The organism is Kribbella sp. NPDC026596, assembly GCF_040638415.1.
Taxonomy (GTDB): domain Bacteria; phylum Actinomycetota; class Actinomycetes; order Propionibacteriales; family Kribbellaceae; genus Kribbella.
In genome coordinates this window covers 1-54521 of the sequence record NZ_JBEZYF010000027.1, presented here as the reverse complement: position 1 = coordinate 54521, position 54521 = coordinate 1, and the positions used below count along the sequence as shown (strand labels likewise).

Here is a 54521-nt window from a genome sequence, read left to right as displayed (position 1 = left end):
GGTCGTACACCTCCTTCAACGCCTCGGCGAGCCGGTCCTGCCGGTCCTGGATGTCGTCCTGGCCCGGGTAGTTCGTGCCGTCGGAGAACCACAGCTTCAGATCGCGGGACCCGGTCGCGTCCATGATGTCGACGCACTCGAGCAGGTGGTCGGTCGCCTTCCGCCGTACCCGGGGATCGGGGTTGGTGACGCTGCCGAGCTTGTAGTCGTCGTCCTGGAACACGTTGCTGTTGATCGCGCCCAGCCGGACGCCCTGCTCCTTCGCGTACGCCGACAGGGCTGCGTAGTCGTTCACCTTGTCCCACGGGATGTGCAGCGCGACGCTCGGCGCGACGCCGGTGTACTTGTGCACGACGGCGGCGTCGGCGATCTTCTCCTCCGGCGACCGCGGCACGCCGGGCTGACTGAACACCTTGAACCGGGTGCCGGAGTTCCCGAACGCCCACGAGGGCAGTTCGATCTCCTGGCGGCTGAGGGCGGCCTTCGCGGCTTCGGTCGTCATGGTTCAGTCCCCTTCGGATGGCGCTGTGAGGTGGAAGATCTCGGGTAGCAGCAGGAACGACTCGTCCGGCGGCCGGCCGTCTTCTGTGCCGTCTCCTTGGCGAGTGAAGAACTCGGTCATCTCCGCCTGCCAGCGGGTGTTGACCTCGGTCGCCGCCATCGCTTTCTGCGCCGCCTCCAGGTCGTCGGACTCGACGTACCCGATCAGCAGGCCGTCGTCGCGGAGGAAGAGCGAGTAGTTGTGCCAGCCGGAGTCACGTAACGCGGCCTGCATCTCGGGCCAGACGTTCCGATGGCGCTCGACGTACTCCTCCAAGCGGTCAGGTCTGACCTGGAGGCAGAAGCAGTAGCGATTCACAGCGGTCCTCAGAAGTTGAACTGGTCGATGGTGGCGGTCGACACGCCGAGGCGGCCGAACGGCTGGGCGGCCCGCCGGGCCGTCACAGCCCGGTCGATGGTGTTGAAACGACCCAGCGGCTGGCGGCCCATCGCGATGTTCCCGGCCCCGGACAGGTCGGGGACGCGGTGAGCCGTCGGTCATCGTCACCTCCAACTCGGGGCGTAGAGTTGCTGAAAGGTTTCAAGAGGATTGCACGAACGTAAGGGCGGGCGCCTCCAGCCGTCAAGAGGTCGCCCACCTCCTGGCGTCCCATTCCGGACGGTTACTGCGGAAACCGAGCGGAAAGCAGGTACGCTTCGCCCGCTAACACGTTTCAAACCGATCCACGACGCGGGGAGGTCACGCATGCCGGCGGACAGCACCCCGGACCACGCCCCTGGCCCCACCCGCCGTGCCGGCGCCAGCCGGTCAGCCGCCGACTCGTCCAGTCGACCTACCGGCACTAGCCGGTCTGCCGCCGACGCGGCGGGCGGCGCCTCGGCGCTACCACGAACGGCGAGCTCAGCCCCCTCCTCTTCCCCCTCGGCAGGAGGAGGGAAGCGGCGGCGTGCCGCGAAGCGGCATGCTGCGGGGGTCAAGGCGGTGGCGGCGACAGCGGGAGTGTCTTTGGGGACGGTCTCGAATGTGTTGAACCGGCCTGAGGTGGTCAGTCCGTTGACGCGGGCGAAGGTCGAGGCGGCGATGGCCTCGCTGGGGTTCGTGCGGAACGAGTCGGCCCGCCAGCTCCGAGCCGGCAGCAGCCGGATCCTCGCGTACCTGATGCTCGACGCCGGCAACCCGTTCTTCACCGACGTCGCGAAGGGTGTCGAGGAGGCGGCCCGCGCGGCCGGGCTGTCGGTCTTCCTCTGCAACAGCAACGAGGACGCCGACCGCGAGGCCGACTACCTCGACCTGCTCGAGCAGCAACGCGTGCAGGGCATCCTGATCACCCCGATCGACCAGAACTCCTCCCGCCTGCGCAAACTCCCGTCCCGCGGTACGCCGGTCGTCGTCGTGGACCGTTCCATCGACGACTCCGACCACTGCTCGGTCGCGGTGAACGACATCCTCGGCGGCGAGCTCGCCATCGCCCACCTGCTCGAGCTCGGTCACGAACGGATCGCGTACGTCGGCGGCCCGAACACGATCGGCCAGGTCATCGACCGTCGCGACGGCGCCCGGCGCGCGCTCCGCAAGGCCGGCAAACCGCCGGAGAACCTGATCGAGATCACCACCGGCGCCCTGACGGTCGCGGAAGGTAGGGGCGCGGGGCAACGACTCGCCGGCCTCCCGGCGGCCCGGCGCCCGACCGCCGCCTTCTGCGCGAACGACCTGCTGGCGCTGGGATTGCTGCAGCAGTGCGTGAGTCTCGGCCTGCGCGTTCCCGAGGACCTCGCCATCGTCGGGTACGACGACATCGAGTTCGCCGAGGCTGCCGCCGTACCCCTGACGTCGGTCCGCCAGCCGCGGCAGCTCCTCGGCCGGACCGCCGCCGAACTGTTGCTGGACGAGTCTTCGAACCCGGACCACGAGCACCAGCGGGTGACGTTCACCCCCGAGCTCGTCGTCCGGACCTCGACCCGAGGCACTCTCTGAGCCTGTCGCGCTATGGTGGCCAGGCGAGTGGGGGTCACTGTGCGAGGTGAGACATGCGCGTCGCTGGCGGGGGTTTGGTGCGGCGGTGGGGCGGCCGCGCTGTCGGCCTGGCGATCACCGGTGTCGGCCTGTACATCGTGGCGCCGAGCATCCTGTCCCTCTTCGGAGCCTGGCCACGCCTCGCGGATGTGAATCCCTGGTGGTTCCCGGTCCTCGTAGTCCTGGAGGCCTGCAGCTTCGCCGCGCTGTGGTGGCTCGCCAAACTGGCCTTGGCCCAGCATCACGGGGACCAGGAGCCACGACCCGTCCATCCGGGGTGGGGCACGATCGCGACGGCGCAACTGGCCGGGAACGCCGCGAGCAAGGTCGTCCCCGGTGGCGCGGCCACTGGTGGCGTCCTCCAAGCCAGGCTTCTGATCCAGGCCGGGCAGCCGGCCGCAGTCGTCGCCTCCGCTCTGACCGCGATGGGCCTGATCACCACCGGCGTGCTGCTGCTGTTGCCCGTACTCACGGTGCCCGCGGTGCTGATCGGCCCACCGCCCGCTCGGCAGCTGGAACTCGGCCTCTTGGTCTCGCTGATCATGGCAATCGTCATCGTCGGTCTCGGGCTCACTGCACTCACCTGGAAACGGTTCGTGGTGATCGTCGGTCGGGCGGCCGGTCGCGTCATCCATGTCGTGAAGCGCAGCGTGACCGCCGACAGTTGCGCCGCGACGCTGGTTGCGCAGCGAGACCGGGTCGCCGCTGCGTTCGAGGGCCACTGGTGGGCTGCGGCCTTCGCGGCGGCCGCGAACCGCATGTTCGACTACGCAGCGCTCGTCGCCGCACTGGCGGCGCTCGATGCGCACGCCCGGCCCTCCATGGTGCTCCTGGCCTATGTCGTCGCCCAGGCCCTCGCGATGATCCCGATCACGCCGGGTGGTCTCGGCTTCGTCGACGCCGGTCTCGCAGCGCTGCTGGTCCTGATCGGAGTCAGCGCGGACACGGCACTCATCGGGACACTCATGTACCGGCTCGTCTCCTTCTGGCTGCCGATCCCCGTGGGCCTCCTGGCCTGGGCCGGCTGGCGGATCCACCTGCACATCACCAGTCCATCGAGGACAGAGCCACCCCCTTCCGCCGGGGATGAGGAGTAGGCGTCAAGCGCCGTACGCGGCGAGGAACACCGCGGTCGCCTGGTCCGCGAGCTTGTCGAGCTCACCTGGCTTCGGCCGCTGCCGGGTGCCGGCGAACATCGCCCGGTTCATCGGCTTGTACATGACCAGTCCGGCGAACTGGTACGCCGCCAGCGTCGGGTCGTCGAGCTCACGCAGGAGACCACGCTCGGTCAGCCGGGTGAGCGCCGTACCCAACGCCTCCAGTGAGTTCTCGAACCCGCTGGTGAACCAGGCTCCGCAGACCTCGGGGAACCGATCGGCCTCGGCGATCACGAGCCGGCGCAGCTGGAGCACGCTGTCGGAGGTGAGGCTGTCGAGCAGCCGACGAGCCAGCGCGCGCAGGGCTTCGCGGGCATCGGTCGCGCCGTCGAGGGTCTCGGCGTACGCCTGCAGCAGTCCGTCCATCAGCTGATCGCTGGTGCCGAGGACGATCTCGGCGAACAGGCGCTCCTTGTTCTCGAACTGCTTGTAGACCGTCTGCTTGGAGACGCCGGCCTTCGCCGCGACCTCGTCCATGCTCGCGCCGAGGTACCCGTGCTGGAGGAAGACCTCTGTCGCGGCGGCGAGGATCGCCCGGCGCTTGCGTGGCGTCCGGCCCTCGCCCTCGATGGTGGGGGCGGCCTGCTCCGGCTGCCAGACGGCAGCCCGCTGTCGGTACTCCTCCACGGCGTCCTCCTCGGTGGTCACGGAAATCATACTAGACAGTCCAGTTCTTCTCTGAGTACTGTACGGTCTAGTTCCGAACGACACTGAAGGAGAACGACGATGAGCACTGTGAAATCCGCCGACGGCACGACGATCGCCTTCGAGGCGTGGGGCACGGGCCGGCCGCTGATCCTGGTCGACGGCGCCACCGCCCACCGCGCGGTCAACCCGTCGAACGCCGAGGTGGCGAAGCTGCTGAGTGACGAGTTCCGGGTCTACGCCTACGACCGGCGCGGTCGCGGTGAGAGCACCGACACCGCGCCGTACGCGATCCAGCGGGAGATCGAGGACCTGGCCGCGCTGATCGAGGACGCCGGACAGCCGGCCATCGTGTTCGGCTGGTCCTCCGGTTCACTGCTGGCCCTGGACGCGGCGGCCGCCGGGCTGCCGATCACCGCGCTGGCACTCTTCGAGCCGCCGGTGGTGGTCGACGATTCGCGTCCGCCGCTGCCCTCCGACTACGTCGAGCAACTCGATGCGTTCGTCGCGGCGGGCCGCCGGGACCAGGCCGCGGAGCTGTTCATGACCGCCGCGGCCGGCATGCCGCCCGAGTTCGTCGCCGGGATCCGGCAAAGCCCGTACTGGGCGCCGGTCGAGGAGGTCGCGCACACCATCTCGTACGACGGCCGGATCATGGGCACGACCATGTCGGGCAACCCACTGCCGGCAGACCGCTGGGCCGCGGTCGACGTCCCGGTCCTGGTCATGCACGGCGACGCCACCGCACCCTTCCTGATCACCGGCAGCCAGGCAGTCGCCGACCTCCTGCCAACCGCAACCCTGAAGCCCGTCCCAGGCGAAAACCACAACGTCGAGCCCCCCGTACTCGCGCCGGCCCTCCGCCAGTTCGCACACGAGGTGTGAGCCATGGGGACGATCGTGGTGACCACGTTCAGCTCGCTGGACGGCGTCGTACAGGCTCCTGGCGGGGAGGACTTCAAGTACGCGAACTGGACGTTCGACTTCGACCGCGGTGCGGACGGAGAGAAGTTCAAGAACGACGAGGCGCTCGGGGCGGACGCGTTGCTGATCGGGCGTCGTACGTACGAAGGGTTCGCGGCGGCGTGGCCGAACTACGCGGGGGAGCTGGCGGACAAGTACAACAGCATGCCCAAGTACGTCGTCTCGAGCACGCTGACCGATCCGCCCTGGAACAACACGCAGGTGCTGTCCGGTGGCTTAGGTGAGGTGGTGACCAGACTGAAGAGTGAGGTGGCCAGCGAGATCCAGGTCCCGGGCAGCATCCAGCTGGTCCAGGGATTGCTGGCGGCTGATCTGGTCGACGAGACCCGCTTGATGACGTTCCCGGTCATTCTGGGGACCGGGCGGCGGTTGTTCGGCGAGACGCCCGAGAAGACGCGGTGGAAGCTGACGCAGTCGGTGAGCTTCGGTGAGGGCATTCCGGTGACGGTCTACCGGCGGGACTTGACCTAGAGAGCGGTCTAGGTCGTTGGGTGGTCGGCATGATGAACATCGCGCTGGGCGCTATGGAGTATGGGACGCGGATCGGTGAGAAGGAGTCTTTCGCGCTGCTGGATGCGTACGTCGATGCCGGGGGTGAATGGATCGACACGGCGAACTGCTACGCGTTCTGGCACGACCCGAGTGGGCATGGCGGGCAGAGCGAGGAGCTGCTCGGCCGGTGGTTCGCCCAGCGGCCAGGGGTGCGGGACCGGGTGAAACTCGCGACGAAGGTCGGCTGCGAACCACTCCGGCCCGGCAGCTACCCCGAGCACACGGAAGGCCTAAGCGCTCAGGCGATCGACGCGGCGCTGGAGACCTCGCTCCGGCGACTCGGCGTCGACCACATCGACCTGTACTGGGCCCACCGCGACGACCGTTCGACCCCGCTGGAAGAAACCGCCGCCGCCTTCGGCAAGCACGCGGCAGCCGGCACCATCGGCCGCCTCGGCCTGTCCAACTACGCGCTGTGGCGGTACGAGCGGATGCGCGGACTCGCCGCCGAGCTGGGTGTCATGGGCCCGAGCGCTCTCCAGCTTCGCTACTCCTACCTCCAGCCCCGCCCCCTGGTCCGCGACCACACCCACGACCACCGCTTCGGCTGGATCACCGACGAGGTCCTCGACTACGCCGCCACCAACCCCGGCCAGCAACTCTTCGCCTACAGCCCGCTGATGTCCGGCGCCTACGAGAACCGCCCGGACCGCCCGATCCCCGAAGCCTTCACCCACCCCGGCACCATCCGCCGCCTGGAAGCCCTCACCGCGGTAGCCACCGACCTCGACATCACCCCCTCCGAAGCAGTCATCGCCTGGCTCACCACGGGCACCCCCGCCATCACCCCCATCATCGGCATCAGCACCCCCACCTACCTCCAAACCGCCCTCAACGGCGCCCACCTCCAACTCACCCCCGAACACCGCGCCCAACTGGGCGAGGTCTGGTAAATCACCTCTGATCAACGCTCCCCTTTGGCCTAGGGGTGGTGAGACGCTTTGGGGGTGGACAGGGATGGTTTCTGGGGACTGGTCGAGGATGCGCGTGGTGGTGTGGATGACACCGTCGCGGATCCGGATGGGGTTGCGGACGCGCTGGTCAAGGAGCTGGGTGGACTAGAGGCCGGGGAGATCGCCGAGTTCGGGGTGGAGCTCGCGCGGTTGCAGGTCGAGTCCTACCGGTGGGATCTGTGGGCGGCGGCGTACCTGATCAACTCGGGTGCCTCGGAGGACGGGTTCGACTCGTTCCGTGGCTGGCTGATCGCGCAGGGGAGGGAGGTCTGGGAGGCGGCGCTGGCCGAGCCGGACTCGCTCGCCGACGTGGTCGACGAGGACCGGCCGGAGGGCTTCGAGGGGTTCGACGGTGAGGGGCTGCTGCACGTGGGCAGTCACGCGTACAAGAACGTCACCGGCGACGAGGCGGCGTACTGGAAGGCCGTCGAGGCGGACACCCCGGACACCCCAGCCCTGCCTGCCGGTAAGGAGATCGACTTCGACGACGAGGACGACCTGGAGACCCGCCTGCCCCGGCTGGCCGCGCTCTACCTGGAAGCCTAGGCCGGTTCGCCACTGAGGCGTTCGATGGCTGCGCGGAGCCGGCGGCGCCAGCCGGGCTGACCGGCGTCCGCATCGGCCGCGGCCAGGCTGACCAGGTGCTGGGCCATCTCGAACCCCTCCGCCGCCTGCGGTTCCAGATCGGTCAGCGGTACGGCGGTCTGCGGCTCGTCGTGGTCGAACTCGAGCTCGATCCGCCGACTGGTCCACCCGAACCCATCCGGCACCAGCAACTCGGGCACCAGCGTCTCGTGGCTGAGGGACGTCAGCTCCTGATCCCCGTTCCCGATGCTGAAGATCGTCGTACCGCGTCGTCGTACGTCGCTGATCCGCTCGAGCAACGTCTCCGCGGGATTCTCCTCGGCGACCACCAGTAGCGACTCACCGCGGCCCGCGTCCTGCAGCCGATCCAGTCCGATCGCCAGGTGCGGCGGTGCGTCCGGTGGCGGCGCCCAGCGGACCAGCGACGGCCGGATGTCCTCAACCCCGGCCCGGTGCAGCTCGTCGTCCAGGTGCGCGGTCAGATGCCACGGCTCGTCGTCGGCCGGCCCGAACAGCATCAGTCCACCGGTCCGAGTGGTGAACCGCCGCAGGGAGTGCGCGAACTCGGTCGTCCGGCTCCCCAGCTCAGTGCCGGTCAGCATCTCGCGGAGGAGCGAGGCCCTGGTCAGATCCACGGTTCAAACCTGACACATGTCCGGGGGCATCGCGACTCAGGTCAGCTCGTCTGCCTTCGATTGCAGGTAGTTGCGCTCCGGAACACTCGTCGTACGGCGGGCCGCCAGCAGGAAGCTCTCTCGTGCGGCAGCCCGCTCACCCGACATCTCCAGCAGGTGCGCACGCACCGCCTCCAGCCGGTGGTGGCCGGTCATGCGGTCGTCGGACTCGAGTGGCTCGAGTACAGCGAGCCCCTCCTTCGGACCGACCGCCATGGCGACCGCGACCGCGTGGTTGAGCTTCACCATCGGGTTGTCGACCATCTGCTCGAGTACGTCGAACAGCGCGACGATCTGCCGCCAGTCCGTGTCCTCGGCGCGCTGAGCGGTGTCATGCACCGCAGCGATCGCGGCCTGAACCTGGTACGGCCCTAGCTGCGTGCGCGACAGCGCATCCGTCACCAGTGCTTCGCCCTCGACGATCGCAGCCTTGTTCCACTTCGAGCGGTCCTGGTCCGCCAACGGCACCAGTGCGCCCTCCACACCGGTCCGAGCCGGCCGACGTGCGTCGGTGAGGAGCATGAGTGCCAGCAGCCCGGCCACCTCTCCGTCGTCCGGCAGCAGCTTGCGCACGCCTCGCACCAGCCGGATCGCCTCGGTGGTGAGCTCCGCGCTGTGCAACGACGTACCGGATGAGGCGGTGTAGCCCTCGTTGAAGATCAGGTAGAGGACGTGCAGTACGGCGCCCATCCGCTCGTCCCGCTCCGCCTCGGGCGGCAGCTCGAACGTACTGCCCGCCTGTTTGATACTGCGCTTCGCCCGGCTGATCCGCTGCGCCATGGTTGCCTCCGGCACCAGGAACGCGGCCGCGATCTGCGCAGTGGTGAGACCACCGACCGCGCGCAGCGTCAGCGCGATCTGCGAGGCCGGCGACAGGGCCGGGTGACAGCACAGGAACAGCAGCGTCAGCGTGTCGTCCCGGCCGCCCGGATCGTCGATCTCCGGGCCTGAAGCAACGAATTCCTCCGGTGCGGACAGCTGTGCCGCGTTCTCCTCGCGGCGCCGCCGGGCCGACTCGCTGCGCAGCAGATCGGTCAGCCGGCGGGACCCGACGCGGATCAGCCAGCCCCGCGGGTTGTCCGGAACCCCCTCGGTCGGCCACTGCTGCGCGGCCGCCAGCAGTGCCTCCTGGACGGCTTCCTCGGCCAGGTCGAAGTGACCGTAGTGCCGGACCAGCGCGCTCAGGACCTGCGGCGCCTGCTCACGGAGCAGCAGCTCGAAGTCGCTCACATCTCCAGCCCGGACGTGTCCATCACCGGTCGCACCTCCACCGCGAGGTACTCCGCATCCGGCATCCGGGCGGCGTACCCGATCGCCTGGTCTATGTCATCGCACTCGATCAGATAGAACCCGGCCAGGTGCTCCTTGGCCTCAGCGTACGGCCCGTCCGTGGTCATCGTGGTGTCGTCACGCACCTGCACGGTCCGCGTGGTGATGGGGTCGGCCAGCCCGGCCGCACTGACCAGCAGCCCCTGCTCACTCAGCTCACGCGACAGCGACTGGTGCGCCCGCGACAGACCCTCGCGTTGCTCAGCAGACAGGCCCGCCCAGCTCTCGGCGTTGCTGTAGATCAGCAGCATGTATTTCACAGGCACCATCCTGTCCCTCGCGGAGGCCGCTGTGACCCCCTCTCACCCGGTACGTCGTAACACCCGGGCCCGACTCGACAAACGCGAGATGTCGAAGTGACCGGGCCGGACCCGACGTCTCCACCGAGTGACGCTCAGCCGGGGCGTCCGCGCCTTACTGGAGATGTCAGATGGTTCTGGAATCGAAGCGCTGGTTCGCACTGGCGCTGCTCTGCCTGACCGGGTTCATGATCATCCTGGACGCGTCGATCGTGCTGGTCGCCGTGCCGTCGATCGAGCGTGAGCTGACTTTCTCGACCGGTGGCGTGCAATGGGTGCCCAGCGGCTACGCGCTGATGTTCGGTGGCCTGCTGCTGCTCGGCGGCCGCATCTCCGACCTGCTGGGCCGACGGCGGGTGTTCATCACCGGACTGGTGCTGTTCGCCGGGTCCTCGCTGCTCTGCGGGTTCGCGTGGAGCGGTGACGCGTTGGTACTCGCGCGTGGGCTGCAGGGCGCGGCTGCCGCCGTACTGGCTCCGAGTGCGCTCTCGATCGTCATGACCACGTTCCCCGCGGGTCCGGACCGCAACAAGGCGCTCGGGATCTGGGGAGCGACCAGTGGGGTCGGCGGTACGGCGGGATCGCTCGTCGGAGGGCCTGTCACGGACGGACTCGGCTGGCAGTGGATCTTCTTCATCAACGTGCCGATCTGCCTGCTCGTCGTCGTACTCGCTCCAGTTCTGCTGCTGGACAGCCGTGGACCGGGCAGACGCGGGTTCGACGTCGCCGGCGCTGTCACAGTGACCGCTGCGCTCATCGTGCTCGTGTACGCCGTCATCGAGGCACCGGAGTCGTCCGTGGGCCGGACCGTGTTGCTTGTGCTGTTGTCGGCCGCCTTGTTCGGACTGTTCGTACTCGTGGAGAAGCGGTCGGCCGCACCGCTCGTACCACTGCGGATCTTCCGCTCACGCGCTCTGGTCGGCGGCAACCTGATCACGATCGCTTGGGGACTGTCGGCGTTCGGACTGAACTTCATCTACACGCAGTACGCCCAACTGGCGTTGGGTGTGTCCGCGATCCGTTACGGCCTGATGTCCGCCGTACTCGCGGCCGCGGCAGTAGGCGGGTCCATGGTCGGCCAGCACCTCGTCACGCGGGTTGGCACCCGCCGGGTCGCGTTCGTCTCCCTGCTGCTCGCGGGCGTCGGCACTACCGTGATGGCTCGGCTAACGGTGGACTCCGGGTACTTCGAGCTGGCCTTCTGGGGTCTGACGATCTTCGGTGCCGGACTGGGTGCCGGAACGGTCGCCGGGTCCATCGCCTCCCTCAGCGACGTGACCGGCGCAGACGCCGGCGTCGCATCCGGACTGCAGAACGCCAGCTTCCAGATCGGCGGCGCGGTAGGCATCGCCGTTCTGTCGGCAGTCGCCACGGCCAGTACGACGGGCGCCACACCGACCGCTCTCACCCACGGCTACCGGGTCGCGTTCGTGGCGGTGTGGTTGTTCATCGCGCTCGGTCTCGCCGGATGCGGCCTCCTGCTCGGACGCAATCGCACCGTACAGCACCAGCTGGAGGCGGTGGCGCCCTGACTTCAAACACTCGTTGGACGTTTGCCGTTGCGACGGCCGAGGGCACCTGATCCGCGTGGCCGCCACTTTTCGCCCGGCGGCCCTCGAGAAGGAGGCTTCATGATCATCCTCGGTGTGATCCTGCTGATTTTGGGGTTCTTACTGAGTGTTCCGATTCTGTGGACGATCGGCATCATCCTGGTCGTGGTCGGAGCAGTACTGTTCCTGCTCGGATCGGCCGGTCGGGCCGTCGGCGGACGCAGACATTGGTACTGATCCGTCGCAGGCTTCAGAACCCCGCGGGCCCTTCCGGCCCGCGGGGTTCTGTCCGTGCGGGTCGCTACGGTGTGCCCATGAAGTACGTCGTGATGATTTTCCGGAGCCTCGATCGCACCTGGACCGACGAGGACCAGCAGGCGCTCGGCCGGCTGATGCGGCTCGAGAGCGAGCTCGCCGCCAGTGGTGAGCTGGTCAGTTCGGAGGGACTGCTACCTCCGGAGGCGGGGCGGATCGTGCAGATCCGCGATGGTGCGCAAGTGGTCACCGACGGGCCGTTCGGTGAGTCGAAGGAGCAGCTCGCGGGCTTCTTCCTCATCGATGTCGCCGACGACGACCAGGCCCAGGCGATCGCGGCGCGCGTCTCGACCGCGGCCGGCGATCGTGTCGAGCTCCGCGGCACGTTGATCTCAGCATGAATGCCAGGGGAACGTGGGTGAGCGCTTCTCCGTGAACGCCGCGATCCCCTCCGCGAGCTCACCACCGGCGATCGTCTCGCGATAGCGCCGTACGGCCTGGGCGTCCGCGTCCTCGCCGGCCAGCAACGCGCTGACGGTCTCCTTGGCCGAGCGAATCGTCAGCTGCGACCGCGACACCATCGTCGCCGCAAAGGCCGCCGCTTCGGCGTCCGGATCGTCGACGACCCGATCGACCAGGCCCTTCAGCTCGGCCTGTTCCGCGGTCAGCAGTTCACCGCTGAAGAGCAGGTACTTCGTCGTCGCCGGACCGACCAGATCGAGCAGGACCTTGATCGCGGCCGGCGGATAGACCACCCCGATCCGGGCCGGTGTCACCCCGAACGTCGCGTCCCGCGCGGCGAACCGGAAGTCGCAGTTCACCGCGATCTCCAGACCGCCGCCGATGCAGTGCCCGCGCACCACCGCGACCGTCGGCTTCGGGAAATCTCGCAGCGCCGCCTGGGCCCGCAGGTTGAACGCCCGCAGTTCCGCCATCGGATCGGCCGGATCGTCCCCGGAGATCAGCTCGCGGATGTCCGCACCGGCGGAGAAGGTCGGCCCGGCGCCGGTGACGAGGAGCACCTTCACCGCGTCGTCGGCCGCCAGTTCCGCTAGCAGACCGGGCAGCGCCTCCCACATCGCGCGGGTCAGCGCGTTCCGCTTCTCGACCCGGTCGATCACCAGCCGGGCCACCACCCCGCCCTCGATCCGGAACCCCAGGTCATCCACCCCCGCAGTCAACCAGCCGGCCACCCCTCCGCGCCGCTAGCTGCATCACACCACCCACTTTGTGCACCGTTCGACCATGGATCGGCCGCCAAAACGGTCGAACCGTGCACAAAGACGGACTACGCGGCGGCGCGCTTGGCGCGGGACTTGGCGCGGGCCATGCGGAAGAGGTAGGCGGGCGTCGGCGGGACCCAGCCGAGTTGCTTGGCCTGGCCGAGATCGTCGCGGTTGGCCCAGTGCTCGACGACCTTCCCGTCCTCGATCCGCAGCCAGTGCGACTGCGTGATGGCGAAGGTCTTGCCGGTCGGCGGGAAGACCGTGTCCACCTGACCCGCCGGGGTATAGACCGCGAACGGCGCCACGTGCCGCCCACTCATCGTCGAGTCGATCGCGACCAAGTTGCCATCGGCAACCACATGGTGGATCTCGTACGCCAGCCCCTCGAACGCGGTCCGCAGCCAGAGCGCGGTCGCGTAGTAGCCGGCCGGTCCACCGACCCGGCAGTCCGGCGGCTCGATCTCGTCCTCCCGGTTGACCGCGTCCGGATGGATCAGGGCGTCGAAGTCGGCCCGGTCGCCGTCGGCCATGATCTGGATGCCGCGGACCGCGATCGCACCCACGTCGGTTTCGGTGTGCATGGTTCCCCCAATAATTAGATACAGTGAGGCTGTACTCAAAAGCATGGGATCGGTGATGGCGGAAGTCAAGAGGCAGTACGACGCCACCGGCCGGCGCGAGCGGGCCCGGCAACGGCGGCGGGACGTCGTGGTCGCGGCACAGGAGCTCTTCGAGGCCGACGGTTTCCAGGCGACCACGATCAGTGCGGTCGCGCAGCGCGCCGGAGTCTCGGCCGAGAGCATCTACAAGGGGTTCGGCACCAAGGCCGCGCTGGCCAAGGCCGTGTTCGACTTCGTCATCGCCGGCGACGACGCGCCGATCCCGATGGCGGAGCGCCCCGAGTCACGGGCGATCCAGCAGGAGCCCGACGTACGCCGGAAGATCCAGTTGTACGTCGATGGGTTCGTCCAGCGGCAGCAGCGGTCCGCCCGGGTGCAGATCCTGATCCGGGACGGCCGGCACAACGACGAGACCCTGCGGGATACCTGGCAGACCCTGCTGGACGAGCGGCTGACCGGGATGACCATGTTCGGCCGGCACCTGCTCGACACCGGCGAGCTGCGGCCCGGGATCACGCTCGACGAGGTCGCCGACGTGCTGTGGACGTACATCTCGGTCGAGTTCTACGAGCTGCTCGTTCTGCTCCGCGGCTGGACCCCCGAGCGGTACGCCGACCTGGTCGCGAGCGCGATCACGGAGGCCGTGATCCGACCAAGCGTTTGATCTCGAAGAGGTCACATCCGAATAGCGAGCAGATCACGACCGGGACCCCGCTGTGGATGTTCGTAATGCGTTAAGACTCGGGGCCGATTCGAACCCGCGCGGTGATGTGTGCTTGACTCCTCCGGTCGATAACGTTTTGGTCTCGGCAGATTGGGTTTCAGAAAGTGACTGCAGGACGGCATAGACAGGCGCGGCACCGGCAAGCGCGCCCCCAGGTGATCCGGCCCGGTGTCGCGAAGGTGGCGATTCCCGGCGCCGCAGTGGCCCTGGTGGTCACCGGATCGGCGGCCGCACTCCCCGACCAGCACGTCAAGTTCGACACCTCGATCGCCAGCTCGTCCCTGCAGCTGTCGCGCGAGGCCCAGGTCAGCCGGGACGCTCTGCGCCCGCCGTTGGACGTCGCTCCGTCGCAGACCCCGGCTCCCAAGCCGAAGAGCACCCCCTCGGCGAAGCACCTGAAGAAGGCGGCGCCGATCCCGAAACCCACCGCGACCAAGACGCGCGCCGCCGCGAGCGCGACGCCGCCGAAGGTGATGGGCTCGAAGTACACGACCACCGACGTGAACCTCTGGTCGCTCCCGCTCACCGGCGTCCTGCTGGACGTGCTGCCGAAGGGCACCAAGGTCTCCGTCACCGGCAAGATCGACGGCATCTGGGCCGAGGTCGTCAGCGACAACAAGTCCCGCTGGGTGAAGGCGGCGTACCTGTCGGCCACCAAGCCGGTCGCGAGCACGACCAGCACCTCCGGCAGCATCTCCCAGGCGGCCTGCAAGTCCGGCTCCTCGGTCGAGGACGGCCTGACCCAGGACGCGATCCGGGTCCACCGCGCGATCTGCGCCAAGTTCCCGGACATCACGTCGTACGGCGGTCTGCGGTCCGGCGACAGCGGTTCGGAGCACTCCACCGGTCACGCGCTGGACATCATGGTCAGCGGTTCCGAGGGCCAGGAGGTCGCGGACTGGCTGCACGCGAACTACAAGAAGCTCGGTGTCAGCCAGCTGATCTGGCAGCAGCACATCTGGACCGTCCAGCGCGGCAGCGAAGGCTGGCGCGCGATGGAGGACCGCGGCAGCACGACCGCGAACCACTACGACCACGTGCACGTGACGGTCTACGGGAACTCCGGCACGGTCTGAGCGAAACCCGAGACGCCCTGAGCGATCCGGTCCCCTGCCCTCCTGGGGACCGGGTCGCTTTTTCAGGGGCGGATGTTGGCGTTCAGGTGAAAGAAGTTCGTCGGGTCGTAGGCCCGCTTGACCTCGCGCAGCCGGCTGAGGTCCTTGGCGTCGTACGCCGTGTCCGCGCGGCCCATGTCGCCGAGGAAGTTCACGAAGGTGCGGCCCGAGTCCGGCAGTACGCCGTGCATCTCCCGGTCCACGATCAGCGAGTACGACGCTCCGCGGTGACCGACCGGACCGGCGCCGGGACCCGGGTGGGCCATCGCACCGCCCCAGTGCCGGATCTCCACGGTCGGCGCGTCCTCGTCGTCGAAGCCGGTGACCACGTCGATCACCTCGTCGGTCAGGGTGTCGAGGAAGTCGAGGTGCCGGGCGGGCGTGCCACCCATCGCGGCGTCGCCGTACTCGATCGTGGTCAGCTCGCCGGCCAGCCGGGGACCGGCGACCTCGAACAGCGGCTTCAGCAGGTGCTCGGCCAGCTCGGCGGCACCGGCGTACATGACCTTGATCGCGACGGCGCGCTGCTCAGTGCCGGGGACGCGGGTCAGGACGACCGCGGTGCTCAGCTCGTTGGGGATCGTGGCGGTCCAGTCGCTGTAGTGGCGCAGGATCGCGGCCGCGCGGTCGATGCCGTAGTACAGGATGCCGGCGTGGACCGTGCGGACCGGGTACAGCCGGAACTCGAGCGACGTGACGATGCCGAAGTTGCCAGTGCCGCCACGGATCGCCCAGAACAGGCCCGGGTGGTGCTCGGCACTCGCGGTCACAGTGCGCCCGTCCGCGGTGACGACCTCGGCGCGGACCACACTGTCGGCCGCGAACCCGTACTTCCGGGCCAGCCAGCCCACGCCGCCACCGAGCGTGTACCCGGTGACACCGACGTCGCGGTGTGAGCCCGACAGCGGCGCCAGCCCGAACTGCCCGGCCGCGTCCAGCACCGCACCCCAGCGCGCGCCCGGCGCGACCTTGGCGATCCGGCGCTCTGGGTCGATCAGCACGCTCGTCATGGGCGTGGTCTTGAGCAGGATCCCGCCGTCGGCCGGCACCCGAGTCCCGTGACCCGTGGCCTGCACCGCGATCGGTACGCCGTACTCGCGTGCCGTCCGCACCGCCGCCTGGACGTCGGTCCGGCTGCAGGCCTCGGCGACCACCAGTGGCCGTGAGTCGACGGTGGGGATCACGGACATCCGCTGTACGTCGTACTCCGCCTCACCGGGCTGCCGGATGGCGCCGTTGAACCCGGCGCCCAGCAGCCCCGCCACCACGTCGCTTGCAACCGGTGCAACCGTCTGCGTCGTCATCCCAACCCACTCCCTCACGTATCCGCTTCTGCCAATACGTCGAAGGAAGGAGGCGCCGATCGACACGCCCCGGCAAACTTCTTCAGATGACCCACACCGTCGAGGTCACCGGCGAGGTCCTCACGAAGCACTACAGCTCGTGGTCCCGCGATGAGCCGGGCCGCGAATGGGCTGCCCTCACCTTGCTCGCGCAGCACGCGCCGGGGTTGGCACCGACCCCCCTGGTCGACGGCGCCGCGCCGCGTCCGTGGGTCTCGATGACAGTCCTCCCCGGTCAACCACTCAGCGGCGCGCTCACTGGTGCGCAACTCGACGCCCTGGGCGACGCCCTCACCACTCTGTGGTCGGTGGATCCCCACGACCTACCCCCGATTGACACACTGGCCCTGGTCAACCGCACCCAGAGCGCCCTCGTCACCCTGCGGAGAGGCACCGGGGTAATCGCCGACGCCGCTACAGCCGCAGCGGTCTGGCTCGACGGCTTCGCCGGCTTCGAGCTGCGCGACCCAGTTGTCGCCCACGGCGATCCCAACCTGACCAACTACCTCTGGGACGGCACCCGGATCCGCATAGTCGACTTCGAGGACGCTGGGCGCGGTGACCTCTGCCTTGAGCTCGCCAACCTCGTCGAGCATCTCTCCGGACGCGAGACCGACTGGAGTCCCGTCGTACGACGTTTCGCCGTCGACCCGGACCGTTTCCACACCGCCCGCTGTCTGTGGGCGGCGTTCTGGCTGACACTGATCGGTCCGGGTGGACCAAGTGCCAGCCGGAATCCACCGGGTACGGCGGAGGCGCAGGCGCGACGGGTGCTCGAGCTGCTCAGGCCGGCAGCGGGAGCTCCTTGAGTCGCTCGATGTCCGCGAGGATGTCGATCTGGGTGATCTTGCCATCGGCGACCGTGACCGCCATGACGCCCATCAGGCGGCCATTGACGACGGTGATCCCGCCCGGCTCTCCGTTGATCGTCGCGACCTCCATGTACGGCGCCATCCGGCCGAAGAGGAGCGCCTGCTCGACCACCGCCCGCGCACCGCGGACCAGCTTCGACACCGCCGGACCGGCGAACTCCGCGGTCGCCGCTCCCGCGTCAGCACGCAGTACGACGTCCGGATCGAGCAGCGCGAGCAACGCCTCGAAGTCACCACTGCGCGACGCGGCCATGAAGGCTTCCATCACGGCCCGCTGCCGCCCGGTGTCACCATCGCTTCGCGGCGCGCCCTGTACCCGCCGCCGTGCCCGGCTGGCCAGCTGCCGGGTCGCCGCCGGGGACTTGTCCACGATCGACGCGATCTCGTCGAAGCTGACCCCGAACATGTCGTGCAGCACGAACGCCAGCCGCTCCGCCGGCGCCAGCGTCTCCAGTACGACGAGCAGCGCCAGACCGACCGCATCCGCCTGCAACGCCTCGTCTTCCGGCCCGAGCCCACCGGCCTCCCGGCTGATGATCGGATCCGGTACGAACGTGTCCAGCGAGTCCTCCCGCCGCGACTTACGGCTGCGCAGCATGTCCAGACAGACCCGCGACACCACGGTGGTCAGCCATCCGGCCAGATTGCCGACATCACTCACGTCGGACCGGCTCAGCCGCAACCACGCCTCCTGGACGGCGTCCTCGGCCTCAGCGAGCGATCCGAGCATCCGGTACGCGACCGCGCGCAACTGCCCGCGATGCTGCTCGAACTGCCTCGCCAGCTGGTCGTGGTCGTCCACTGATGCCTCCATCACTTCCCTGACGGATCGGAGCACCATGATGTGACAGAGCTTCCGCATCACCCATGATGGGGTCATGCCTGCGACCCGCGGTGACCTGGTGTTCGAGGACGACTTCGAAGCGTCGTCGCTCGACCGGTCCGCGTGGTCACCGCACTATCTGCCGCACTGGAGCTCCCGTGCGGCGTCGGCCGCGACGTACCGGCTGAATGACTCATGCCTCACGCTCAGCATCCCGCCGGAGCAGGGACTCTGGTGCGAGGGCGACCACAAACCGGACCTGCGGGTGTCGGGGATCCAGTCCGGCAACTACTCCGGTCCGGTCGGCAGCACGATCGGGCAGCAGCCGTACCGCGAGGGTCTCGTCGTCCGCGAGGCGCAGCAGGAGTTCTGGGGCTGGACTCCGAACGGGGGGTACGTCGAACTGCGGGCGCGGGCCGACCTCAGTCCACGGTCGATGGTGTCGCTATGGATGGTCGGACTGGAGGACCAGCCGGAGCGGTGCGGAGAGATCTGCGTGATGGAGGTCTTCGGTGACGCGATCGTTCCCGGTGACTCCACAGCTGTCGGTATGGGTCTGAAAACTATCCGTGACCCGTCCGTGCCGCAGGACTTCGAGGCGATCCGGCTCCCGCTGGACCTGCGCGACTTCCACACCTACGCCGTGCAATGGGCCTCCGGTGAGGCGACGTTCTTCGTCGACGGCGCGCCGATGCGCAGGTGCTCGGGCGCTCCGACGTACCCGCTACAGCTGATGCTCGCCGTCTTCGACTTCCCCGACGGGAGTGCCAACGACCATGTGCCCACCTTCACCGTCGACTCCATCCGTGGATGGAACATTGCGGAGCAACTGGTCGCCTGACTAAGGTCGTCGGTATGTTCCTGCGCGCGGGTCAGTGGTGGGCCGTCGACTAGACGGCTGCTTCCGCGCGTAACCACCCGGCCGTCTCCTGCGAGGCGGCCGTTGTGATGTCTCCTCATGGGCGGCCCTACACCCTCGAGGATTGCCGATGGCAACAACACTCCGGACCTGGTCCGGACTGATCTCCGCGCTCCTGGCCGGCTCCGACCTGACGGCCGTGGACACCGGCTGGGCGATGGACCAGGTCGTGCTGGGCGACGCGTCACCGGCCCAGATCTCCGGCTTCCTGATCGCCCTGCGGGCCAAGGGCGAAACCGCCGACGAGCTCGCGGGACTGGCCTCGGTGCTGCGTTCGCACGCCACGCCGGTGCGGATCGACGGGCCGTTCGTGGACATCGTCGGCACGGGCGGCGACCGTACCGGTGCCGTGAATGTCTCCACCATGGCCGCGGTCGTGGCGGCATCCACCGGTGTCACCGTGGTCAAGCATGGCGGCCGGGCCGCCTCCTCGTCCGCGGGCGGTTCTGCGGACCTGGTCGAGCACCTCGGCGTGCCACTCGGTCTGTCCGCCGCGGACGCGACGCGGGTGGCTGCGGACGTCGGACTCACCTATCTGTTCGCACCACGCTTCAACCCGGCCTTGCACCAGGTCGCCGTGGTACGTCGCGAGCTCGCGGTCCCCACTGCCTTCAACGTCCTGGCCCCGTTGCTCAATCCCGCCGACCCGCAGCATCAGCTAGTCGGCGTTGCCAACCCTCGGATGCTCCCAGTACTCGCCCATGCGCTCGCCCAGCACGGCAAATCCGCCCTGGTGGCCCGAGGCGACGACGGCCTCGACAAGCTCACCACCACCGGGCTCTCACGGCTATGGGTGGTGTCCGGCGGCTCCGCCCGCTCGCATGTCTTCGACCCACGCGCACTCGGACTGCGCCCGTCCACACTGGCCGAGCTCCGCGGCGGTGACGCCGCCTTCAACGCCCGTGTGCTCCGCGGTCTGGTCGACGGTGAGCACGGTCCGGTGCGAGACGTCGTACTCCTGAACGCTGCGGCCGCCCTGGCCACCCTGCACCTGGAAGACGGACAGTTGCTCGAACAGTTGGCGGACTGTCTCGAGCGGTGTCGACAGGCTGTGGACAACGGCAGTGCCGCCGCAACTCTGGAGCGCTGGTCCAATCACTCGCTAGCCGTGACCGATGAACTAGCGCATTTAGGCTCAGTACATGCTGTCTCTCCGCCCGCTGGTTCTGTCGGACATCGCGACGTACGCGCGATGGGGGCAGGACCAGCGGTTCTGTGAGCACGCCGGATGGACCATCGGCCTACCGCTGCCCGACTACGAGGCGCACTGGAACCGGTTGATCACCGAACCGCGTCCCGAGCTCATCCGGTTCGCCGCCGTTCTCGGCGACGAGATCGTCGGGTACGTCGACCTGCACGGCGAGGACCCGCAGCAGCGCGAACTCGGCTATGTCGTCGGCCCGTCCACCCGCTGGGGACAAGGCATCGGCACCGCCATCGCCCGCCTGGGCCTCGACCATGGCTTCGGTCACCTCAGCCTGGAGGCGATCACCGCCGATGCCTTGGACGCCAACCACGCGTCGATCCGCATCCTCCTCAGCCTGGGCATGACCGAGACCGGCACGGGCGCCGAAGAACCTTTCCTCGGCGCGCAGTCGTTCTACCGGCAGTTCTCGATCACGAAGGCTGAGTGGGAACGTGGTCGGCCAGGCGCAGGATCGTCCGGCTGACCAGGGCCGGGTTGCGCAGGCTCGGGAGGTGGTCGACGCCCGGCATCCAGATGAACTCGGCGCCGGGGATGCGTGCGGCGGTCGCGCCGGCGACGGCGGCCAGGATCGGGCGGTCCTTGTCGCCGACCATGACTACTGTCGAGGCCTGCACGGTTTGGAGGCGGTCGTAGACCGGTGGGTCCGGCTTCAGGTAGTCGCCCTGGTCGAACCACGCCGGAACGGCGGCCTGCAGTTGAGCGACCGCGGCTTCGTCATCCCCCGCGGCACCCCATAGCCGCAGCCCGAGCCGCACCAGTCCCTCGACATCCCTCTTGTCCGCGAGCGCCTCATACTCCGCGTCGAGCTCCGGCTCGTCCGGCATGGGAAACCCCGGCACCCCAGGGCACAGCAGCACCAAGCCCTGCACTCTGCCGGGATCCGAGAGCGCCAGGCTGAGCGCCGTACCGCCACCCATCGAGCACCCGACCAGCAGCGCGCGCTCCAGCCCGAGCTGATCCAGCACCGTCACCAGGTCCTCGAGCAACGAGAACTCGGCTGTCGGCGCCGCGGACTGCCCGTACCCGCGCACGTCGTACCGAACGACCCGACGCCCCGCCAGCGCGGGCATCACCGGATCCCACACCCGCGAGTCCCCCACCCCGGGATGCAGGAGCACCACGGGCACCCCGTCCCCCGCCACATGCTCCGCCCAAACCTCATCTGGCCCAACCGGAATCCGCAGCTCCATCCCTCTACCCTGCCAGGCCGAACCGAGCGAGACAGTGCCAGACCCGCTTCAACTCCTGCTCGTCGTACGCATCCGCAGCGTCCCCGATCGCCCGCGGCGTCAGCACCCCATCGACCGCGATCCGCCTGCCGACCTCGACGTACCGCGCCCCTCGGTAGTCCGGATGCCGTCCCAACTCCTCAACCGTCAACCGAAACCCGCCATGCCACTCCACCGCACAACCAAGCTCGTATGCCGCGTCCTCCACAGGAGTACCCCGATAACTCGGATCCAGCACCACCGCCTCGACATCCGTCGCCAACCGCACCGGACCATGCACTTGAGCCTCGACATAGTCATCCAGTACGTCGCACTCCGCCGCCTCAGCCATCGCGATCAGCCCCATCCGCTCCGCAACACCAAAGTGCTCCGGCTCGAAGCAGCTATCCGGATAACAGAACGTCGCCCGCGCAACCGCATCACCCCTCAGCCGCAGATGCGCCGACCCAAACCGCGGTGCCCCACCAACGACCTTGTTCCGATAGTTCAGAGCCCCATACACCGGCCGCGCACCCGCCGGAGCCCCGTCGTACGCCCCACCGAACATCCGGCTCTCCCACCGCCACCGATCCCCACCCGGATGCGCCGTCAACCCACCACTGCTGACTCCAGTAACAAACTGCGACACATACACGCCGTCCCTCGCCAGCGCATCCAGCACCAGCCGCCCCCGAACCCACCGATCCGGCCGAAAGTTCACCGTCACCCGCAACCCCGGGTCCACCGCGTCCCCAGCGGCTGCCGCGGCAACGAACCGCACTGCCCGCTCAGCAGGCTCATCCACCACGTTCCACCCCGTGGTCTATCGGCGGAGGATGTGGAGTGTGGCTCGACACATCCCGGACGGGCGTCTCACAACCTACCGGGCTGATGGCTCAAGGAAATCCGAGACAAGTGGGTACAGGCGGGTTATGGCGATACGGCGGGCAGGTGCGGCTGCGGTCGTCCGGACGCGGAGTTGGCGGTTCGTCCGTGGCGTCCTGGCGATGCTGGTGTTCGCGCTGCCTGTGGTGCTCCTTGGGTTGGCGGTGCGACAGAAGTTCGATCCGTTGATCAGGGCCGACGAGGCGGCCATCCGGGCGGCCACCGGGTTCAGCGTTCGTCATGGGCTGGTGCCGGCGCTGACCGTGATCCAGCTCGTCAGCCAGCCGATCTTCGTGTACCTCGTGGCGACCGTGGTGGTGGTCTGGGTCTGGAGGTCCAAGAAACTCAAGGGGCGGGCGTTGTGGGCGTTCGTCACGATGATGGTCGGCTGGGGAATCGGCGGCATCGCCAAGCCCATCGCCCAGCGCGCCCGGCCGGTCGTCGACGACTCGGTGCCGCATGCGCAGGGCTACTCGTTCCCCTCCGGCCATACCCTGAACATCACCCTGGCGGCCGGCGTCCTGGTCTTCCTGCTCTGGCCGCTGCTGTCCGCCACCCAACGCCGCATCGCCGTCGCGCTCGCGATCGTGGTGCCGGTGATCGTCGGTCTGGACCGGCTCTTCATCGGCGCGCATTTCCCGTCCGACATTCTCGCCGGGCACGTACTCGGTCTGGGCATTATGTTCGCTTCATGGATCGGATTCATCGGCAAGACGGCAGCGACCTCCTCACCAGGACCGTCGCACCCGGCGTAGCCCTCGGTGGCCTCATCATCGGCATCGGGCTCGCACTGAAGGGACCACTCGACGGGATCTCCCACGCCGAAGAGGCGGTCAACAAGGATCTAGCCGCCGACCGGAACGGAACCTGGGACACGATCACCGCGGTGTGGTCGCAGATCGGCAACACCGCGGGCGTCATCGCGGTCTGCATCGTCGTCTCGTCCCTGCTGCTGTGGCGAACCCGGGACCTGCGCCTGGCGCTCGTCGCACCGGTGGCGATCGCCATGCAGGGGCTGATCTTCCTGATCGCGGCCAGGGTCGTGGACCGCGATCGCCCACAGGTGGACAAGCTCGACGCGTCACCACCGACCGCGAGCTACCCCAGCGGGCACGTAGGCGCGTCGACCGGCTTGTACGTCGCATTCGCGCTGCTCGCACTGCGCATCGAACGCACCTGGCTGCGCTGGACCACAGTGATCCTCTGCCTCGCAATGCCCTTGCTCGTGGCGTTCTCCCGGCTCTACCGCGGAATGCACCACGTCACCGACGTCGGCGCCGGGGCCCTCAACGGCGCCATCTGCGCCCTACTCGCCTACGCCTGGTACCGCCACTGCACCACCCGCCGCCGCAGCAGCCCCACCCCACGCCCCGCTGCCGCCAGCCGCCCCTCAGGCCCCACCCGCAAACCCAAGTAACAACGCGGAGGGTGTGGGATTCGAACCCACGATGACGGTCACCCGCCATACCGGTTTTCAAGGCCGGATGGTTTGCAGGCTGCATGTGGTCTCTGACCTGGGGAAACTCCAGCGTCGCGCACGTGGGCGGAGACGTGCGGGCACTATGCGGGCACAGGGCACCGATTCCGCCCCCAAAACAAGGTGACCGGCTCGCCTCGTGAGGATGAGGCGAGCCGGTCTGGGGGTTGGGGTATCAGGCGCTCAGCGCGGCTTCAATCCGCTTCCGTGCGACCTCCTCTTGCCCATCTAGGAACTTGGCGTAGACCCTCAGCAGCACGTCCACGCTGTGCCCGGCCCAGGCAGCTACTCGTGGCGCTTCGACACCGCTCGCGAGCCAGGTCGATACGGCGGCGTGCCGTAGGTCGTATGGGCGCTTGGCGAGCTTCGAAGCTGCTGCGTCTTTCTTGCCGAAGGCCCGTTCCCGCACCTTCTTCCACATGGTTTGGTAGGTCACTGCTGGGAGGTCGCCGCCGCGCGTTGCCCAGAACAGCCGTCCGTCTGAATCAGTGCCGTGCTCCTTCAGGTGCTGGTGGAGGAGTGCGGTGAGCGCGGGCGGGCACGGTACCGGCCTGACCTCGCCAACGGCCCGATGCTTGAGCTGACGTTCGTCCCGATCTTTCCCGCCATCCGTCCAGACCGCCCCGGCGTACGGACTCGACTGTTCGAGCAGGATCTCCCCCCAGCCCACTGGCGGAAGGACCAACTGCGGTCGTCGGAGGCTTACGGCTTCCCCCGGCCGTAAGGCTGCGTAGTACATGACGGCGAAGAACGCGACCATCCTCGGCCCGCTGCCAGGCATCTCCCCGGTAGCAGTGAGAAGCGCCCGTGCCTGCGTCGGATTCGCCACAGTCCGGGGATCAACCGCACCGCCTGCCTGCTTGGGCGCCGTCCACTTGATCGATCCGATCGGGTTGCGATCGAGCAACTCCCGCTCTACGGCGTAGTCGAGCGCATTCGAGAAGACTGCCCGCTTCCGCGCGACCGTCGTCGCCGCCGCTGGTTTGCCGTCTAGCTTGCTGGCAAGAGCATCAAGTGCAGCTCGCAGCGTCTCGCTACGTTCCAGCGCCGACACTGGCTTGCAATTCCGCTCAACCCAGACCAGTGCGGTCCGTACATCGTCTGGCATTTCATCGTTGCGGCGCCGGGTGTTGAATGCCCATCCGTGCAGGGCTCTGCGGATGAGTTTCGCGTCCGGTTTCCCTCTGTCGTTGCTGAGCATCACGGGCGTGATCGAGACGAGCGAGTCGCTGATGCTCCGCCTGGTGGTCGCGGCTGCGCGCGGCCATTTCAGATCGACGTATTTGCAGGCGAACTCGTACCACGACATCGCCGCCACTGTCCGCGCCTCCGACACCGGGCGTCCGGTCTCGGTATCGAACGCTTCCCCGTTGCGCTGAGCGGTGACGAGGTTCGACCGCTCGGTGTCGGCTAGAGCAGAGGTCTGATAGGTCTTCTTGAACCCCTCCCCGTCCACCCGCCAGCGCACGGTGTAGCTGAATCGCCCTCGTTTCAGGGTGTTCTTCTGGATCGTGGGCCAGATCCGCACGTCATGAGAGCTTGGCATCAGGCGGCCTCTTCCCGGCTGTCCAGCCACCGTTCGAGTTCGATCCGGCGAACGCGGATCTCCCCGTTCGGCAGCTTGATGCAGCGCGGCCCGGTGCCCTTGGCTCGCCAGTCGTAGAAGGTCGAGCGCGAGACACCAAGGTCGGCGCAAACCTCATTCACAGTCAGTCGTTCCCGGCTGTTGATCGCTGTTGTGGGCGTCGCCACGATCGTCTCCTTCGATCCGTGCACATCAGGGGTTGCTGGGACATCTGGGACAGCCGTGTCATCGGGGTGTCCCAGACATTTGCGCTGGTCAGAGCAGGGGCTGGGACTCTGGGACACCTGGGACAGTGCTGCTGTCGGCTGGGAAGTACCGGCCGCCGTCGCGCCGCCTGAGCTGGCCGTCGTCGGCCATTCGTGTGCAGGTGCGGCGGATCGTGTCGCGGTCTTCTCCAAGGGCGTCAGAAATCGCCTTCGGGGTCGCTCCAGGGCATTGACGCAGGTAGGCCAAGATCGCGGCTCGGGTGCGGTGCAAGGTGTGATCGACGGCTGGCCCGGCGAGTAGAGCCCAGGTGCCGTTAGTGGCGTCGAAGCGCATCGCTCGTTCGGCTTCGTCGACGTCGCGGCCGGTGATGTGGAGTACGCCGTCGGCCTCACCACGTGGCCGTTTGAGCGCCATGATCGTGTCCGCCGCGCCAGCGATGCCGTTGGTACCGGACAGTTCCGCGGTGAAGTCGTCGGCCGCCATCTTGCGCAGGTGATGCACGAGCACGACCGCGATCCCGTAGTCATCCGCGATGCGCTTTGCGCGTCCCATCGCGGCATAGTCAGCGTCGTACGGATTCACGCCGGGCGGGCTCGTTCCGCGCATCTTGGCGAACACGTCGATCACCACCATGCGCGCGTTGCGCCGGGTGTCGAGCCATCCACGGATTGCGTCCGCGCCACCTGCGGGCAGAGTCGGGAACTCGGTCAAGAGAGTGAGCCCGGCAGGCGCCGGCGCATCGCCCAGGATCTTGCCCATACGGCTCTGCAGGCGTCGCGGGGTGTCTTCCAGCGCGAGGTAAAGCACCTGCCCCGCATCCACGGCGACCTCACCGAGCACGGATGCACCGGCCGCGATACCGAGCGCGAGGTTGAGCGCTAGCCACGACTTCCCGGCCTTCGGTGCACCGGCGAGCAGAGAGAGGCCTTCGGGGATAAGCCCAGGCACTGCCCAGCGCGGCGGCGCGAACTGTTCGGCCATCAGGCGATCGGCCGTCCACGCGTTCGCGAACGGATCGGCTTTCGACGGCCGGGCCGGTTCGGGCTGAGGCTCTACCTCGAGGGGAGGCGGCCAGTCCGGGTAGATCACGTCAGCCATCCGGAACGGCTGATCGTCCTTCGGGTCTTCCGCCAGGTTCATCACGCGGCCACCTGACGCGGCCGCTTCGCCCCGGACCGGAGTCCTGATGTGATGGTCTTGTCGGCCTCCCATGCCGTGTAGGCACCAGCAGCGATCTGGGCTGACGCGGCATGGGTCAGCGCAGCGCGTACGTCGGACTCGGACAAGGAGCCACCGGCAACCAACTGCCCCAAGGCGACACTCGCGGTGTAGAGCACGTGGTTGCGTTCGCCCTCACCCGCAGTGCGGACGCGCTCGGTTTCGGCGCGGATCGCCGCGTCGAGGTAGCCAGATCGGCGGCCCGTGTCCAACCGGATCGGCGTCGTCACCTGCGCGGGCAGCGGAGCGGGTCTCAGCGCCTCTGTGAGCCATCTGGGCAACGGCGCCGGGCTGATGTCGTACACGGTCCGGTAGCGGCGGCCAGCGGCCATAGAACCAGCACCGACGACGTACCCACCGCAAGCGCGAGTGTCGACTAGCCACCCGATCCGCGCTTGCGAGTTGCGCAGCTCGATCCCGCCCGGAGCAGTGAAGTACAGGTGCTCGCCACCGCGGCCCGTGACGACGGTGTGGGTGTTCCAGGGGTACGCCTCGCCTATCGCGTCCGCGCGGTCAGCGAGAACATCGGCCCCGCAGGTGACGCCCGGCTTCCGCCACAGCTCAGGCACGGTCTGGTCCGGCTTCGGCTGGTCCAGGTCGACCACCACCAACCCGGACGGACCGCAGGCAATCCCGACGCCGTAAGGACCGGCCGTCCAGCACCTCTCGATCCGTGCCGGGTCGGTAGTAGCGCGATGCTCCCAATTCTCAATCGCGGGGCGCTTGTCATCGGGCGCGAGCGGGAACACGTGCCATCCACGTGCAGCGGCAGCGAGCGCGGCAGACAGGTAGACGTTCATGAATGGTTGCTCCTCCGAGATGGGTCAGGCCGCGTGCGGGTAGCTAGCGGCGTCGATGCAGTCCACGCAGCGGCCGTCAGAAGTCGGGATGCAGTAGTCGGTGACGGCCTTGCACAGCCCGCAGGTACGGCGGGCTTGCATGGCCTTGTCCAGGGCATTGAGCTGGGCCGGTGACGGCACGCGCGACGGCTTGGCCAGGTCGAGCCGGTACAGCCACGCCCAGCGCTTGCCGCCTCGCCACACCAGCAGCGCGTACGGCTGCTGACCGCCCGGAGACATGCGCAGCGCGCGGAGTTGGCGCCGGGTGGCGAGTCCTGCGGGCGCCCACCGGAACCGGAACACAGGGGTTCCGTGGTGGTCCCACCCGAGGGCCTGTTTGCCGTTCCACAGTTCGATCCAGCGCGACGCGGCAGGGTGGATTGTGGCGCGGTCGATCGGCGCGGCCATCAGCGCTTGCCCTTGCTGGTCGTGTTGTCACCGGCGCCGTGGACGGCGCGGATGTGGTTGATGACGTGGCGTCCGAGCCGGACCCGCAGCCCGGAACCCTGGCAACGTGGGCAGTGCCGGTACGCGCGGCCGAACGGCGACTTGAACTTGCCCGCGCCCTTGCAGCGGCGGCACTTGCCGAACGGCCAGATCAGGCAGGTGAACAGGTAGAAGCCGACGGCGATGGTCACGATGAGTGCCACCGTGGCGACCTGGCCGGCGGTTTGGACGGTCGCTGCGAGCTCGCTACCGTGGGTAGCGGCGGCGGAGATAGCGGTAGCGGGGTGGTTGGACACGGGATGCCTCCAACAGGCTGTTTTTGGGCGTGAGGAGCCAGAGCCGCTACTCGCTACGCCTGAGCGAACGGCCTGGTCAGGTTCGGGTTACGGGGTAGCGGGACGGGTAGCGCAGCCGCTACCAGTAGCGTTCCGGCCGCTACTACGACCGCCCCGCACCCTCGGTTCAGTTGGTTACTCTCTGTTGCCCGCGGCTTAGGTGCCGGAGCGGTCGCGTCGGGCCATCGCGGCGCGGATGTCGTCGGCCTTGACTCCCTTGCGGACCACGCCGTCGCGCTTCACGTTCACCGATGGCACACCCTGCGCGCGGGCCTGCGCGGAGATCGCTTCTGGGGTGGTCCCGTCGTACTGCTCGGGCATCTGGTTGCCGAGCCGTCCGGCGATGGCGTCCCAGTGCGCCGACCCATCCGGACCGAGCACGGCGGCGATGTCGGCCAGGACGTCGCGGCTTGCCCGCTCGAGCTCCTCCCCGGCCGCCTCACCGGTCAGCGTGCCGAGCTGTTCGCGGTGCTTCCTTGCGGCGGTAAGGATCTTGTCCGCGTCGGTCGCGTCGGCCAGGAACGACCGCACGGTGGGGGTGTTGTCGGTGACGCCGTACAGGTAGCCGACGCCCCGGTACTCGTCGCCCACCGGCAGCGTGGAGGCGTCGAAGCCTTCCTGGTAGGCGTCGCCGCCCAGGATCGCCTCGGACACGATGCGGTTGCCGCACTTGAGCGCGAACCGTGCCGAGTGGTTGTCGCGGTACCGGTTGAACAACCGGCCCACGTCACCCGCGCCGACGCTGCCCGGCTTCTGCGAGCTGGACTCGATGATCACACCGGCCGACGGGCCGACCGCCTGGATGCGGGACAGCTTGGCCGCGATCTCCTTGTTGACCGCCTGGTCCTCGGTCTCGAAGTAGACCTGGAACTCCTCCATCACCATTACCAGCACCCGCAGGTCTGGGTAGCGCGGGTCGCGGGCGAGTTCCTTGGTGAGCTTGCCGTCTGGGCACATCGTGACCGGCAGCGACGTGAGCACCGAGTTGACCCGGTCGATGTGCGCGAGGACCTCGTCCAGGATCGCTTGCAGGTGCTCAATCGGGTTGTTGTCGTTCGGGTTCGGGTGGGTGCCGAACACGGTGCGATGCGCGATCTTCTTGAACGCCAGCCAGTCCGGAGAGTTCTTGCCGTCGACAACGATCAGCTTCACGTACGGGTCCAGCGCGGCGTGCAGCGCCACCAGCCGGGCAAAGAACGTCTTGCCCTTACGCGGCTGTGCACCGACCAGCAGCGAGTTCCACATCAGCAGCAGCGTGACGAGTGAGTCCCGCTCGTCCTTGCCCAGCTTGACCGGTTCCCAGATCGAGCGCGGCTTGCAGTCCAGCAGGTCCGTGCGGCCCACCGGGACCGCCAGCGGGTCGCGGTCGGCGACGAACAGCGTGTGCCGCCGCGAGCTGGTCTTGTCCGGGGTCAGGAACACCTGATTCACGTGCACATCCAGACCGGACGCGATCTTCTCCCGAGCACCAGCCACATCCGACCAGCCCTTGCCATACGGGAGATCCACGACCACCTGAGACCCGGTATTGCGGGCGTCTCGGGACATGGGCGACCCGAACCGCACCTCCTGGTCGGCCTTGTCGGGCTTGCCGAGACCGGCCGCGTAGTAGGCGCGCAAGACGATGTCGGAGTTGAGCTTGCGGAACCGGGGCGCGACCACAGCGGTACCGACCAGCGTCTGACCCGCCGGGCGACCGTAGTGCGCCAGACCCGCGACCGCAGCAGCACCCGCAGCCACCAGACCAGCAGCGGGAGCAGCGTTCCACAGGATCGGGGCGGCGATCAGCAGCCCGAGGTTCTGCAAGGCGAGGACGCCGCCGCGCCACATGCGCGTTGCCTTGAGCTGGCGATGGATCTTCTCCCACTCCTTCAGCTCGCCCGCGTCGGCTGCCTTCTGCTCCAGCGCGACCGAGTTCGGCACCCACCACCACCGCATCTGCTGCCCGATCAGCCGCGACAAACCACGCGACGCGAACCAGCCGAACTTCGTTGCATACCAGGGCGAACGGACCGCGTGGAACGCCGCCACATGCCCAGCGCGAGCCACAGCGCGGGTCGTGGTGGCGCGCAGGTTCTCCCGGCGCAGGTGGGTCGGGATGATCGGCAGACGCTGCCCGACCGCGACCGGCACCGGCAGACCCGGCGTGTCCACCGGCATCATGACCTTGCCGGTCGCCGGGTCGTCGTCGGTGTCGTCCAACGCGATCTCGTAGGCGGTGTCCATCGACTCCACCTCGCTCGGTGACAGCGGCACCATCGCGCCGGCCATCTCGTCGGTCGGCCGCGACTCGTCGTCACGGCGGGCGCGGTGCGCGTCCAGGTCGATCGGCTCGGGCAGGTTCCCAGCAGGCATATCGGTCATGTCAGTGGCTCCTGTTCTCGCGGGTGTGGATCAGGTGGGCCAGCGCGGCACCCATGCCGAGCACGGCAACGGGCAGGCAGGCAACGACGGTGGTGATCTGCCACGGGGCACGAACGACGCCAGCGGCCTCCAGCAGGTGATAGGCGACCTGGCCCAACGCACCCAGACCGAGCGCGGACAGAGCCGACACCTTGGCGAAGCGGCGAGCACGGGCAGGGACTCGGCCGGACAGCCACACCCGCAGCGCGAACGCGGCGTAGGTCTCGACCCCGATCGGCAGCGTGATCGCGGAGTTGATGGTGAAGCCGTCAGCGATCCCCGGCAGCGGGTGGACCACCCCGAACCCGGTGAGCTCACCGAGCCCGACCCAGCCGGACCAGACCGCGACGAACGCGGGCAGTGCCAGCAGCAGCACGGGCCAGGACCGCACCGGGTTGCCGTTCACGGCCGAAGCCGCGGGCACCACCTCAGACGGGACGGTCTGTGCGGGCGGAGCCAGGTCTACAGACTGCGTGACCTGCGGTGATGCCTCCTCCCGTAGCGCGGGAGGCATCTCGTCCGACCCGCCATCCTCGTCGGCGGTACCCGAGTTCGGGACCGCGTGCAGGTGCGGCTCTACGGGCTCCGCGGCGGTCTGAGGTGCGGGCTCGGTCAGGGCGTCCAGGACCGAGCGGGCCTTGTCCGCGCCGATCCGGAACTCCTTCATGATCCGGTTCCGCGACGGCACCGACCCTAGGTTGGCTGCAAGCTCGCGGGCGGCCGGGATCAGGTCCTCGACCGGGACCGGGTACGTCGTACGAAGCGGCGTGCTCATCGCTGAACCTCCTTGCCCAGCAGGACAGTGCGGGCGTCGGTGAGGAACGCGGCCAGCTCCAGCAGATCGCCGTACCGCAAGGCGTGCTCGGCCGAACCAGCCGGGGGAACGTCACCGCGAACGGCGGTCACGAGACCGGCAAGCCGAGCGTCCAGCTCGCCGTGGATATCGGCCGGGGACTCGACACCCAGCCGGTCAGCCCAGCTCTGCTCCAGCGTGACCATGCGACGGCGGCTCATGCGGCACCGTCCTCAGCGGTCTCCTGGTCGGCCAGCTCGCGGCTGACCTCCAGCACCCTGCGCTCCGCACGCCGTACCCTGCGACGGTCCAGAACCGACGCGTAGGGACCCGCGTTGATGAACGCGATCTGCGCATCCAGCAGGTCCAGCTCAGCCGCGATCAGCGGCCACTCGGAATCGATGGCAGCCAGCGCGGCAGGGGACGGCCCCTCACCCTCACTACGGACCGGCGAAAGGTAGATGATGCTCATTGGGGTTGTGCTCCTCTTCAGTGGACTAGCGCGACCCAGACGCCTCGGCGGTTGCACCCGCCGGGGCGTCGCTCTTAGGTTCTAGATCCTAGTTTCGGATCTCTGTTTCGGATTACAGTAGCGCGAAGGATCTGAGTTTCGCAAGTGTGGTCCGATACCATGGGACTGTGACTGACATTCGGGAAGAGCTCACCGCCGCGACCCGCCTCTACCGGCAGACCGAGAGCGCCCACGAGGCCGCTCGGCAAGCAGTCATCGCCGCCGCGCTCGCGGCTCTCCGGGAAGGCGTCACGCCGAACGAGGTCGAGGAGTTGTCGCCGTTCACGTCGGCATATGTCCGCCGACTCGCTCGCGCCGAGGGCATCCCACCGGCGCCGCCGGGTCCGAAGCGCCGGGCAGTCGGCTCGGAGCCGCGATGACGTTGCATGGTTCTTCATGCCACCCAGCTTGTCGTCGGGCAGGCACTGTCAGTAGTCGACAGCGACAGACGGATCCGGACATGACCGCTGTCCCTGGACATGGGAGGACGTGACCGATGTCCACCACCGTCCCGAAGCCGATCTCGGCGCGAAATGGCGTACTCATTCAGCACCGCGAGGCGAAACGTTGGGGTAGGGGCCGACTCGCGGCCGAATTCGAGAGAATTGGGCGCGAACTCGGCCTTAGCGTCCCATCTCGCGGCGCGATGGAGAAAGCCATCTACCGTCACGAGACCGGCGAGAGCCACGTCACGGACACAATGTATGTCCGCCTCTACTGTGCGGCGTTTGAATGCTCTCCGCATGAGCTATTCGGTGGACTGGCCGAATCTTTGGAGTCGACCGAACCGGAATTCCACCTCACCAGCAACAAGTTCTCGCCAGTCTACGTAGGCCCCGAAATTGTGGCGCAACTGGGCCGCACCCTGCCCGTCGAGCAAACGGTTGTCGAGCAGGTGGAGTGCTGGTCGATCAAGGTCGATCACCCACGCGGCGAATGTGTCCTCTACGGATTCCCGTGGGGATGCCTCGCCTATCACATTAAGGAACCGCTGAGTAAAGACTCAGTCGCCGACGTTGCGGTTTGGCGACATGGGTCATATCCGCGGGAGCTCGAGTGGGCAGACCAGCATGTGAAGTCACTAATTGATGAGTCGCATAGCGGCCCCGAGTATATCTTCAGCGCATTCTGGGTTCCCACGCCGAAATGGAAGGGCGAGCAACTCGTCACGGCCATGAGACTTCTTTGCGCACAGAAGACCTTGCTCGATCATGGCAACGAGGAACCATCTCGACCGCACGCGGAGTTGGTCGAACAGGCATTCATGCGCGACGGGTTCTCCGATCCGCGAATTCTCGAATTTGGCGTAAGCGGAATCTCCTACGGTTACGCGAGCTGGTCATCAGTGGCGTATCACCCGCTGGAAGGGCGAAGAGGTCTGCCGCAACAAACAATCGTTGACTTCGAGATCATCGTTCAATCGCTGTGGTGCTTCTGTCACCACATCCGATCACAAATCGAGGCCGGACGTGACCCTCAGGTCTCAGATGGATACGATTGGCGCTGGCTCCGCGGAATGACGTCGAGACTAACCAATGCCCGACCACGAGAGTCCGCGCAGCATGTGGCCATGAGAATCACGATCCTGCAATCAAGCGGACTTGAGGGCCACCTCAACAACACTCTCGGAATTCTGAAGGATTCGTCAGAAAGGCAACAACGTGATCCCCGCTGACGACAGCGTTCTTGTCCTCGTCGACGTACAGAACGGCTTTGTCTCGCCGCGCTCAGCACATGTTGTCCCCCGCATTGCGAAGTTCACTCGGGAGTGGGCTGCTGCCGGACGTCCATACGTCATGACGCGATTCATCAACTACCCGGACTCGCTCTTTGAGCAGCTCATCCGGTGGACCGCAATGATGCCGGGCACACCAGAGACCGAGATCGTCGACGAGCTCGCCGACATGGTGCCGGGCGCGGCCGCTGTCATGGACAAGCCCACCTACTCTCTCTTCAACGACGAGGGCACCGAGCTGGTGCTCCGCAACGGCTGGAAGCACATCGTCATTGTCGGCCTCGACACCGAGTCCTGCGTCCTCAAGACAGCCGTCGACGCGTTCGAGCTGGGACTAGTTCCGTGGGTCGTGCACGACCTGGTCTACAGCCATGCCGGCCAGGTCGAGCACGACGCCGGGCTACTCGTAACGGGCCGATTCATCGGTCGCGGGCAACTCGTTCAGGCGGAGGACATCCTCGCGACCGGCGCTGCCACTGCTACCGCGTGAGGTGCCCGACTGCGGGCGCGCAAGTGTCCTGTCTGTCGGCCTGACGTGTTGCTCACCCATCCCAACGCACCCCCGCTAGGCTGCTCAATACAAGGAGGCTTCCTGTGCGGATCACGAATTTGACGCTACGCAACTGGCGTACATTTAAGAACCTTGAGGTGGCTATCGGTGAACGGCTGATCATCGTAGGCCCTAATGCCAGTGGCAAATCAAACCTGCTCGACTCGATCCGGTTCTTGCGTGACCTGGCGCGCGACGGCGGGGGTCTGCAATCTGCCGTTCGTTCTCGGGGCGGACTCAGCCGAGTCCGCTGCCTGTTCGCTCGGACGCACAACAAAGGCTGGGTTGAGATAACAATAACCATTGGGGACGATGAAGATCCGAAGCGGTGGACATACTCGGTTTCCTTCGCTGGCGAGAAGGGCGGCTTGAATAGGCCGGTCGTGGCGCGCGAGCTGGTCAAGCGCGGCGACACGGTTCTAGTCGAGCGACCCGACAAACAAGACGAAGCGGACCCTGAGCGACTAATTCAGACCACCCTGGAGCAAATTTCAGCCAACAAGGATTTCCGTGAGATCGCGGACTTCGTAGCCGAGACTCGATACTTACACCTCGTTCCGCAGATCATCCGGGATTCTAGCCGCTCAGGCGATTTGCGCGATGATCCGTTCGGCGGAGACTTCATTGCGCGAATGAACAGGGTGACCCAGCGTACTCGTGATAGCTGGCTTCGGCGCATCACTGCAGCACTCCAAATCGCTGTGCCCCAATTCGAATCTCTACAGGTGATTACCGACCCTGCGGGACGCCCTCATTTGGAGAGTCGTTACACGAACTGGCGCGTGAAGGGTAGTCGACAAGATGAGGGTGATTTCAGCGATGGAACCTTGAGGCTCATTGGGCTTCTCTGGTCGCTCGTCGAGGTTGGTCGTCGGGCGACACCGATCCTCCTTGAGGAGCCCGAACTGTCCCTTCACCCTGCGGTCATTCGTCTATTGCCCCAGGTGCTCGCTAGCGCTCAACGCGGCAGTGGCGCGCAAATCTTACTGACAACGCACAGCCCGGATCTGCTCGACGACGAAGGAATCCGACCCGAGGAAGTACTTGAACTTGAACCGACATCCGATGGCACAGTCGGCACTACCCTTGATCAGTCGCCCGAGGTGATGGAGCTCCTGGACAGTGGACTGACTCTCGCGGACGTTGTTCGGGCACGATCGGCACCGCCGGGCATCGAGCGTCTCGCGAAGGTCAGCCTGGCTTCACGCTGACGTGGTTACGGTCTCGATTGCGGTAGAGGGTGCATCAGACGTCCCCGCCGCAGAAAAGATACTGGCGAGCAGATCGATCACGGTCGACCAGAGGCGAATATTCGTAACACGCGGAAAGCATAACTTCGATAAGAAGATTGGGAGCTACAACAACGCTGCCGAGAATTCCCCATGGTTTGTCCTGAGGGACTCTGATCGTGACGGCAGCGACTGCCCAGCGACGCTCCGTGAGATGCTTCTGCCTGCGGATCGTCAAGCTCCAGGGTTGTGCTTCAGGCTGGCGGGTCGAGCGTTGGAAGCTTGGCTGATGGCCGATTCGGAGACCTTCGCCAGGACGTTCTCGGTCGCGAGATCTGTTATTCCAACAAATGCCGAGGAGCTTCCAGATCCAAAGGAGGCACTCATCAACGTATGCCGAAAGTCTCGTAGTTCAGAAGTCAGGAAGGCCATGGTTCCGCCGGTGGGAAGCACCGGGCGCGTCGGTCCTGAGTACGTCGCCCGGATCTCCGACTACGCTCGCGACGCCTGGCGTCCTGACGTAGCAGCTACCGCCGCCCCGAGTCTCGCTCGCGCCCTCCGCGAGATCGACAACTTGCTGTTGACTGGCGTGTGGCGTTGATCCGGGTCTGATCCGCTGCGCCGCGGAGAGCTCGCCTGTCGCCAGCACGCTCGCCCGTCAAGCTGCGTCGGCGGACTCCTGCCCCGGCTTCGACAGCCGTGGTTCGGCGCCGGCCATTATGTACCCCAGAATTCAGCCGGGCGCATCTGTCGCAACATCAAACAAGATGGTCATTGGCTCGCCCATCGGGTCATAGCCGACGCTGACGACCTGGCCGCCGTTGCTGACGACCTGGTTCACGGCGTCATTGAGGATGTCGAGCCATAGCCTGCTGGAGTTTCCAGGATGGTTTTCCTGGAACTGGTCTGTTAGCTCACTGGTTCTGATGAACTTGTAAGGCACTTGCCCTCCCGTGGGGACCAGAGACCTTCGCAGCCCGCACAGACCAACATGCTTAGTGTCGACTAGGTTCCATGTGTCGGCGTGCGAACAGTCGGCAAGCAGACAGCAGAAGGAAGTATGTGGACTTCGCCGCATGAACAAACGACTCGTCGTTGATGACGAGCTGAGCGTCTATCCCGCCAGGAATGTTCACCTCAACCTTCCGATCAGATCCACTGAGCACTGCCCAACCGAAGCCGTGCTCAAAGCCCGACAGTTGCCGCCATGTCGCGACCAGAAATGGGCTGAACTGCTTCTGTTCCCGTACGAAGCTAATCTTAGACAGCTCGGCGGTCACGTCGATCTTTTGTCTCAACCTATCGAACGAACGTCCAAGTGCGATCGCCTCCGCCCGGTAGGTCTTTAGTGAGCCATTTTCCCACTGCTTCTCGCTCTCCTCGACCAAGTTCCGCGCCTGAGGGAACGCGTTGAACACTGCTCGGTGCTTGCGTCGCTCCAAAGCATCGAGAATCTCACACCGGAGTCCCCGTGCTCGACGCTCCCGGCCTTCTTCAGGGTCGAGAAGCCAGGCCGCGAGGAATGAGCTCTCAAAGGTAGGTCGAAGCAAGCTCCACGGTGCCCACATAGTCGCGCCGTGGTGCTGAAGCAGAGCAAGGAGTGCCTCGTGATTGTCTCTTGCGACACCGAGGTAGCGGGTTGCGCCCATATACGTTCGGGGGCCAGCCGCTTGGGACTCATCGAAAGACCGAGCGGAGAGCACGCGGTTTGGCCCGAGTGGCGGCAGGCGTTCAAGGTTCTGGAACTCCTGCGCGATTATCCGCCAGTACTCGGGCAGATTGCCGAGGTCCATGGTCTCGCCGGTCGGGATCGATGCGCGCATCTTCGAAGGGTAGCCGGTCAACCTGAGCTGGATACTGGAATTTGGCAGCGTCGAACACTGGTGTGTGGACGTGGAACCACGCCCGATGCGTGCCCGATCCGAGCGACCCTAGTATCTGAGGCGCGATAGCTACGGCGGTTCGGTTGTCCCGTGACAGACTGCCTGATCCTGAGCCAGGTCAGAACACACCCGGGGCTGCGTCCTGCGGACATCGATCGCCGATGGTCTTCCTGTGTGTCACCGGGAGTGCTGGAGTACTCACATGAGGCCGGACGACTTCTTCATTGACCAGACGATCCCAGCAGCGTGGGGTCTGCCCTCCGAACGCATCGTCAATGATGACCTGCTAGTGGCCCTGCGACGTGGTGCCGTCGAGGGGCTGCCGGACGTCGAGGTGGCCGGCGCACTTGCGCGACTGGTTCACGACGATCTTGAGAGGTTCGGCACGAGCGGTGGGGAAGAGTTGTCGATTCAGGGGATGCGCGCTGCAATTCTTGCCCTACGCGCAGTCGTAACGCGGATCGGCGTTAGTGACTTTGACCTCCCATTTAGGGACTACAGCAGTTTTAAGTCGTTCTGGTTGCGTAACGACGGCTACGGCAGTTGGCAGGCTCGTCGAGATCTCCTGAATAGCCTGATCGATCCACTTCATGACCGGCTGATCGTGCTTGAGAGCCAGTCTCTCGACTCCAGCCTGGCGCAGCCGATCAGTCCGCGGTCAACTACCGGATGGGCGCGCGTCGACGAAGAAGTCCTGGAGCTGCGCCGCCACTTCCAGATCGCTCGCACGGCGCAGGACTATCGCAATGTCGGCAATGACTGCGTAATCGTGATCGAGACGTTGAGCCGTCAGGTTTACGACCCGGCCGTGCATCTCCGGGAAGGGGAACAGGTGCCTCCGGTAACGATGACGAAGGCGAGGATCGAACGATTCATCGAGGACGCGGCTCCAGGATCAGGGCAGGCAGATCTGCGCAAACTAGCGCGGGCAGCGATCGAGTTCGCGCAGAGCGTGAAGCACAGCGCGACAGGCACCCGTCGAGATGCAGGCATTGCGGCGGACGCGGTGATCTTGCTAGCCAATCTGCTGAGACGACTCGACGAGCCAATCTGAGATGCCCAGTGGATTAGAACGGCACCGGGGACAGCAAGCCGCGCCCGTTACGGGCACCTGAGACGACTGCGACTGACGATTCTGTCCCAAACCGATGCTGTCCCAGCTGTCCCACTGTCCCAGCGAGGGCTCTGACCTGCGCAAATAGGTGGGACACCCGTAGCGGGGCCTTGTCCCAGATGTCCCAGGCGGTACCCCGCCTAGTTGGCCGTGCTCTCGTGCCTCGGTGCCAGAGAGGGGGCTGAAACACGAGGGGCTGGTGGTAGGCAGGCCCGGTACTAGTGACCAGGTCCGGGCGGCTCGGTTCGCGGGCACAATGCGGGCACAGATGGCCGTAGACCGCTGGTGTTGGCCGGACACAGCCGGATGCAGCCGGACTGCCGAGGTGGCGCCTCCAAGCAGGTGTTTCAGCTGGTCAGAGGCCTGTTACGGCGCTCGAAAGGCGGAGGGTGTGGGATTCGAACCCACGATGACGGTCACCCGCCATACCGGTTTTCAAGACCAGCGCACTCGGCCGCTATGCGAACCCTCCAGACGGCTGTGCCGCCGATCGTTGAGGATAGCGCAGGGCGGTGGGGTGGAAGTCGAGTGCGGGGGCGGGTAGCCACCGGTATGGTCTCGGCAGAGGCGGACGGGCCGCCTGGGGTACCGACGGAGGTGAGGGCAATGTCTCGGTCGTTCGAGGACATGGCACACACCGTCCGGTCGGCGCGCTGACCAGTAGCTGACCGGGCCATCCGGCCGGCTGAGTGCAGCCGACCGGGTCTTCCGCCGGCGTCACGCCGGCACTTCCGGTTGTCCCGTCATGCCCTCTGGAGCTCTCGTATGCGTTCCCTCGGTACGTTCCTGCTGCCATCCGACCTCGGATCCGATTTCCGCAAGATCTGGCCGGCCTCGATCATCTCCAACCTCGGGGACGGCGCCATGGTTGCCGCCGGCCCATTGCTGGTCGCCTCGATCACCAGCGAACCGGCCGCGGTCGGCGCGGCCGCCTTCGTCCAGCAGTTGCCATGGCTGCTGTTCGCCCTGTTCAGCGGCGCACTGGTCGACCGGCTCGATCGCCGGCTGATGGTCGTTGCCGCCGACCTCTTTCGCGCGACGGTGCTCGCCGCCCTCGGCGCCGCCGTACTGCTCGGCACGTCACCCCTGTGGGCGATCTATCTGGCACTGTTCCTACTCGGTACGGCGGAAACACTCGCCGATAACGCATCGAGTGCATTGCTGGTGAGCGCCGTACCCAAAGCACACCTGGGTCGGGCCAACTCGCGGCTGTTTGCCAGTGGGACCGTTCTGCAACAGCTAGGCGGCCCACCGCTCGGCGCACTGCTGTTCGCGGTCGGGTCCGGCGTCCCGCTGGTCTTCGACGCGGTGACGTTCGCCGCTGCGGCCGCCTTGGTCGCACGAGTCGCCGTACGTCCACCACTACCGGAGCCGTCGGGTACGGCGCTCTGGAGCGAAGTGCGGGAGGGAGTCCGCTGGCTCTGGGGCCACGCCGGCGTACGGACGTTGGCCTGTTCGATCCTGGTCATGAACGTCACCTTCTGCGCCGCCTTCGCGACCTGGGTGCTGTTCGCCCGGGAGCGGCTCGGTCTGAGCGAAACGCAGTTCGGATTGCTCATCTCGGTCGGCGCAATCGGAGCGGTCCTCGGCATGCCGGTGTACCACCTGCTCGAGCCGCGTGTCGGCTCGCTGACCCTGCTGCGCGCCGGTCTGGTGATCGAGACGACGGTCCACCTGATCCTCGCGCTCACCCGGAGCCCTTGGGTCGCCGGCGCGACCATGGCTGTGTTCGGCGTCCACGCCGTGGTGTGGGGCATCGTGTCCACGACCGCCCGGCAGCTGGCGACGCCGGAGCCGCTGATGGGACGAGTGAACAGCGTGTACATGTTGGCCTCGGTCGGTGGGGCCGCGATCGGCTCGGCGCTAGGCGGCGTACTCGCGCAACGGTTCGGACTGGCCGCGCCGTTCGCCGCAGCGTTCGTGGCGATGGTGCTGATGACAGTGGTCGCCTGGCGGCCGCTTCGCCACGTCTCGGTACGCCGGGTGCCTGCAACGGACTGAAATCGGTTGCACGGTCTCGGAGAACGCTTGCTATGTTCGTGGCCGCCGAGTCGATGCGATGGGAGAAGCACTGTCATGCCCGCAGCCACATCCCTCGGTCTCCCGAACGTCCGTGGCCGCGTACCGCTTCTCGTCGCGCTGTCCATCGACTCGTTCGGCGGCGGGTGTGCCGGGCCGCTTCTACTGCTCTACTTCGTCAGGGTCGCCGATGTACCACTCGGCAAGGCCGGACTGGTACTGACGGTCGCGACGCTCTTCTCCATCGCCGCACCGGCCGTGGTGGGCTTGGTGATCGACAGAGTAGGCCCGCGCAACCTCGTGATCGGCGCGCAGTTCGCCCAGGGTCTCGCCTTCACGGGCTTCTTCTTCGGCCGGTCGCTTTGGCTCCTGTTCCTTTGCGCACTCGTGACGACGACCGGACAGCGGGCGTTCTGGTCTGCGATCTTCAGTCTGCTGGCTGACATCGCGGACGACGGCGACCGCGACCGGTGGTTCGGTCTGGGCGGCATGATGCAGGCCGGGGGATTCGCCCTCGGTGGACTGGCGGCCGGCCTCCTGCTGGCGATCGGCGGCGATACGCCGTTCCTGATTGCGATGGCTGTCAACGCGGTGACCTTCTTCGTGGCCGGTCTGCTTCTCCTGCGGTTGCACCCGTCTCACCACGAGCAGACCATGCAGGACACCGGACCGGCTCCGCGTCTGCGCAAGGACAAGCCGTTCCTGGTGCTGATCGGCGCCAACACCTTGCTGGCCCTCTGCATGATGATGTTCGGTGTTGGACTGCCTGTGTACATCGCTGAGGCACTGCCCGTACCCAAGTGGCTGGTCGGCGTCCTGTTGGCCGGGACCTCCGTCGTCCTGGCGACCGGTCAGACGCTCGTAGTGCGGCACACCGAACGGCGTCGTCGTACGAACGTCATGATCGTGTCCGGTGTGACCTGGGCGGTGTGGGGACTGCTGATGGCGTCGTTGCTGCATCTTCCGGGAGCGCTGGTGGTGCCCGTGCTGGTGCTGGCAACGGCGTGCTTCGCGTTCGCCGACGTGCTGCACGCTGCGACCAACAACGCGCTGTCAGCCGCGGTGGCACCGGTGGTCGGGCGCGGGAAGTACCTGTCCTACTGGCAGTACTCCTTCACGTTCGCGAGTGTGCTGGCGCCCGCCTTCTTCGCTCAGCTCTTCGAGCTGCAGCACGAATTCCCGTGGTTGGCCCTGAGCGCTCTGGCCCTCGTGGCCAGCGTGACGATGTTCGCGTTGGATCGGGCGATCCCGCAGAGTACGGCCCAGCGCACCTGAGCCTCCCGCGCATCCAACACGGCAGGATCAACGAGCACACCCCGTGAGCGCACCTGCGTTTCACCGCGCGCCCCGGGCACCTGGAATGACGCAGGTTCGCCCGACAATCTGACTCGTCAGGATGTGATGTCTCAGGACATCGGTGACAGTTCTGCATCAGGACATCGGTGACACTCGATGTGTCACGACATCGGTGACGATTCAGGGGTCTTGGCGTGGGCCGCGGGGGCGGCCGTTGCCGACGTAAGTCACTCCAGGCGCGGGCCTGGTGTGCTCGATGAGGATCTCGCCTTCCAGGTCGGCGACGGTGATCTTGTCGCCGCAGGTGATGACGAGGACCTGCTGGAAGCCTCGTCGCCCGTCGACGAGGTCCAGCAGGCCGTCGGGTCCGTTGTCGATCGCATTGGCGATGAGCGCGACATCGGTCGTCGATCCGTGCAGTTGTTGGCGGTTGGTCGGTCAGCTGGTGGCACGGGCGGCGTCGACGATCACGTCGGTCACCGCGTCCGGGTCGGAGATCATCGACAGGTGCGGCGCGTCGACCTTGGTGATGTGCGCGCCGGCGCGGTGCGCCATGATTTGCTGCTCCGCCGGTGGCAGCACCTTGTCCGCGGTACCGATGAGGTCCCAGGACGGGATGGTCTTCCACGCCGGAACACCGGCGAGGGTCTCACTGAGCGTGGTGGCGGTCAGTGGCCGCTGGGTGGCGGCCAGGACGGCGGCCTGCTTGGCCGGGATGCCACCGGCGAACAGGCCCGCGAACTGATCCGGCTTGATGTAGACGTCGGCGTTGACGACGTTTCCGCCGGCGTCGTGGATCGGCACCGCGGTGATCGAGCTGTTCGGGTCCAGGTCGGAGCCGGGCTGTGCGGCGGCGAGCGCGCCGACGCTGTCGCCTTGGTCGGGGATGAAGGCGTCGACGTAGACGAGGGCCTTGACGTTGGGGTTGCCGGTGGCAGCGCTGGTGGTCACCATGCCGCCGTAGGAGTGCCCGACGAGCACGACCGGGCCAGGGATGGTGGCCAGCAGATCACGCAGGTACTGCGCGTCGGTTGCGAGGCCGCGCAGCGGGTTTGCCTCGACATCGACGGTGTATCCGGCGCTCTGCAGCTTTGATGTCACGGCAGACCAGCTCGAGCCGTCGGCCCACGCACCGTGCACGAGCACGATCGTCGGTTTGAGCGGCGCGTCGTTCTGCATGGTTTGCGCGCTGCTGGCGCGGGCGCTACCGATGCCCAGCGCGAGCACGCCGGCGGTGAGAGCCGCGACGGCCGCGGGCAGTGACTTCTTCGGGGTACGCATGGATTTGTCCTTGCGGGTGTGGATATCCGCTCGGCGGGCTCGCCGGGCGGGGGGTTCAGCGGCGGCGCCGAGCTTGGAGAGGAGCTTCAGCAGCGCGGCGTGAACGGCTCGGCGTGCGTCCAGAAGGTGGCGTGTGGGCCGCCCGTCGAGGACACCGTCCGTGGTGTCGGAATCGACGCTAGGGTCCGACGCAGCCGCTGGCGCCGTTGCGCGCGTTACCCTGCACACCGTGCAGAGACCTGTGCACGAATGGTCCACCGCCACCTTCGCGGCGTCCGAGATGACCACATGGCAGTGGAGAGAGCTCGACCAGCCCGCCACCACCTCCGGCCGAGGACCGCGCACGCAGTGCAGACATCGGCGGTCGGCGCACGTTTCAGCGGCTACTCCGGCGGCGAGATCAGGGTCGAGACACCGGTGGCACCTACCGGATCACGGTGTGCCAGGGTTCGCCACTCGCGCGGCGAGAGCCCATAGGCGGCACGGAAGACGCGGCCGAAGCTGGACGGATCGGTGAATCCCCAACGCCGGGCGACCGTTGCTATCGTCAACGATCGCAACCCGGGCCGGGCGAGGTCTTCACGGCATCCCTCCAGCCGCTGATTGCGGATCCACTCGCCGAGGGAGATGCCGCCGGCGGCGAGGACGTTGTAGAGGTGCCGCACCGAGATGTGGTGCTCGGCGGCGATCTGGCCGGGGTGCAGCCCGGGGTCGCCCAGACGGGCGCGGACGTACTCCAGGATCCGCAACCGCAGCGTCGCGTGCAGTGGTTCCTTCCCCAGTGCGGTGGCATCCAGGTGGGTGGTGATGAGCGCACGGACCAGTGCGACACTCGGGTGGCTCACCGCGTCAGCAGCCGGGTGGGTGTAAATGTCCGGGCGGCTTGCCAGCCGATATAGATAGGTGGCGACCAGGTCAGCGATCGGATGTCCGGGGCTGAGAGTCGTGGCGCAGATCTGTCTGATCGCGTCGTGCGGCAGACCCAGGGCAGCGATGGGGATCCTGAAGAAGTGCTGGCGGATGCCGTCGGGATCGACCAGCGTGTACGGCGCGGTCGAGTCGTAGATGACCAGATCGCGTGGTTTGAGGACCGCTTCCCGGCCACCCTGGACGACCAGGCTCGAACCGGCCAGTTGGAGACCGAGGAAAATGCTCGGCGCAAGCTCGTCCCGGGCCAGGGCCGCTGTCCGCTCCACAGTGAGCGCGTTCGAGCGGACCGAACACACCGTCAGCTGTCCGAGCTGACTGATGGCGCCGTACGCAGCCGCGGGCCCAGCCTCGGCTGGGAAATCGATCTCGACCCGCACCTTCGCGCTGGCAATCGTCTCCCGTACCACCTCGGCGCGAACGGCGGCAGGCACGCTTCGCGTGTCAAGAATGTCTGTCATCCCGCCCACCTTCGATCCGCGGCACCAGCTCACAACCGTCGACCCGGGCGGCCGTCTTTCCGACGCCGCAGCAGTCGACTACTCGCGAGGCTGACTTCTGTTTGTCTAAGTCAGCTAGCAGACTACGGCCCAGACTATTGTCCACGCAAGTCAGCCCCTACACTCGGGACATGACAGATCTGCTCAGCCACCGGGAGACCTGGTCGATGGCCAACTGCTCGGTCGCCGCCTCGATCGACGTCGTCGGCACTCGTTCGGCGATCCTGGTCCTGCGGGAGGCGATCTTCGGCACCCGCCGATTCGAGGACTTTGTCCGCCGAGTAGGGATCGGCGAGCCCGCGGCGGCAGCCCGGCTCAAGGAACTGACCGCCGCCGGGCTGCTGGAGCGGGTGCCCTACCAGGAGCCCGGTCAACGGACCCGGCACGAATACCAATTGACCGCCAAAGGAATGGACTTCCAGCCCGTTGTCTATGCCCTGCTTCAATGGGGTTCGAAGTGGGAGACCGACGAGGCGGGCCCGCCCGTGCGTGCGACCCACCGCGCCTGCGGCGCAGCCGTCGGAGTCCGCATCCGTTGCGACGCGGGCCACGATGTGGATCCGGGTGACGTCGTAATCGAGGCAGGCCCGGGGCTGATCACAGTTTCCTGACTTCGCATCCCAGGGCGCCTGTGGACAACTGCAGGACGTGACGAGCGCCGATCCTCAGATTCGTGTAGCGGGGCAAAATTCTTGGCCATAGCACCAGAGCCGCACAGGAGCGGTCAGCCCGGGCGTGATGCTCCGGCTGGGTGTGTGCTCCCGGCTGAGTGGGCGGCGGCTCGATCGATCACGTCCATCGAGGCGGCGGGCTTGGACGCTGCGACCTCGGCTCGAACGCCGCCGCGGGCCTGTCGGTGAGGCTGCGCCGCCGGATCTCGTAGAACGTCTTGCGCGAGATGCCGTGCTCGGCACAGAAGGTCGTCACCGCCCCACAGGGCGCATCAGGCGGCCACTGCGTGATCGCGAGACGGACACGGGGATCAACAGACTCGTTCTTCGGCACCGGCGCAGTCGACCGAGCCGGGCCCTCACCCGCTCCGCCGACTCACCGAAGTGTCACCACCAAGATCCCCGAAAGTGTCACCGATGTCCCGATGCAGAACCGTCACCGGTGTCCTGCGACATGACATCTGACGCGTCAGGATGCGTTGCGTTCGATCGAACATCTGTTCTAATGTTTTCCCAGTTCGTGGTCCTCCACCCTGGATCGTCCGGTCGACCGAGCCTCCCACCTTCGATGTGGACGGCCGTCCGACGCCGCCGCCCGGGTTGTGAGGACCCGGGCTGTGGAGAATCCGCTCACCAACCGGGTACAGCTGAGGAAGACGAGGTGATGATCGACGGAAGGACAGCGACACATGCTGCTGGAACATCGCGGCCGCCGACCGATCGTGCCCGAATCCGCTTACGTCGCCCCATCAGCCGTGCTCTGTGGAGCCGTCGTGCTGGCCGAGGGCAGCAGAGTCCTGCATGGTGCGGTGCTGACGGCGGAGAACGGCGAGGTCCGTCTCGGTGAGAACAGTGTGGTGATGGAGAACGCCCTGGTGCGCGGCCGGGCCGATCATCCCGCCCTGCTCGGCGACGCGGTCCTGGTAGGTCCCCATGCACACGTCAACGGCGCCACGGTCGAGGACGAAGTCTTCATCGCCACGGGCGCCGCGTTGTTCCCTGGTTCTGTCGCCGGCGCAGGCGCGGAGCTCCGGATCAACAGCGTGCTGCACGTGAACTCGCGCCTGGAATCTGGCGCGGTCCTCCCAATCGGATGGATCGCGGCCGGCGACCCGGCCCAGCTCTTCTCACCCGACCGGCACGAAGAGCTATGGCAACTCCAGCGCGACCTGGACTTCCCCGGTACCGTCTACGGCGTCCCCCGCGGCACCCCCATGCGCGACATCATGTCCCGCCAATCCACCTACTACGGCACGCACCAGTCCGACCGCCTCCTCGACCCGTGACCACCGTCAACCGATGGTGAGGTTGCGTAGCTCGAAGCGGCGTACCTGGGCGGGTGCCGTGCCTGAGCAGGTCAGACGAGCGTCGATGGTGTCGAGGTGGACGGACAGCTCGACGGTGATGGGGCCTGCGGTGGAAGCGAGCCTTACCAGCCAGCGGTGGTTGGGGAGTTCTTGAACGGCTTGAGGACGGAGGTTGTTGACGGCAACTGACTGGCCGGCGGTGCGGGCGAAGTGCTGCGCTGCTTGGACCGGGGGTGTGAACGCACCTGATCCACGGAGGAGATCGGGTACGACGGTGCCTTCGTCGTAGCGCTTGGCGAGCTCAACGGCGCGGGTCGTGGACACATGCCCGTAGAACAGGCCATGCGGCAGTACGACGACGTTCGCGGCGAACCGGTCGCCGCCGATGTGACTGCATTCCCAGGTCCGCTCGGGATAGGCAGCCGCCAAAGCCGCAGCCACCGGACGTCCTCGCACGGCACAACACGCGTCGTGCCGTCCATGCGTGCACACCAGATACACCGGCTCGTGGCTGACTGTTCCTTTGTCCACGCCCGCGAGCACATCCAACAGGTGCTCGTCCGCAGGCAACTCACCCCACCGAACTGACTCCCGCCCCGGCCGGCAATCCACCAATCCCCACCGCCGCGGCGCCGACCGATCCACCCGCCCAAACCGCCGTACCAGCACCGGCCGGTACCCCAAACCCCGACAAACCCGCGCAACCTCCACCCCCAACTCGTCCCCCACACCACCAACCCCGGCACCAGCAGTCCCCACACCAGCACTCGCGGCGCTGGCACTCGCGGCGCTGGGGCTCTCGGCACCGGCGCTGTCCGTACCGGCGTTCCCGGCGGCGGCGTTCCCGGGACCAGCACTTCCTGGACGGGGGCTGGCGGTGCGGGCACGTGTTGCGGCGCCGGCGTCGAGGCTGGTTAGGGCGTTGCGGGGCCAGGGGTGGTGGGACTCGATGAGGAGCCAGCGGCTGGCGGGTGGGGCGGTGGCTACGGGGGAATCGCCCCGGAGGTCGGCGAGCGCGGCGCAGCCTGTCTCCGCGCGGTATCTGCCGTCGTCACCCACGCCCACTCACCTTACTGTTGCTCGCTCCAACCACCCCCGGATGTTCACGAGTTGGTCGCACCACGACTGCGTCGGTTGGGGTGGTCAGGGACTGGTTGCGACTAGGACTGCTTCGGTGAGGAGGCGGCGGACCAGGACTAGTTGGTCGGGGTCGTCGAGGCCTGGGAGGTTGCCTACCTTGCAGTCGGTGCCGGAGGTGAGCTCCATGACCGCAGCGGCTGTCACCGCTGGCAAGGTGATGGTGCGGTCGGGTAGCTGGAGGACGACGGGGTCGCCTGGTATGACTCGGCAGCGGAGGCCGGTGCGTAGGCGGACCGTCGTACCGACTGCCAGGGAAGCGATGGATGCTGCGTGGGCCAGCGGCGGTAGTGGGGCGGGGCGGTTGCCGGACCACGTACGGCGTCTGAGGCGAGCCGCGAGCGCGTCGGGTGTTGCTGACTGGATCTGACGGACGAAGAGGTCAGCCACCTGTGGCAGAACCTTGCTGAGCTGGTCCGGATCGCCCGGATCGAAGCCCAGCGGCAACGCGGTCCGCAGCGACGCGTCGTCGGCAGCCAGCGCAGCCAGCTCCTGCACGAGGAGGTACCGGGTCAGCGTGTGCATGCCAACGGTTAGATGCGCACTGACACCACCGAGCGCCTTGGCCGAATGCAAGAAGCCGCGCGGTACATAGAGCGCATCGCCAGGCCGCAGTACCTCGTCGATCACCGGAGCCTCGTCGCGCGCAGCCGCCGCTACCGCCTTCGAGTGGTCCGTCCACGGCTGGTTGCGCAGCGGATCGACGTGCACCGGCTCATGCACGGTCCAGTGCTTCTCGCCCGCCACCTGCAACACAAAGACATCATGTACGTCGTAATGCGCCGAGAACCCCTGTGACTCCGCCGGAGTGATGTACGCGTTGATCTGCACCGGATGACCGGCATCTGCCGACAGCTGGGTCGCAAAGTCGACGAGCGCGGGCCAGGTGCGGTGCAGGGCCTGCAGTACGACGGTGTGGCCGCTGGCGAACAACGCCGCCACCTTGTCGTCGCGGATCTGATCCCCGATGTCCGCGCCCACACCACCCGATCCGGTGAACTGCCCGTCGCCAACCACTGCACCGTTCTTGGCGATGCGCAGGAATGGTGTCCTGAGTCCGCGGCGGGACAGCAGTTCGTCCGCGGCCTCGAGGGTGAACAGATCGTCGTACGGCGCGGGCAGGTCCGGGCCATGGGACAGCAGAGCCCGCGAACCCCAGTAGGAGTTCGAGAACTCGTCCAGATCACCCGCTACACAGCGCCGGAGAGCCGGGCGCTCATCCGGCAGCGGCCCGGCCCCCGGCACGGTACTCACCAACTCCCGGAGCCGCCGCCAGCTCCACCGTCGGCGCCACCGTCAGTGCCACCCTCCCTCGCACCACCGTCAGCCGGCCCTTCGCCGCCGCCTCCCGCGCCACCGTCCGCGCCGCCATCGGCACCACCATCCGTGCCGCCCGGTGTCGCACCGCCGTCAGCGGGCCCTTCACCGCCGCCAGCACCGCCATCCGCACCGCCATCGGCGCCACCGTCAGTGCCACCGGGCGTCGCGCCACCGTCAGCCGGACCCTCACCGCCGCCATAGCCACCCGCACCGCCGTCGGCACCGCCGTCAGTGCCGCCCGGTGTTGCACCACCGTCGGCAGGCCCTTCACCGCCGCCGGCACCGCCATCCGCACCGCCATCGGCGCCGCCGTCAGTGCCCCCTGGGGTGGCGCCACCGTCCGCCGGTCCTTCGCCGCCCGAGCCTCCGTACCCGCCGGCGCCGCCGTCGGCACCACCATCCGTGGCACCTGCGGTCGCGCCACCGTCCGCGAGTCCCTCGCCACCTTCGGATGAGGTGTTCATGTCGTCGTCGTTCAGACCCATCTTGCTGCTCCCTTCGCGAATGACCAGAAGGAGTGCCAGACGTGGAGCGGGGCACTCAGGGACCATCCTGTGCGCAAAGTGGGGGTCGACTAAACCCCTCAGGGATCACAGCGGCAACTCGGTTCGACCGCGAACGCCGCACGACCGCGATCGCAACCAGAACGTCAAGCCACGCGCGGTCAGGAAGCCGGGTCGCGGGCGGTCAGGAAGCCGGTTCGCGGGCGGTCAGGAAGCCGGGTCGCGGGCGGTCAGGAAGCCGGTTCGCGGGCGGTCAGGAAGCCGGGTCGCGGGCGGTCAGGAAGCCGGGTCGCGGGCGGTCAGGAAGCGGGCTCGTAAACGATCAGGACGTGAGGTCGCGCCACACCTTGGCGAAGCCGTCGGTGACGTCCTCCGGGCGGACCGCGATCCGCAGCCAATCCGGTCCGAGCCCCGGGAACGTGTCCCCGCGCCGGACCGCGAATCCACGCTGTCGCAGGGATTCCCGCAGTACGGCGCCACCCTCGACCCGCACGAGGACGAACGGTCCACGCGGCACGCCGTACGTCGAAACCGGACCACGCACCCCGGACCCGGCCATGCCCCCGACTCCCAGGCTGGCAAGCAGATGGACGCGTTGACGATCGATGTCCAGCGCCGCCTGGGCCGCCTCCGCCACGGCCCGTTCGTTGCTGGAGGCAATTGCCGCCGCGAGTGCAGGAGTGGACACCGGCCAATGCGGCTGGACAGCAGCCAACTGCTCGATCAGCCCGGGCGCCGCGAGTACGTATCCAATCCGCAGCCCGGCGAGCCCCCAGGTCTTGGTCAGACTCCGGATCACCACCAACCCCGGGATCGACGCACCCGCGAGCGACTCAGGCTCGCCCGGTACGGCGTCCATGAACGCCTCATCAACGACGAGGATCCGGTCGGGCCGCGCCAGCTCACGCAGATCGTCGGCGCGATGCAGCACCGACGTGGGGTTGGTCGGATTGCCGATGACCACGAGATCAGCGTCGGCCGGCACCGTCCGTGGATCGAGGACGAACCCGTCCTCGGCACGCAGGATCACCCGGTCGACCACATGCCCGGCGGACCGCAGCGCCGCCTCAGGTTCGGTGAACTGTGGATGAACCACCACCGCATGCCGTGGCCGGAACGCCCGCGCGATCAGTACGAACGCCTCCGCGGCACCCGCCGTCAGCAGGACCCGATCCGGCGCCACCCGATGCCGCGCGGCGATCGCCGCCACTGCCGCGTCCTGCCGCGGGTACGACGCCAGGTCGGTCAAACTGCACGTGATCTCGTCGATCAACCACGGTGGCGGAGTCCCCGCCCGCACATTGACAGCGAGATCGACCAGCCCATCTCCGACCTCGAGATCGCCATGATGCTCCAGATCAAACCCATCCAGCACCCCTGGAGGCTAGCCGCTCCAGCCGGATTCCGGACCAGTTGGTCCAAGCACTGGGCGTTAGCGAGGGGTCACGGTGTACCGGCGGTTCCGCAGTGACGGATTGCGCGTGCGTACGTCGGCCAGCCGCTCAGCCGACACGTCCGCGAGCGCGTGCCCGTCCGCCTCACCCACCGACGCCAGAGCAACCCCCTGCGGGTCGATGACCTGACTGAGACCGCAGTACTTCTTCCCGTTCTGCGCAGCGGCCGCCACGTAGCACGTGTTCTCCACTGCCCGAGCGGTAAGCAGAGTGGTCCAGTGGTGCTCCTTCAAAGGCCCACGGACCCACGCGGCAGGTACGACGAGCACCTCGGCGCCGGCGTCGATCAGAGCGCGCGACAACTCAGGAAAGCGCAGGTCGTAGCAAGTCATCAGGCCCAGCGACACACCGCCGACGTTGACCACCACCGGCGCCACGTCTCCCGACGTCAGCTGATCCGACTCCTTGTACCCGAACGCGTCGTACAGATGGATCTTCCGATAGGCGCCGAGCAACGATCCGTCGGCGCCTACGGCCAGCAGCGTGTTGTACGGACGGTGCTGGTCGCAGCTGCGTTCGAACATCCCGGCCACGATCGCCACGCCGTGTTCGAGCGCGCACTTCCGCAGCGTGTCGACGAACTCCCCGTCCAGCGCTTCAGCGGCCTCCGCCACCGAGCCGCCTTCGATGGCGAAGTCGGACATCATCGCTTCCGGCAGTACGACGAGGTCCGGCCCGCCCTGGGCCGCATCGGCGACGACGCGGGTCACCAGGTCGCGGTTCGCGGCCTTGTCGAGGCTGCTGGCGGTCTGCACCACGGCGATCTTCACGTCTCCATGGTGCCGCAAAGGCGTGGGACTTGAACCCAGCCGCAGTACGTCGGGTGGGAGACTGCCTTCGTGGAGTTCGACGCGCTGGTACTCGCTGGGGGTGGGTCGACCCGGTTCGGCGGGGTGGACAAGGCGATGCTGGTGCTCGAAGGCATCACGCTGCTCGACCGGGTGCTGACTGCGACCGCTGACGCCGTGTCGACCGTGGTGGTCGGCCCGGTCCGCACCACCTGCCGCCCGGTCGCCTGGACCGTCGAAGATCCACCGTCCGGCGGTCCGGTCGCAGGGATCGCAGCAGGGCTAAGCCATGGCACCGCACCGGTCGTCGTACTCCTGAGCTGCGACCTGCCCTGGCTAACGAAGGAAGACGTCGCGCAGTTGGTCGATGGACTCGCCGACCACGACGGCCACGGGCTGCGGGACACGGACGGCCGCGAACAACAGCTCGCGACCGCCTACCGCCGTACGGCGCTCACCGAAGCGATCACGCAGCTCGGCGATCCCCGCGACAAGTCGGTACGCCGCCTGGTCGCGCAACTCGATCTCGCCTGGACCGACCCAACCCATGCCGGCGACGACGTCGACACCTGGTCAGATTTTGACGACTGAAAACCGATAGACACCGCTTCTAGCGTGAGGCTGTGGACATCAAGGCAATGGTGGCTAAGGCCAGCCCGGACAGCGAAGTCACCGAGGTCGTCCAGCGGACCGGCGGCCAACTGAGCACGGTCTTCGAGGTACGACGAGTAGACGCCGACCCGCTGATCGTGAAGGTGTACGCACCGGAGTGGGCCTGGAAGCAGGCCAAGGAAGTGCATGTCTACCGCTTGCTGGCCACGGAGCTGAACGGCTCCATCCCACGAGTGATTCACACCGATGAGCACGACGCGTTCACAGTCCTGACGAAGCTCGACGGCGTACCGCTGTCGGAGTTCGAGCCGACTGACTGGCGAGCGACGTACGCCGAACTCGGACAACTGCTCGCCCGCGTGCATCGGATCCCACAACCGGCGTACGGGTATCTGACCGACCAGATCCTCGATCCGTTGCCGGACAACGATCAGTACATGCGCAGGCAGTTCGCGAAGAAGCTTGACGAGTTCGAGCAGCTCGGCGGAGACCAAGCACTGGGCGAGAAGATCGGAAGGTTCGTCGATCGCCACCAAGGATTGCTGGCGAACAACGAAGCACCCGTCCTCTGTCACAACGACTTCCACGAGGGCAACGTGCTCGTGGATCCGGTGACCGGGCGGGTGACGGGATTCATCGACGTCGAGAACGCGATCGCCGCCGACCCACTGATCGACCTCGCGAAGACCGCGTCGTACTCGATCCGCGGCAACGCCGACAAGCTCGCCGGTCTGGTCGACGGGTACGGCGCACTCCCCACGGACTGGGCGGATCGCCTGCATCTGTACCGCATCTACCACTCCCTCGAGCTATGGGACTGGTTCAAGTCGATAGGCGAGACCACTCACCTCGACAGCATCGCCGCGGAGCTGGCCGAGCTCGTCAACGGCTGAGGGTACGGTGGGCGGCATGCGAGCTGTCGTGTGTGAGGGTGCCGGCGGGATCGAGGTTCTGACGGTCGGCGAGATCGAGGATCCGCAGCCGGCCGTCGACGAGGTCGTCATCGACGTGGTCGCCGCGGGGGTGAACCGGGCCGATCTGCTGCAGCGGCAGGGGTTTTATCCGCCGCCGCCCGGAGCACCGGGGACGATCGGGCTCGAGGTGTCCGGCACGATCTCCGCGGTCGGCGCCCAGGTCGAGGGCTGGTCCGTCGGCGACGAGTGCTGCGCGCTGCTCGCGGGTGGTGGGTACGCCGAGAAGGTCGCCGTACCGGCTCCGCAGGTGATGCCCGTACCCGAGGGGCTCGACCTGGTCAGCGCTGCGGCACTGCCCGAGGTGGTCGCGACGGTGTGGTCGAACGTGTTCATGACCGCGCATCTCAAGGACGGCGAGACGCTGCTCGTGCACGGCGGCTCGTCCGGCATCGGCTCGATGGCGATCCAGCTCGGGGTCGCGCATGGCGCACGGGTGCTGACCACGGTCGGCAGCGTGGACAAGATGGAGTTCTGCACCCGGCTCGGCGCGGATGTCGCGATCAACTACAAGGAAGCCGAGTGGGCGTCGGTAGTCCAGGAGGCGACCGGCAAGGCCGGCGCGGACGTGATCCTCGACATCATGGGCGCGAAGTACCTGACCGACAACGTGAAGACGCTCGCGTACGACGGCCGCCTGGTGGTGATCGGGATGCAGGGTGGCACGAAGGGCGAGCTGGATCTCGGCCGGCTGATGAGCCGCCGCGGATCGATCACCGGCACCGGCCTCCGGGTTCGCTCGGTCGAGGACAAGGGCCGCATTCTCGCCGAGGTCGTCGGCCACGTCTGGCCCCTGATCGCCGAGAAGAAGGTCCGTCCGATCGTCCACGCCACCTACCCCCTCGCCGAAGTGGCCCGCGCCCACCAGGACCTCGAAGAATCCACCCACCTGGGCAAGATCCTCCTGACTCTCTAGGGCGTGTCTGACGGTTCCGCGCAGTAAGCGCGGGACCGTCAGACACGCCCTAG

At 67.2% G+C, this 54521-nt stretch carries 62 protein-coding genes, 2 tRNA genes and 1 pseudogene (1 of these 65 running past the window's edge); 30 read left to right on the top strand and 35 right to left on the bottom strand.

What is annotated here, in order from left to right; all coding sequences use genetic code 11:
• The 3 genes in view from rhaI to AB0E63_RS22935 are tightly spaced (at most 8 nt apart) and all read right to left on the bottom strand, a layout consistent with a single transcriptional unit that may run on beyond the window.
• A protein-coding gene (gene rhaI, locus AB0E63_RS22945; RefSeq protein WP_360369590.1) for an L-rhamnose isomerase crosses the window boundary here: on the bottom strand, nucleotides 1–502 show its beginning. It extends 662 nt beyond the left edge of the window; only the first 502 of its 1164 coding nucleotides appear in the window; its start codon is at nucleotides 500–502; its stop codon lies beyond the left edge, outside the window.
• A gap of 3 nt (nucleotides 503–505) precedes the next feature.
• Complete coding sequence (locus AB0E63_RS22940; protein ID WP_360369587.1) at nucleotides 506–859, bottom strand: L-rhamnose mutarotase; 354 nt, start codon at nucleotides 857–859, stop codon at nucleotides 506–508.
• A gap of 8 nt (nucleotides 860–867) precedes the next feature.
• Nucleotides 868–990 (bottom strand): hypothetical protein, encoded by a 123-nt coding sequence (locus tag AB0E63_RS22935; RefSeq protein WP_360369584.1) that lies wholly within the window; start codon nucleotides 988–990, stop codon nucleotides 868–870.
• 493 nt (nucleotides 991–1483) lie between these two features.
• Between AB0E63_RS22935 and AB0E63_RS22930 the strand changes: the two genes are divergently transcribed.
• Together AB0E63_RS22930 and AB0E63_RS22925 are read left to right on the top strand one after the other, a co-directional pair.
• Entirely contained in the window at nucleotides 1484–2476 is a 993-nt protein-coding gene (locus AB0E63_RS22930; protein WP_360369581.1) for a LacI family DNA-binding transcriptional regulator, read from the top strand.
• Nucleotides 2477–2529: 53 nt separating this feature from the next.
• Nucleotides 2530–3612 (top strand): lysylphosphatidylglycerol synthase transmembrane domain-containing protein, encoded by a 1083-nt coding sequence (locus tag AB0E63_RS22925; protein ID WP_360369578.1) that lies wholly within the window; start codon nucleotides 2530–2532, stop codon nucleotides 3610–3612.
• A 3-nt stretch (nucleotides 3613–3615) separates the two neighbouring features.
• Here the strand turns inward: AB0E63_RS22925 and AB0E63_RS22920 are convergent, their stop codons facing one another.
• Complete coding sequence (locus tag AB0E63_RS22920) at nucleotides 3616–4320, bottom strand: TetR/AcrR family transcriptional regulator (protein ID WP_360369575.1); 705 nt, start codon at nucleotides 4318–4320, stop codon at nucleotides 3616–3618.
• Nucleotides 4321–4398: 78 nt separating this feature from the next.
• Between AB0E63_RS22920 and AB0E63_RS22915 the strand changes: the two genes are divergently transcribed.
• Genes AB0E63_RS22915 through AB0E63_RS22900 form a run of 4 tightly spaced genes read left to right on the top strand, consistent with a single transcriptional unit; the run spans nucleotide 4399 to nucleotide 7352 of the window.
• A complete protein-coding gene (locus tag AB0E63_RS22915; RefSeq protein WP_360369572.1) occupies nucleotides 4399–5202 on the top strand; it encodes an alpha/beta hydrolase in 804 nt (267 codons plus the stop codon).
• A gap of 3 nt (nucleotides 5203–5205) precedes the next feature.
• Nucleotides 5206–5772 carry a dihydrofolate reductase family protein gene (locus AB0E63_RS22910; protein WP_360369569.1) on the top strand — a complete coding sequence of 189 codons (567 nt, stop codon included), beginning with the start codon at nucleotides 5206–5208 and terminating at the stop codon, nucleotides 5770–5772.
• 29 nt (nucleotides 5773–5801) lie between these two features.
• Nucleotides 5802–6746: an aldo/keto reductase gene (locus AB0E63_RS22905; RefSeq protein WP_360369566.1), complete on the top strand. Its 945-nt coding sequence runs from the start codon at nucleotides 5802–5804 to the stop codon at nucleotides 6744–6746.
• Nucleotides 6747–6800: 54 nt separating this feature from the next.
• Entirely contained in the window at nucleotides 6801–7352 is a 552-nt protein-coding gene (locus tag AB0E63_RS22900) for a DUF4240 domain-containing protein (RefSeq protein WP_360369563.1), read from the top strand.
• Here AB0E63_RS22900 and AB0E63_RS22895 read toward each other — a convergent pair.
• Genes AB0E63_RS22895 through AB0E63_RS22885 form a run of 3 tightly spaced genes read right to left on the bottom strand, consistent with a single transcriptional unit; the run spans nucleotide 7349 to nucleotide 9645 of the window.
• Nucleotides 7349–8026 (bottom strand): hypothetical protein, encoded by a 678-nt coding sequence (locus tag AB0E63_RS22895; protein ID WP_360369560.1) that lies wholly within the window; start codon nucleotides 8024–8026, stop codon nucleotides 7349–7351. The two genes, AB0E63_RS22900 and AB0E63_RS22895, sit on opposite strands and share 4 nt — an antisense overlap.
• Before the next feature lie 36 nt (nucleotides 8027–8062).
• A complete protein-coding gene (locus AB0E63_RS22890; RefSeq protein ID WP_360369557.1) occupies nucleotides 8063–9295 on the bottom strand; it encodes a DUF6596 domain-containing protein in 1233 nt (410 codons plus the stop codon).
• Nucleotides 9292–9645 (bottom strand): YciI family protein, encoded by a 354-nt coding sequence (locus AB0E63_RS22885; RefSeq protein ID WP_360369751.1) that lies wholly within the window; start codon nucleotides 9643–9645, stop codon nucleotides 9292–9294. The genes AB0E63_RS22890 and AB0E63_RS22885 overlap by 4 nt, the downstream gene beginning before the upstream one ends.
• Before the next feature lie 179 nt (nucleotides 9646–9824).
• Between AB0E63_RS22885 and AB0E63_RS22880 the strand changes: the two genes are divergently transcribed.
• The 3 genes from AB0E63_RS22880 to AB0E63_RS22870 all read left to right on the top strand — a co-directional run bounded on the left by AB0E63_RS22880 (nucleotide 9825) and on the right by AB0E63_RS22870 (nucleotide 11899).
• Nucleotides 9825–11225 carry an MFS transporter gene (locus AB0E63_RS22880; RefSeq protein WP_360369554.1) on the top strand — a complete coding sequence of 467 codons (1401 nt, stop codon included), beginning with the start codon at nucleotides 9825–9827 and terminating at the stop codon, nucleotides 11223–11225.
• Between the two features lie 99 nt (nucleotides 11226–11324).
• Nucleotides 11325–11480 carry a DUF6131 family protein gene (locus tag AB0E63_RS22875; RefSeq protein ID WP_360369551.1) on the top strand — a complete coding sequence of 52 codons (156 nt, stop codon included), beginning with the start codon at nucleotides 11325–11327 and terminating at the stop codon, nucleotides 11478–11480.
• Nucleotides 11481–11557: 77 nt separating this feature from the next.
• Nucleotides 11558–11899, top strand: a complete 342-nt coding sequence (locus AB0E63_RS22870) for a YciI family protein (RefSeq protein ID WP_360369548.1) — start codon at nucleotides 11558–11560, stop codon at nucleotides 11897–11899.
• Here AB0E63_RS22870 and AB0E63_RS22865 read toward each other — a convergent pair.
• Together AB0E63_RS22865 and AB0E63_RS22860 are read right to left on the bottom strand one after the other, a co-directional pair.
• Nucleotides 11891–12667, bottom strand: coding sequence for an enoyl-CoA hydratase/isomerase family protein (locus AB0E63_RS22865; RefSeq protein ID WP_360369545.1), 777 nt, complete (start codon nucleotides 12665–12667; stop codon nucleotides 11891–11893). The two genes, AB0E63_RS22870 and AB0E63_RS22865, sit on opposite strands and share 9 nt — an antisense overlap.
• Before the next feature lie 119 nt (nucleotides 12668–12786).
• Nucleotides 12787–13305: an ester cyclase gene (locus AB0E63_RS22860; protein WP_360369542.1), complete on the bottom strand. Its 519-nt coding sequence runs from the start codon at nucleotides 13303–13305 to the stop codon at nucleotides 12787–12789.
• Between the two features lie 55 nt (nucleotides 13306–13360).
• Here AB0E63_RS22860 and AB0E63_RS22855 point away from each other — a divergent pair, with 55 nt between their 5' ends.
• Nucleotides 13361–14008: a helix-turn-helix domain-containing protein gene (locus AB0E63_RS22855; RefSeq protein WP_360369539.1), complete on the top strand. Its 648-nt coding sequence runs from the start codon at nucleotides 13361–13363 to the stop codon at nucleotides 14006–14008.
• A 239-nt stretch (nucleotides 14009–14247) separates the two neighbouring features.
• Nucleotides 14248–15144, top strand: coding sequence for an SH3 domain-containing protein (locus AB0E63_RS22850; protein ID WP_360369536.1), 897 nt, complete (start codon nucleotides 14248–14250; stop codon nucleotides 15142–15144).
• 62 nt (nucleotides 15145–15206) lie between these two features.
• On the opposite strand, the gene AB0E63_RS22845 is transcribed toward AB0E63_RS22850, so the two are convergent.
• A complete protein-coding gene (locus AB0E63_RS22845; RefSeq protein WP_360369533.1) occupies nucleotides 15207–16487 on the bottom strand; it encodes an FAD-binding protein in 1281 nt (426 codons plus the stop codon).
• 86 nt (nucleotides 16488–16573) lie between these two features.
• Between AB0E63_RS22845 and AB0E63_RS22840 the strand changes: the two genes are divergently transcribed.
• On the top strand, nucleotides 16574–17335 hold the full coding sequence (locus AB0E63_RS22840; protein ID WP_360369530.1) for an aminoglycoside phosphotransferase family protein: 762 nt from the start codon (nucleotides 16574–16576) through the stop codon (nucleotides 17333–17335).
• On the opposite strand, the gene sigJ is transcribed toward AB0E63_RS22840, so the two are convergent.
• Nucleotides 17310–18200, bottom strand: a complete 891-nt coding sequence (gene sigJ, locus AB0E63_RS22835) for an RNA polymerase sigma factor SigJ (RefSeq protein WP_360369527.1) — start codon at nucleotides 18198–18200, stop codon at nucleotides 17310–17312. The genes AB0E63_RS22840 and sigJ overlap by 26 nt on opposite strands.
• Nucleotides 18201–18276: 76 nt before the next feature.
• Between sigJ and AB0E63_RS22830 the strand changes: the two genes are divergently transcribed.
• The 3 genes from AB0E63_RS22830 (at nucleotide 18277) to AB0E63_RS22820 (ending at nucleotide 20810) form a co-directional block, all read left to right on the top strand.
• The gene (locus AB0E63_RS22830; protein ID WP_360369524.1) at nucleotides 18277–19062 is read left to right on the top strand and encodes a glycoside hydrolase family 16 protein; all 786 of its coding nucleotides are present in this window, start codon (nucleotides 18277–18279) and stop codon (nucleotides 19060–19062) included.
• Nucleotides 19063–19210: 148 nt separating this feature from the next.
• Nucleotides 19211–20359, top strand: a complete 1149-nt coding sequence (gene trpD, locus AB0E63_RS22825; RefSeq protein WP_360369521.1) for an anthranilate phosphoribosyltransferase — start codon at nucleotides 19211–19213, stop codon at nucleotides 20357–20359.
• Entirely contained in the window at nucleotides 20283–20810 is a 528-nt protein-coding gene (locus tag AB0E63_RS22820) for a GNAT family protein (protein WP_360369518.1), read from the top strand. The genes trpD and AB0E63_RS22820 overlap by 77 nt, the downstream gene beginning before the upstream one ends.
• Here AB0E63_RS22820 and AB0E63_RS22815 read toward each other — a convergent pair.
• Complete coding sequence (locus AB0E63_RS22815; RefSeq protein WP_360369515.1) at nucleotides 20758–21537, bottom strand: alpha/beta hydrolase; 780 nt, start codon at nucleotides 21535–21537, stop codon at nucleotides 20758–20760. The genes AB0E63_RS22820 and AB0E63_RS22815 overlap by 53 nt on opposite strands.
• A gap of 4 nt (nucleotides 21538–21541) precedes the next feature.
• A complete protein-coding gene (locus AB0E63_RS22810) occupies nucleotides 21542–22360 on the bottom strand; it encodes a DUF3626 domain-containing protein (RefSeq protein WP_360369512.1) in 819 nt (272 codons plus the stop codon).
• 127 nt (nucleotides 22361–22487) lie between these two features.
• Here AB0E63_RS22810 and AB0E63_RS22805 point away from each other — a divergent pair, with 127 nt between their 5' ends.
• Nucleotides 22488–23195, top strand: a complete 708-nt coding sequence (locus AB0E63_RS22805; RefSeq protein ID WP_360369509.1) for a phosphatase PAP2 family protein — start codon at nucleotides 22488–22490, stop codon at nucleotides 23193–23195.
• On the top strand, nucleotides 23132–23857 hold the full coding sequence (locus AB0E63_RS22800; protein ID WP_360369506.1) for a phosphatase PAP2 family protein: 726 nt from the start codon (nucleotides 23132–23134) through the stop codon (nucleotides 23855–23857). The genes AB0E63_RS22805 and AB0E63_RS22800 overlap by 64 nt, the downstream gene beginning before the upstream one ends.
• An 8-nt stretch (nucleotides 23858–23865) precedes the next feature.
• Here AB0E63_RS22800 and AB0E63_RS22795 read toward each other — a convergent pair.
• The 11 genes from AB0E63_RS22795 to AB0E63_RS22745 form a co-directional block, all read right to left on the bottom strand.
• Nucleotides 23866–23956 (bottom strand) — tRNA-Ser (locus AB0E63_RS22795).
• 136 nt (nucleotides 23957–24092) lie between these two features.
• Nucleotides 24093–25445: a tyrosine-type recombinase/integrase gene (locus tag AB0E63_RS22790; RefSeq protein ID WP_360369503.1), complete on the bottom strand. Its 1353-nt coding sequence runs from the start codon at nucleotides 25443–25445 to the stop codon at nucleotides 24093–24095.
• A gap of 17 nt (nucleotides 25446–25462) precedes the next feature.
• Complete coding sequence (locus tag AB0E63_RS22785; protein ID WP_360369500.1) at nucleotides 25463–25669, bottom strand: helix-turn-helix domain-containing protein; 207 nt, start codon at nucleotides 25667–25669, stop codon at nucleotides 25463–25465.
• Between the two features lie 88 nt (nucleotides 25670–25757).
• Complete coding sequence (locus AB0E63_RS22780) at nucleotides 25758–26849, bottom strand: AAA family ATPase (protein ID WP_360369497.1); 1092 nt, start codon at nucleotides 26847–26849, stop codon at nucleotides 25758–25760.
• Entirely contained in the window at nucleotides 26849–27727 is an 879-nt protein-coding gene (locus tag AB0E63_RS22775) for a bifunctional DNA primase/polymerase (protein WP_360369494.1), read from the bottom strand. The genes AB0E63_RS22780 and AB0E63_RS22775 overlap by 1 nt, the downstream gene beginning before the upstream one ends.
• Before the next feature lie 24 nt (nucleotides 27728–27751).
• On the bottom strand, nucleotides 27752–28174 hold the full coding sequence (locus AB0E63_RS22770; RefSeq protein ID WP_360369491.1) for an RRQRL motif-containing zinc-binding protein: 423 nt from the start codon (nucleotides 28172–28174) through the stop codon (nucleotides 27752–27754).
• Nucleotides 28174–28509 carry a hypothetical protein gene (locus AB0E63_RS22765; protein WP_360369488.1) on the bottom strand — a complete coding sequence of 112 codons (336 nt, stop codon included), beginning with the start codon at nucleotides 28507–28509 and terminating at the stop codon, nucleotides 28174–28176. Before AB0E63_RS22765 ends, AB0E63_RS22770 begins: the two co-directional genes overlap by 1 nt.
• 195 nt (nucleotides 28510–28704) lie before the next feature.
• Entirely contained in the window at nucleotides 28705–30912 is a 2208-nt protein-coding gene (locus tag AB0E63_RS22760; protein ID WP_360369485.1) for a cell division protein FtsK, read from the bottom strand.
• A gap of 1 nt (nucleotide 30913) precedes the next feature.
• Nucleotides 30914–31726: an ABC transporter permease gene (locus AB0E63_RS22755; protein ID WP_360369482.1), complete on the bottom strand. Its 813-nt coding sequence runs from the start codon at nucleotides 31724–31726 to the stop codon at nucleotides 30914–30916.
• Nucleotides 31723–31965 carry a hypothetical protein gene (locus tag AB0E63_RS22750; RefSeq protein WP_360369480.1) on the bottom strand — a complete coding sequence of 81 codons (243 nt, stop codon included), beginning with the start codon at nucleotides 31963–31965 and terminating at the stop codon, nucleotides 31723–31725. The genes AB0E63_RS22755 and AB0E63_RS22750 overlap by 4 nt, the downstream gene beginning before the upstream one ends.
• Complete coding sequence (locus tag AB0E63_RS22745; protein WP_360369477.1) at nucleotides 31962–32216, bottom strand: DUF6284 family protein; 255 nt, start codon at nucleotides 32214–32216, stop codon at nucleotides 31962–31964. Before AB0E63_RS22745 ends, AB0E63_RS22750 begins: the two co-directional genes overlap by 4 nt.
• Nucleotides 32217–32383: 167 nt before the next feature.
• Between AB0E63_RS22745 and AB0E63_RS22740 the strand changes: the two genes are divergently transcribed.
• The 5 genes from AB0E63_RS22740 to AB0E63_RS22720 all read left to right on the top strand — a co-directional run bounded on the left by AB0E63_RS22740 (nucleotide 32384) and on the right by AB0E63_RS22720 (nucleotide 36370).
• Complete coding sequence (locus tag AB0E63_RS22740; RefSeq protein WP_360369474.1) at nucleotides 32384–32635, top strand: hypothetical protein; 252 nt, start codon at nucleotides 32384–32386, stop codon at nucleotides 32633–32635.
• A gap of 116 nt (nucleotides 32636–32751) precedes the next feature.
• Complete coding sequence (locus AB0E63_RS22735) at nucleotides 32752–33930, top strand: hypothetical protein (RefSeq protein ID WP_360369471.1); 1179 nt, start codon at nucleotides 32752–32754, stop codon at nucleotides 33928–33930.
• Complete coding sequence (locus AB0E63_RS22730; protein ID WP_360369469.1) at nucleotides 33917–34480, top strand: isochorismatase family cysteine hydrolase; 564 nt, start codon at nucleotides 33917–33919, stop codon at nucleotides 34478–34480. The genes AB0E63_RS22735 and AB0E63_RS22730 overlap by 14 nt, the downstream gene beginning before the upstream one ends.
• A gap of 104 nt (nucleotides 34481–34584) precedes the next feature.
• Nucleotides 34585–35751, top strand: a complete 1167-nt coding sequence (locus AB0E63_RS22725; RefSeq protein ID WP_360369466.1) for an AAA family ATPase — start codon at nucleotides 34585–34587, stop codon at nucleotides 35749–35751.
• A gap of 1 nt (nucleotide 35752) precedes the next feature.
• Complete coding sequence (locus tag AB0E63_RS22720) at nucleotides 35753–36370, top strand: hypothetical protein (RefSeq protein WP_360369463.1); 618 nt, start codon at nucleotides 35753–35755, stop codon at nucleotides 36368–36370.
• A gap of 132 nt (nucleotides 36371–36502) precedes the next feature.
• Here the strand turns inward: AB0E63_RS22720 and AB0E63_RS22715 are convergent, their stop codons facing one another.
• Together AB0E63_RS22715 and AB0E63_RS22710 are read right to left on the bottom strand one after the other, a co-directional pair.
• The gene (locus tag AB0E63_RS22715) at nucleotides 36503–36712 is read right to left on the bottom strand and encodes a hypothetical protein (RefSeq protein ID WP_360369460.1); all 210 of its coding nucleotides are present in this window, start codon (nucleotides 36710–36712) and stop codon (nucleotides 36503–36505) included.
• A 52-nt stretch (nucleotides 36713–36764) separates the two neighbouring features.
• A complete protein-coding gene (locus tag AB0E63_RS22710) occupies nucleotides 36765–37592 on the bottom strand; it encodes a hypothetical protein (protein WP_360369457.1) in 828 nt (275 codons plus the stop codon).
• A gap of 262 nt (nucleotides 37593–37854) precedes the next feature.
• Here AB0E63_RS22710 and AB0E63_RS22705 point away from each other — a divergent pair, with 262 nt between their 5' ends.
• Entirely contained in the window at nucleotides 37855–38706 is an 852-nt protein-coding gene (locus AB0E63_RS22705; protein WP_360369454.1) for a hypothetical protein, read from the top strand.
• A gap of 443 nt (nucleotides 38707–39149) precedes the next feature.
• Here the strand turns inward: AB0E63_RS22705 and AB0E63_RS22700 are convergent.
• A tRNA-Ser gene (locus AB0E63_RS22700) sits at nucleotides 39150–39238 on the bottom strand.
• A gap of 293 nt (nucleotides 39239–39531) precedes the next feature.
• Between AB0E63_RS22700 and AB0E63_RS22695 the strand changes: the two genes are divergently transcribed.
• Entirely contained in the window at nucleotides 39532–40767 is a 1236-nt protein-coding gene (locus AB0E63_RS22695; RefSeq protein WP_360369451.1) for an MFS transporter, read from the top strand.
• Between the two features lie 75 nt (nucleotides 40768–40842).
• Nucleotides 40843–42060: an MFS transporter gene (locus tag AB0E63_RS22690; RefSeq protein ID WP_360369448.1), complete on the top strand. Its 1218-nt coding sequence runs from the start codon at nucleotides 40843–40845 to the stop codon at nucleotides 42058–42060.
• Between the two features lie 459 nt (nucleotides 42061–42519).
• Here the strand turns inward: AB0E63_RS22690 and AB0E63_RS22685 are convergent, their stop codons facing one another.
• Together AB0E63_RS22685 and AB0E63_RS22680 are read right to left on the bottom strand one after the other, a co-directional pair.
• Complete coding sequence (locus AB0E63_RS22685; RefSeq protein ID WP_360369445.1) at nucleotides 42520–43362, bottom strand: alpha/beta hydrolase; 843 nt, start codon at nucleotides 43360–43362, stop codon at nucleotides 42520–42522.
• 383 nt (nucleotides 43363–43745) lie between these two features.
• Complete coding sequence (locus AB0E63_RS22680; RefSeq protein WP_360369442.1) at nucleotides 43746–44750, bottom strand: helix-turn-helix domain-containing protein; 1005 nt, start codon at nucleotides 44748–44750, stop codon at nucleotides 43746–43748.
• Nucleotides 44751–44920: 170 nt separating this feature from the next.
• On the opposite strand from AB0E63_RS22680, the gene AB0E63_RS22675 reads away from it, so the two are divergent.
• Nucleotides 44921–45400, top strand: a complete 480-nt coding sequence (locus AB0E63_RS22675) for a helix-turn-helix domain-containing protein (protein ID WP_360369440.1) — start codon at nucleotides 44921–44923, stop codon at nucleotides 45398–45400.
• A gap of 202 nt (nucleotides 45401–45602) precedes the next feature.
• Here AB0E63_RS22675 and AB0E63_RS22670 read toward each other — a convergent pair.
• Nucleotides 45603–45752, bottom strand: a pseudogene (locus AB0E63_RS22670) (IS481 family transposase); the annotation flags it as partial.
• A 397-nt stretch (nucleotides 45753–46149) separates the two neighbouring features.
• On the opposite strand from AB0E63_RS22670, the gene AB0E63_RS22665 reads away from it, so the two are divergent.
• Nucleotides 46150–46746, top strand: a complete 597-nt coding sequence (locus tag AB0E63_RS22665; protein ID WP_360369437.1) for a gamma carbonic anhydrase family protein — start codon at nucleotides 46150–46152, stop codon at nucleotides 46744–46746.
• Nucleotides 46747–46752: 6 nt separating this feature from the next.
• Here AB0E63_RS22665 and AB0E63_RS22660 read toward each other — a convergent pair whose 3' ends face one another.
• The 5 genes from AB0E63_RS22660 to AB0E63_RS22640 form a co-directional block, all read right to left on the bottom strand.
• Nucleotides 46753–47298, bottom strand: coding sequence for a sucrase ferredoxin (locus AB0E63_RS22660; protein ID WP_360369748.1), 546 nt, complete (start codon nucleotides 47296–47298; stop codon nucleotides 46753–46755).
• A gap of 612 nt (nucleotides 47299–47910) precedes the next feature.
• Nucleotides 47911–49158, bottom strand: a complete 1248-nt coding sequence (locus AB0E63_RS22655; protein ID WP_360369434.1) for a cupin domain-containing protein — start codon at nucleotides 49156–49158, stop codon at nucleotides 47911–47913.
• On the bottom strand, nucleotides 49121–49624 hold the full coding sequence (locus AB0E63_RS22650) for a hypothetical protein (protein ID WP_360369432.1): 504 nt from the start codon (nucleotides 49622–49624) through the stop codon (nucleotides 49121–49123). Before AB0E63_RS22650 ends, AB0E63_RS22655 begins: the two co-directional genes overlap by 38 nt.
• Nucleotides 49625–50049: 425 nt before the next feature.
• Complete coding sequence (gene cobC, locus AB0E63_RS22645) at nucleotides 50050–51102, bottom strand: Rv2231c family pyridoxal phosphate-dependent protein CobC (protein ID WP_360369429.1); 1053 nt, start codon at nucleotides 51100–51102, stop codon at nucleotides 50050–50052.
• Between the two features lie 57 nt (nucleotides 51103–51159).
• Nucleotides 51160–51951 (bottom strand): carbon-nitrogen hydrolase family protein, encoded by a 792-nt coding sequence (locus AB0E63_RS22640; RefSeq protein WP_360369426.1) that lies wholly within the window; start codon nucleotides 51949–51951, stop codon nucleotides 51160–51162.
• A 69-nt stretch (nucleotides 51952–52020) separates the two neighbouring features.
• Between AB0E63_RS22640 and AB0E63_RS22635 the strand changes: the two genes are divergently transcribed.
• Genes AB0E63_RS22635 through AB0E63_RS22625 form a run of 3 tightly spaced genes read left to right on the top strand, consistent with a single transcriptional unit; the run spans nucleotide 52021 to nucleotide 54468 of the window.
• Nucleotides 52021–52560, top strand: coding sequence for a molybdenum cofactor guanylyltransferase (locus tag AB0E63_RS22635; RefSeq protein ID WP_360369423.1), 540 nt, complete (start codon nucleotides 52021–52023; stop codon nucleotides 52558–52560).
• A 32-nt stretch (nucleotides 52561–52592) separates the two neighbouring features.
• Nucleotides 52593–53474 carry an aminoglycoside phosphotransferase family protein gene (locus AB0E63_RS22630; RefSeq protein WP_360369420.1) on the top strand — a complete coding sequence of 294 codons (882 nt, stop codon included), beginning with the start codon at nucleotides 52593–52595 and terminating at the stop codon, nucleotides 53472–53474.
• 16 nt (nucleotides 53475–53490) lie between these two features.
• Nucleotides 53491–54468 (top strand): NAD(P)H-quinone oxidoreductase, encoded by a 978-nt coding sequence (locus AB0E63_RS22625; protein ID WP_360369417.1) that lies wholly within the window; start codon nucleotides 53491–53493, stop codon nucleotides 54466–54468.
• Nucleotides 54469–54521 lie beyond the last annotated feature (53 nt).

Excerpts from the sequence above, each read along its gene's own strand:
- AB0E63_RS22935 (WP_360369584.1), bottom strand. The coding sequence starts at position 990 with ATGGGCCGCCAGCCGCTGGGTCGTTTCAACACCATCGACCGGGCTGTG.
- AB0E63_RS22925 (WP_360369578.1), top strand. The coding sequence starts at position 2,530 with ATGCGCGTCGCTGGCGGGGGTTTGGTGCGGCGGTGGGGCGGCCGCGCT.
- AB0E63_RS22915 (WP_360369572.1), top strand. The coding sequence starts at position 4,399 with ATGAGCACTGTGAAATCCGCCGACGGCACGACGATCGCCTTCGAGGCG.
- AB0E63_RS22910 (WP_360369569.1), top strand. The coding sequence starts at position 5,206 with ATGGGGACGATCGTGGTGACCACGTTCAGCTCGCTGGACGGCGTCGTA.
- AB0E63_RS22905 (WP_360369566.1), top strand. The coding sequence starts at position 5,802 with ATGATGAACATCGCGCTGGGCGCTATGGAGTATGGGACGCGGATCGGT.
- AB0E63_RS22885 (WP_360369751.1), bottom strand. The coding sequence starts at position 9,645 with ATGCTGCTGATCTACAGCAACGCCGAGAGCTGGGCGGGCCTGTCTGCT.
- AB0E63_RS22880 (WP_360369554.1), top strand. The coding sequence starts at position 9,825 with ATGGTTCTGGAATCGAAGCGCTGGTTCGCACTGGCGCTGCTCTGCCTG.
- AB0E63_RS22875 (WP_360369551.1), top strand. The coding sequence starts at position 11,325 with ATGATCATCCTCGGTGTGATCCTGCTGATTTTGGGGTTCTTACTGAGT.
- AB0E63_RS22870 (WP_360369548.1), top strand. The coding sequence starts at position 11,558 with ATGAAGTACGTCGTGATGATTTTCCGGAGCCTCGATCGCACCTGGACC.
- AB0E63_RS22860 (WP_360369542.1), bottom strand. The coding sequence starts at position 13,305 with ATGCACACCGAAACCGACGTGGGTGCGATCGCGGTCCGCGGCATCCAG.
- AB0E63_RS22855 (WP_360369539.1), top strand. The coding sequence starts at position 13,361 with ATGGCGGAAGTCAAGAGGCAGTACGACGCCACCGGCCGGCGCGAGCGG.
- AB0E63_RS22845 (WP_360369533.1), bottom strand. The coding sequence starts at position 16,487 with ATGACGACGCAGACGGTTGCACCGGTTGCAAGCGACGTGGTGGCGGGG.
- AB0E63_RS22840 (WP_360369530.1), top strand. The coding sequence starts at position 16,574 with ATGACCCACACCGTCGAGGTCACCGGCGAGGTCCTCACGAAGCACTAC.
- AB0E63_RS22830 (WP_360369524.1), top strand. The coding sequence starts at position 18,277 with ATGCCTGCGACCCGCGGTGACCTGGTGTTCGAGGACGACTTCGAAGCG.
- trpD (WP_360369521.1), top strand. The coding sequence starts at position 19,211 with ATGGCAACAACACTCCGGACCTGGTCCGGACTGATCTCCGCGCTCCTG.
- AB0E63_RS22820 (WP_360369518.1), top strand. The coding sequence starts at position 20,283 with ATGCTGTCTCTCCGCCCGCTGGTTCTGTCGGACATCGCGACGTACGCG.
- AB0E63_RS22815 (WP_360369515.1), bottom strand. The coding sequence starts at position 21,537 with ATGGAGCTGCGGATTCCGGTTGGGCCAGATGAGGTTTGGGCGGAGCAT.
- AB0E63_RS22805 (WP_360369509.1), top strand. The coding sequence starts at position 22,488 with ATGGCGATACGGCGGGCAGGTGCGGCTGCGGTCGTCCGGACGCGGAGT.
- AB0E63_RS22800 (WP_360369506.1), top strand. The coding sequence starts at position 23,132 with ATGGATCGGATTCATCGGCAAGACGGCAGCGACCTCCTCACCAGGACC.
- AB0E63_RS22780 (WP_360369497.1), bottom strand. The coding sequence starts at position 26,849 with ATGAACCTGGCGGAAGACCCGAAGGACGATCAGCCGTTCCGGATGGCT.
- AB0E63_RS22775 (WP_360369494.1), bottom strand. The coding sequence starts at position 27,727 with ATGAACGTCTACCTGTCTGCCGCGCTCGCTGCCGCTGCACGTGGATGG.
- AB0E63_RS22770 (WP_360369491.1), bottom strand. The coding sequence starts at position 28,174 with ATGGCCGCGCCGATCGACCGCGCCACAATCCACCCTGCCGCGTCGCGC.
- AB0E63_RS22760 (WP_360369485.1), bottom strand. The coding sequence starts at position 30,912 with ATGACCGATATGCCTGCTGGGAACCTGCCCGAGCCGATCGACCTGGAC.
- AB0E63_RS22755 (WP_360369482.1), bottom strand. The coding sequence starts at position 31,726 with ATGAGCACGCCGCTTCGTACGACGTACCCGGTCCCGGTCGAGGACCTG.
- AB0E63_RS22750 (WP_360369480.1), bottom strand. The coding sequence starts at position 31,965 with ATGAGCCGCCGTCGCATGGTCACGCTGGAGCAGAGCTGGGCTGACCGG.
- AB0E63_RS22745 (WP_360369477.1), bottom strand. The coding sequence starts at position 32,216 with ATGAGCATCATCTACCTTTCGCCGGTCCGTAGTGAGGGTGAGGGGCCG.
- AB0E63_RS22735 (WP_360369471.1), top strand. The coding sequence starts at position 32,752 with ATGTCCACCACCGTCCCGAAGCCGATCTCGGCGCGAAATGGCGTACTC.
- AB0E63_RS22710 (WP_360369457.1), bottom strand. The coding sequence starts at position 37,592 with ATGCGCGCATCGATCCCGACCGGCGAGACCATGGACCTCGGCAATCTG.
- AB0E63_RS22705 (WP_360369454.1), top strand. The coding sequence starts at position 37,855 with ATGAGGCCGGACGACTTCTTCATTGACCAGACGATCCCAGCAGCGTGG.
- AB0E63_RS22695 (WP_360369451.1), top strand. The coding sequence starts at position 39,532 with ATGCGTTCCCTCGGTACGTTCCTGCTGCCATCCGACCTCGGATCCGAT.
- AB0E63_RS22690 (WP_360369448.1), top strand. The coding sequence starts at position 40,843 with ATGCCCGCAGCCACATCCCTCGGTCTCCCGAACGTCCGTGGCCGCGTA.
- AB0E63_RS22685 (WP_360369445.1), bottom strand. The coding sequence starts at position 43,362 with ATGCGTACCCCGAAGAAGTCACTGCCCGCGGCCGTCGCGGCTCTCACC.
- AB0E63_RS22680 (WP_360369442.1), bottom strand. The coding sequence starts at position 44,750 with ATGACAGACATTCTTGACACGCGAAGCGTGCCTGCCGCCGTTCGCGCC.
- AB0E63_RS22675 (WP_360369440.1), top strand. The coding sequence starts at position 44,921 with ATGACAGATCTGCTCAGCCACCGGGAGACCTGGTCGATGGCCAACTGC.
- AB0E63_RS22665 (WP_360369437.1), top strand. The coding sequence starts at position 46,150 with ATGCTGCTGGAACATCGCGGCCGCCGACCGATCGTGCCCGAATCCGCT.
- AB0E63_RS22650 (WP_360369432.1), bottom strand. The coding sequence starts at position 49,624 with ATGGTGGTGCCGACGGCGGCGCCGGCGGGTACGGAGGCTCGGGCGGCG.
- AB0E63_RS22625 (WP_360369417.1), top strand. The coding sequence starts at position 53,491 with ATGCGAGCTGTCGTGTGTGAGGGTGCCGGCGGGATCGAGGTTCTGACG.